Genomic DNA, 57671 nt, shown 5'->3' on the forward strand with positions numbered 1-57671 from the left:
ATGGTGAGCAATATTTGCAGCGTTAAGCTGGGTTATCAGGTGCTGTTATGGGCCATCCGGTTTAGCAAGTGGCGCGATAAATCACTGACGCCACGCCGTCTGGCCCATGTCACGCTGGGTCTGAAAGACTGATTACGACCAGCCCTGCCACTGCAGGCGCATATATTGTACCAGCGTGCTTTGGGTGATGCTCTCACCGAGCACGCTAAAGAATCGGCTGGCGTAAACGGGTTCTAACGGTTGCTTCGGTTTGCACAGTTTCACCCCGCGGAAAGGATTACGCGGCGCATCAGGCGTGCTGTTTTTCGGTGGCGTCAGATTTGGCGTAGAGGTATCTACCTGTGGTTCATTGAGCAGGCTGCTTGGGCGAACCAGCGTAATGTCGGCGGGCAGGTTATAAACCATTTGCTGCAATACGCGTACCGTCGAAGGATGAGGGTGCCCAATCGCGATAGCGGAACCGTTGCGGCGCGCCAGTTCGACCGCGCGGTTAAACTGGCGGCGAATGTCCGCTTCGTTTTGCGTGTCGTCGAGGAAGACTTTGCGTTTAATCACTTTCACGCCCGTTCCTCCTGCCGCACGCATGGACTGGCTGTTACCGATGGTCATACTGTCCAGGAAATAAAGATCGTACCGTTCCAGTGCCTGCATCACTTTCTGCATACCAAACAGGCTGGAGGTCATCGCGCTGCCCATATGGTTGTTAAGCCCGACGGCATACGGCACTTTGCTTACCGCATCGCGAATAATCCGCTCAATCTCGTCGCTGCTCATCTCCGGGCGCAGGGTATCTTTCTCAAGCGGCTGTTTGCTGAGAGGCGCCATCGGCAGATGGATTAAGACTTCATGTCCGCTGTTATGCGCTTTGGTCGCCATCTCCCGTGCATGTGGTGCATTGGGCAGAACGGCAACGGAGATCGCAGAAGGCATCGCTAGCACCTGATTCTCGTTGTGCGGACGATAACCGAAATCGTCGATCACGATGGCAAGCTTACCGGCAAAAACAGAGGGAGCGAATGCCAGCAGGCTGGCGAGTGATAATATTATGCGGCGAAACTGAGGCAAAACTTATCTTCCCAACCACGGCTGTGGATTGACCGCCTGACCCTGGCGACGAATTTCGAAATAGAGTGCGGGTCTGCCCTGACCGCCGCTGCTACCCACCAGGGCAATCGGCTGTCCGGCACGCACCTGCGTACCTACGCTGACCAGCGCGCTTTGGTTATAGCCGTACAGGCTCATATCGCCTTTACCGTGCTCAACCACGACCACCAGACCATAACCCTGAAGCCAGTCGGCCAGAATAACGCGACCGTCGGCAATGGCTTTCACTTCGGTGCCTTCAGATGCGCCAATGACCATCCCTTTCCAACGTAGCTCACCTTGCAGCTGTTCGCCATAGCGATGTAGCGTTGGGCCACGGACGGGCCAGAATGCCTGACCGCGCGGTGAACCTAACCCCCCGGTACGGGACATCAAGGATTTTTCGTTTTCGGTCGGCTTGTAGGTCGACCCTTTGCGCGATGCATCCTTTTGCTTATCGCGCACCGCCTGTGCTTCGCGGGCTTCACGTTCAGCGCGCGCTTTGGCGGCGGCCTCGGCCCGTGCAAGGCTGCTGCGTAGGCGGGATTCGTTGGCGCGCAGTTCGCTGAGCTGCTGCTGGCCCTGCTGAATGGAGGACTCCAGCCCAGCGAGCGTTTTTTGGCGCTCGTTACGCGCCTGTTCCAGCTTGGCCTGTTGAGCGCGCTGCTCGTACAGCAGCGTTTGCTGCTCACTCTGTTTATCTTCCAGCTCGGCTTTCTGCGAATCGACCTCTTCGCGGGTTTGCTTCAACTGGGCGATGGTTTCCTGCCGCGCCTGGTTCAGATAGCCAAAATAGGCCTGCAGGCGCTGCCCGCGCTGACTCTCTTCGCCACTGAGGATTAACTGAATGCCGGTGTGCTCACCCTGACGAAACGCGGCGTCCAGTTGGGCGGCCAGGCTGCGTTCCTGTGCTGCTCGCTGCTTTTCCAGCTTCGCGAGGGCGGCGTTCATTTCGGCAATTTGCGCATTCAGTTGCGCCAGTGAATTTTGCGTTTCGCGCAGCTGTCGTGCCGCAACGGCGATGGCCTGTTCCTGGGCTTTAAGCTGGGCGAGGAGGGTGGAACGTTGCTGTTGTTGCTGGCGTACCGCGCGTTCTTTTGCCGCGATATCGGCCTGAATAGATTTGAGCTGGTCGCGTTCGTCCGCGTGGGCGGAAAAGGCGCACAACAATACGCCAGCGCTAATCACGCTGGCGTATAACAAGGGCCTGACTGAAAACCTACGCGGTTTTGCGGCCCATGTGATGGTATTAATCGCCTTTCCCCTCATGGGGAGGGATTATTCCACGATGAACAGCGGCTTACCAGTCATCTCTTGCGGGATTTCCATGCCCATCAGCGTCAGCATGGTCGGGGCGATATCGGAAAGTTTACCGCCATCGACAGCTTTGACGTTTTTACCACCGACATAAATCAGCGGAACCGGCAGGTTGGTATGTGCAGTATGTGCCTGACCGGTAGACGGATCGCGCATTTGCTCAGCGTTACCGTGGTCTGCGGTGATCAGCAATTGGCCGCCAACGGACTCAACCGCTTTGGCCACTTGCTCAACGCAGTGATCCAGCGCTTCAACCGCTTTAACCGCAGCATCCATTACCCCGGTATGACCGACCATGTCGCCGTTCGGGTAGTTACAGATGATGGTGTCGTATTTCCCGCTCTCAATCGCGGCAACCAGCTTCTCGGTCAGCTCTGCGGAGCTCATTTCTGGCTGCAGATCGTAGGTGGCTACTTTCGGCGAGTTGATCAGGATACGGTCTTCGCCTTTGAACGGCTCTTCTACGCCACCGTTGAAGAAGAAGGTCACGTGTGCATATTTTTCAGTTTCGGAAATACGCAGCTGGGTTTTGTCGTGCTTCGCCATCCACTCGCCGAGGGTATTCGCCAGAGACGTTGGTGGGTAAGCTACCGCTGTTTTGATGTCGGCCGCGTATTCGGTCAACTGCACAAAGTTGAGGTTAACCACTTTCTTACGCGCGAAGCCATCGAAGTCAGCGTTCACAAACGCGCGGGTGATTTCACGCGCACGATCAGCACGGAAGTTCATGAAAATCAGCGTATCGCCGTCTTCCATTGCGGCATCAGCCTGGCCTTCTGCGCGGATCACGGTCGCTTTTACGAATTCGTCGTTTTCATCACGAGCATAAGCGGCCTGCAGACCTGCTACTGCGGTGTCAGCCTGGAATTCACCCTGGGCCAGCGTCATCAGGTCATACGCTTTTTCAACGCGATCCCAACGGTTGTCGCGGTCCATGGCGTAGTAACGACCAATAATGGACGCAACGCGACCTTTGCCCAGTGCTGCAAATTTTTCTTCGAATTTTTGCAGCGACTTTTCAGCGCTGCGCGGTGGTGTGTCACGGCCATCGAGGAAGGCGTGCAGATAGATTTTTTCTGCGCCGCGTTCTGCCGCCAGCTCAACCATCGCCAGGATGTGATCTTCGTGGCTGTGTACGCCGCCCGCAGACAGCAGACCCATGATGTGTACTGCTTTGCCGCTATTTTTCGCCTGGTCGACCGCATCGGTCAGTACCGGGTTAGTGAAGAAAGTCCGTTCTTGAATTTCAACATCCAGACGGGTCAGATCCTGATACACGATACGGCCCGCGCCCAGGTTGACGTGACCCACTTCGGAGTTACCCATCTGGCGGTCAGGCAGGCCGACTTCCAGACCAGATGCGTCAATCAGGGTATGTGGACGTTTGGCCCACAGAGCATCCATAACCGGGGTTTTAGCATTAAAAATGGCGTTATCCTGGCTGTCTTCGCGATAGCCGTAGCCATCCAGAATCACCAGTACCATAGGTTTTTTAGAAACCGACATTGCGACAACCTCACACTTAATAGATAAAAATAATTGCGTAATTTTACTACAGCTGAATCGATAAAGTAGCCCCCGAAGATCAAATAATGGGGTATAGCACGTCAGGGAGGACTCGGATTTACGTTTTTTTTTCCGTAGCGCCCCGCAAAAATGCAATCCAATGCACGCTCTGGCTGTATTTGCGCCAACGCGCAGGTATACTCTTTCCCTGGTTTTTTTAATCACTGAGTCGGGAGTTGTTACCCCCCATGCAAGAAATTATGCAATTTGTTAGTCGCCACCCTGTCTTGAGTATCGCCTGGATTGCGTTACTGGCGGCTGTATTATTTACGACCATCAAAAGCCTGACCTCGAAAGTGAAGGTGATTACCCGCGGCGAAGCCACTCGTCTTCTCAATAAAGAAGATGCGGTTATTGTGGATTTACGTCAGCGTGATGACTTCCGCAAAGGCCATATCGCCGGTTCAACTAACCTGCTGCCGAGCGAAATTAAAGCCAACAACTTCGGCGAGCTTGAAAAACACAAAGCCAAACCGGTTATTGTGGTTGACGGTTCTGGCATGCAGTGCCAGGAATCTGCAACTGCGCTGATTAAAGCGGGTTTTGAGCAGGTGTCCGTGCTGAAAGACGGCGTAGCAGGCTGGAGTGGTGAAAACCTCCCGCTGGTACGTGGCAAGTAACACCGTAAGTTAATATCGGAGATAAGTCATGGCCAACATCGAGATCTACACCAAAGCAACCTGCCCATTTTGCCATCGCGCGAAAGCGCTATTGAACAGCAAGGGCGTGAGTTTCCAGGAACTTCCGATTGACGGCGACGCCGTGAAGCGCGAAGAGATGATCAAACGCAGTGGTCGTACGACGGTTCCGCAGATTTTTATTGATGCACAGCACATTGGTGGTTGTGACGACTTGTATGCGTTGGATGCGCGTGGTGGACTGGATCCCCTGCTGCGTTAAGGCGTACGGATAGTATTTAAAGGACAACACTAAAGGGTTTTCTAAACATGTCAGAACAAAATAACACTGAAATGGCTTTCCAGATCCAACGTATTTATACCAAGGATGTGTCTTTCGAAGCGCCAAATGCACCGCATGTTTTCCAGAAAGATTGGCAGCCAGAGGTTAAACTTGATCTTGATACTGCATCTACCCAACTGGCAGATGACGTGTATGAAGTTGTGCTGCGTGTCACCGTAACGGCTTCTCTGGGTGAAGAAACGGCGTTCCTGTGCGAAGTTCAGCAGGGCGGGATTTTCTCCATCAGCGGAATTGAAGGGACTCAGATGGCGCATTGCCTGGGTGCATACTGCCCGAACATCCTGTTCCCGTATGCCCGTGAATGCATCACCAGCCTGGTATCACGCGGTACGTTCCCGCAGCTGAACCTTGCACCGGTCAACTTTGATGCGCTGTTCATGAACTATTTACAGCAGCAGACTGGCGAAGGTACTGAAGAACATCAGGATGCCTGATGAATCAAAGTAATGCTTCAATGACTGTGATTGGTGCCGGCTCGTACGGCACCGCTCTTGCCATTACCCTGGCAAGAAACGGCCACCCGGTTATCCTGTGGGGCCATGATCCCAAACATATCGCAACGCTCGAGCACGATCGCTGCAACGTTGCGTTCCTTCCTGATGTGCCTTTTCCCGATACGCTGCGCCTGGAAAGTGATTTAGCCACTGCGCTGGCCGCCAGCCGTAATATTCTGGTGGTGGTGCCGAGCCACGTCTTTGGCGAAGTGCTGCGTCAGATCAAACCGTTGATGCGCTCTGATGCGCGCCTGGTTTGGGCGACAAAAGGCCTGGAAGCGGAAACGGGACGCCTGTTACAGGATGTCGCGCGTGAAGCGTTGGGGGATGCCATTCCGCTGGCGGTGATTTCCGGTCCTACGTTTGCCAAAGAACTGGCTGCAGGCATGCCTACGGCGATTTCGCTGGCGTCAACGGATGAGACGTTTGCTGACGATCTCCAGCAACTGCTGCACTGCGGCAAAAGTTTCCGCGTTTACAGTAACCCGGACTTCATTGGTGTACAGCTTGGCGGCGCGGTGAAAAACGTGATTGCCATTGGCGCAGGGATGTCTGACGGCATCGGTTTCGGTGCTAATGCGCGTACGGCATTGATCACCCGCGGGTTGACCGAAATGTCACGCCTTGGCGCGGCGCTGGGTGCCGATCCGGCGACCTTCATGGGCATGGCGGGTCTGGGCGATCTGGTGCTGACGTGTACCGACAACCAGTCGCGTAACCGCCGTTTTGGCATGATGCTCGGTCAGGGCATGGATGTTCAGGGCGCGCAGGACAAGATTGGCCAAGTGGTTGAAGGCTATCGCAATACGAAAGAAGTTCGTGAATTGGCGCACCGTTTTGGTGTCGAAATGCCAATAACCGAGGAAATTTATCAAGTATTGTATTGCGGAAAAAATGCGCGCGAGGCAGCATTGACGTTATTAGGTCGTGCACGCAAGGACGAGCGGAGCAGCCACTAGCCGTAAGGAACCGTTTTACTATAACGACCCGACCCGCGTAGAACGGGTTGGTCGTTTTGCTACCTTCTGTGGAGTACGCAATGCCGTGTGAAGAACTGGATATCGTCTGGAAAAATATTAAAGCAGAAGCCCGGGCACTGGCGGATTGTGAGCCAATGCTGGCCAGTTTTTACCACGCAACGCTGCTCAAGCATGAGAATCTCGGCAGCGCGCTAAGCTATATGCTGGCGAATAAGCTTGCGTCGCCAATCATGCCGGCGATTGCTATTCGTGAAGTGGTGGAAGAAGCCTACGCCGCCGATCCGGAAATGATTGCCTCGGCGGCCTGCGATATCCAGGCAGTGCGCACGCGTGACCCGGCTGTCGACAAATATTCCACCCCGCTTTTGTACCTGAAGGGCTTCCATGCGCTGCAGGCTTACCGCATCGGCCACTGGCTGTGGCATCAGGGACGTCAGGCACTGGCGATCTTCTTGCAAAATCAGGTGTCTGTGACTTTCCAGGTCGACATTCATCCGGCGGCAAAAATTGGTCGTGGGATCATGCTCGATCATGCCACCGGAATTGTGGTGGGTGAAACCGCGGTGATCGAAAACGACGTCTCGATCCTGCAATCCGTCACCTTAGGCGGGACCGGTAAAGCGGGCGGCGATCGTCACCCAAAAATTCGTGAAGGCGTGATGATTGGCGCGGGCGCAAAAATTCTCGGCAACATCGAGGTTGGGCGCGGGGCGAAAATTGGCGCGGGTTCTGTCGTCTTACAGCCCGTACCGCCACATACCACCGCCGCAGGCGTTCCGGCACGGATTGTCGGTAAACCTGACAGCGATAAGCCGTCCATGGATATGGATCAGCATTTCAACGGGATACATCATACGTTCGAATGCGGCGATGGCATCTGATTTCGAGCTATCTTACTTGCCATATTGAACCTGGGCTGTGCTCGTCATCCTCACGTACTGCGTGTACGCTCCGGTGACTGTGCGCAGTCCGTGTGCAATCTGTCTGCGCCGATAACGCTCGAAACGAATAACATCAAATTAATGTAGGTCGGATAAGGCGCTAGCCGCATCCGACAAAATCAACTGCGTAATACGGCGCCCGGATACCCCAGCTGGCGCCAGGCCTCATACACCACCACCGACACCGCGTTAGACAGGTTCATGCTGCGGCTGTCCGGCATCATCGGAATACGAATTTTTTGTTCTGCAGGCAGCGCGTCGAGAATGCTGGCGGGCAGGCCGCGCGTTTCCGGGCCAAACATCAGATAATCACCATCCTGATAGCTTACCGCGCTATGGGCCGGCGTCCCTTTGGTGGTCAGCGCAAAAAGACGTTGCGGATTTTCTGCAGCCACAAAGGCGGCGTAATCAGGGTGGCGCAGTACGGCGGTAAATTCGTGATAATCCAGCCCCGCGCGACGCAGGCGCTTGTCGTCCCAGGTAAAGCCCATGGGCTCAATAATATGCAGACGAAAGCCGGTATTGGCGCAAAGGCGGATGATATTGCCGGTATTTGGCGGGATTTCTGGTTCGAATAAAACGATGTTAAGCATACTGCCCCCTTAATAACGGGGGGCAGGATAGCAGAAAGGACGGGTACTATGCGACGGTCAGAGGCTGCGGTTTATAGCGTTGCAGCTTATAAAGCGTTGCGGCAGCAGCCAGCAGCGCGGGAACGCTGAGGAACATCAATATGCTGTCAGCCTGCCATTGCAGAGAAAGTAATTGGGCGCTGGTCATGGTCCCGGCGACGCCACCAAAGCGGCCCACGCCCTGCATCCAGGCAATACCTGTTGCGCGACAGTGGGTCGGGTAAAACGTTGCCGCCAGCGTCTGTAGTCCGGACTGTGCACCGTTCATGGTGATCCCCATCAGGAAGATCAGGGCGCCAAACAGAATGATGTGGTTATGTTCAAACCCGAGCGCCAGTGCAAACAGCATTGTCAGGATAAAACCGATGGAGACGACTTTGTGCGCTTCCCAGCGATCCATCAGCCAGCCGGCCAGCAGGATCCCCGCGGTACCGCCGAAGGTGAACAGTGATGTCAGCCAGGCAGATTCTGCCAGCGGGTAACCCATTCCCAGCATCAGCGTCGGCATCCAGCTCAGCAGCACATAATAGATAACCAGCCCCATAAAGTAGGTCATCCACAGCATCAACGTGCCCGGCAGCCACGGCATGCTGAACAACTGCGCCACGCTGCCTTTTTTGACGTCAGTCCGTTCTTCATCCAGATAAAAATGGGTGACCTGGTCTATATCACCTGGCATAAAGCGACGGGCAATTCGTTTGACTTGTGCGATCTCTTTCCCGCGATGGACCAGATACTTGACCGACTCCGGCAGAAATAACACCAGGAGGATGGTCAGCGCCAGCGGGGCAATTGCCCCGGCGAGCAGGACGCTGTGCCAGCCGTAGTTAGGAATCAGCCAGGAGGAGATAACCCCGCCACCTGCTGCACCGAGCGGGAAACCGCAGTACATGGTGTTAATCGCCATCGAGCGGCAGCGTTTTGGCGCAAATTCTGACACCAACGTGATGGCGTTCGGCATTGCTGCACCCAGCCCGAGTCCGGTGAGAAACCGCCAAAACGTTAACATATTCAGCGTCTGGGCATAGGCGGTGCCCAGACTGGCGAGACCAAAGAACAGGCAGGAAAAAACCAGTACGCGTTTACGTCCCATGCGATCGGAAATTGGCCCGGCCAGCAGGGCGCCAAATGAGAGCCCCAGCAGCGCGGCGCTTAATACCGGCCCGAGATCTTGTTTCTTGATCCCCCAGTCGGCTGAGAGGGTAGGGGCAATGTAGCCCATCGCCGCCGTGTCGAAGCCATCAATGGCCAGCACCAGAAAGCCAAGGACGATGATGACCCAATGAAAGCGTGAAAAAGGACTGTCATCTATCGCCTGCTGGATATTCACTTTACCGGAATAAACCATGTCACCCTCGCCCGTTATGATGGTTGTTGTCGTGTGGATTATTATTGTGTGGGTTGTTGTTGTATTAGCTTGTATATACATTTGGCAGGTGAATAAAAAGTTGTCAAATATATTGAGTGTAAATGTTAACTGGTCGTTATTTTTGCATAAAAAATGGCCGGGCTGAGAACAGGCCGACCATTCAGAGTGTAGGGTTTTACGGGGTGCGGTTACGCGGCGCTACCCTGGACGAGAGGTGCCAGAGCGGCGGGCAGTTGCTTTCCCAGCTCTTGTACCAGTGAGTCACGGCTGATTTCACGAATGGATTTTGCACCGGTCAGCGTCATCGCCACTTTCATTTCTTTCTCAATAAGGTTCAACAGGTTAGCGACACCTGCCTGACCGTGGGTCGCCAGTGCATACAGGTAAGCACGGCCCAGCAGTACGGTATCTGCACCCAGTGCAATCATGCGCACCACGTCCAGACCGTTACGGATGCCGCTGTCTGCCAGAATCGCAATATCGCCTTTCACCGCGTCGGCAATGGCGGGTAGCGCACGCGCAGAAGACAGCACGCCGTCCAGCTGGCGGCCGCCGTGGTTCGAGACCACGATGCCGTCGGCGCCAAAGCGTACGGCGTCGCGGGCATCTTCCGGGTCGAGGATCCCTTTGATTACCATCGGACCGTCCCAGAATTCACGGATCCACTCGAGGTCTTTCCAGGAGATGGACGGATCGAAGTTGTTTGCCAACCAGCCGATGTAATCCTCCAGGCCGGTGGGTTTACCCAGGTAGGTCGAGATATTGCCTAAATCATGCGGACGACCGTTCAGGCCAACGTCCCACGCCCACTGCGGATGGGTTACCGCCTGCCAGTAACGGCGCAGCGCGGCATTCGGACCGCTCATCCCGGAATGTGCGTCACGGTAGCGCGCGCCGGGCGTGGGCATATCGACGGTAAAGACCAGCGTGGAGCAACCCGCTGCTTTAGCACGCTCCAGCGCGTTACGCATAAAACCGCGATCGCGCAGGACGTACAGCTGGAACCACATCGGACGCTTGATCGTCGGGGCAACTTCTTCAATCGGGCAGACGGAAACCGTCGAAAGCGTAAACGGAATACCTTTGGCGTCAGCGGCAGCGGCGGCCTGAACTTCGCCCCGGCGGGCATACATGCCGCACAAGCCAACCGGCGCTAATGCCACCGGCATCGACAGTTTTTCGTTGAACAGGGTGGTTTCCAGACTCAGGTCGGCCATGTTCTTCAGCACGCGCTGGCGTAGTGCCACCTCCGATAAATCTTCGACGTTACGGCGCAGGGTATGCTCTGCATAGGCACCACCGTCGATGTAGTGGAACAGGAAGGGGGGCAGAATGCGCTGGGCTGCGGCGCGATAATCGCTGGCTGCTGAAATAATCATGAGTTGTTCTCCCTGCTAATTTCATTATGGTCACCGGGCAGACGGGTAATACGCGCCTGGCGGGCCTGGTCTTCATCAAAGCGTTTAATGGTGGTGTGGACAAAGCTGAGGTGCGCCATCATCGCCTTACGCGCGCCATCAGCGTCCCCGGCGACAATCGCGTCCAGCACGGCAAGGTGCTGTGCTGTGAGCTGTGAAAACACAGGTGGCACCAGGTACATACGCTGGCGGCTCTGTTTTACCGAGGACTGCAATACGTCGAAGAAACCGCGCATGGTCTGGAGCAGCACCACGTTGTGCGACGCTTCCGCAATGGCGAGGTGAAAGCGAACGTCTGCTTGTGAGGCGAGGTCCGGGTCCTCACTCTGCGTGGCCTCAAAACAGAGCCTGATTTTCTCTTTGTCGGCGGTCGTGGCGCGCATCGCGGCATGCCACGCGGTGCTGGCCTCAATGGCGTGGCGGGCTTCGAGAATATCGAAGCTGTAATCCGGGTCATCCGCCATCAGGCTTTTCAGCGGCTGAACGATGTTTTGTTCGGACCAGGCTTCATGCTGCCAGCGGACAAACGTCCCGCCGCCGCGACGGCTGAGCAGCACGCCTTCACTGACCAGCTTTGCCAGCGCCTCGCGCAGTGAATTACGCGACACGCCGAGCTGTACGGCCAGCTGGCGCTCGGCGGGCAACTTCATGCCCGCCTCCAGCTGTTGTTCTTCAATCAGCGCCCGTACGCGAGTAGCGACCTCGTCGGACAGGCGTCTGGGCATCACTATCATGGGATCATCCAGGTTAAGACATAGGCCTGAAGCGTGGTAATCACACCCACCATACAGGTGAATATCAGGCTGTGTTTCACGGTAAAGCGGAACAGGTCAGACTCTTTACCCACCAGCCCCACGGCCGCACAGGCGATGGCGATAGATTGCGGGGAGATCATCTTGCCGGTTACGCCACCGGTGGTATTTGCCGCCACCAGCAGTACATCGGAGACACCGATTTGCTGCGCTGCCGTTGCCTGTAGGGCTGCGAACAGTGCGTTAGAAGAGGTATCTGACCCGGTCAGGAATACGCCCAGCCAGCCGAGGAACGGCGAGAAGAAGGTAAAGGCGCTGCCGGTGTGTGCCAGCGCTAATGCCAGCGTCGAAGACAGGCCTGAGTAGTTAGAGATAAATGCGAATGCCAGTACCATCCCGATGGAATAGATGGGCAACGCCAGCTCTTTCAGCGTGCTGCCGAAGGTTTGCAGGGCGGCAGAGGGCTTCATTTTCAGCCAGACAATAGACAGCAGGGCGGCAAACAGAATGGCGGTGCCGGTCGCTGAGAACCAGTCAAACTTGTATACCGCCGCGTAGGCCGTGGCTTCGTGTACCACCGGCGGCATGCGGGCCACCAGTTTGTCGAGGAACGGTACCGGAACATTCACCACCCAGTGATACATCGCGCCGCCAGGGGCAAACAGCGCTTTAAACGGTGGGATGCTCCACAGCGTGACCGTTGCTGTCAGAAACAGGAACGGTGACCAGGCGCGAACCACCTGGCCGGCGGTGTAGTGAGTGCGGGCCAGCGTTTGATCGACCTGTGAAGCACCCATGTCACCAAAGCGGAAGATGCGTACCGGCTGCCAGCGTTTCAGGAACAGCGTCAGACACACCAGTGACACCAGAGAAGAGATGATGTCCGGCAGTTCTGGCCCGATAAAGTTAGAGCTGAGGTACTGCGCGATGGCAAAGGAGCCGCCTGCGACCATTACCGCCGGCCAGGTCTCTTTCACGCCGCGCCAGCCGTCCATAATCGCCATGATCCAGAACAGCACGATAATCGTCAGGAACGGCAGCTGGCGGCCTACCATCTGGCCGATTTCAAAACTGTCCAGCCCGGTAACCTGACCAGCAACCAGGATCGGAATACCCATTGCGCCAAACGCCACCGGTGCGGTGTTTACAATCAGGCACAGACCTGCGGCGTACAGCGGGTTGAAGCCCAGGCCAACCAGCAGTGCGGCGGTAATCGCCACCGGGGCGCCAAATCCTGCAGCCCCCTCGAGGAATGCGCCAAAGCAGAAGCCGACAATCAGCATCTGCAGACGCTGGTCCGGGGTAATCGACAGAATTGAGGAACGGATAATGTCGAACTGCCCGGTCTTGACCGAAATCTTATAGACGAATACGGCGGCGATGATTATCCAGGCAATCGGCCACAGACCATAGAAGAAGCCGTACACCACGGATGCCAGCGCGTGATCGACCGGCATTTTGTAGAACAGCAAGGCGACCAACAGGGCAATCCCTACCGTCCACGTCGCAGCGACATAACCTTTCAGCTTGAGCTTAATCAGCGCGAAGAAAAAGAACAGAATAGGGAGTGAGGCAATCAGGCTTGAAAGCCAGATGTTACCGGCCGGGTCGTAGTTTTGTTGCCAGAGATTCATTGCAGGTCTCCTGGGGGCCGCCGACATAATGCAATGAGTCTGTGCTCATCTCGTCGTCACACTATGTGTAAAAGTGGCCCTGCCAATATTGTTGTGTAGGGGTAATGACAACGAATGGTTAATCAAATGTTATTTATTGGCAACGGCATTGTAAGTTATTTTTAACGAAATGTGAGGGGGTATTCGGATCTGGCTAAAATTGGTAGGGCCAATTGGCGGGGAAATAGGAGACCGGGCAAACGGACGTTGCCCGGAGGGTGATCAAAACTCAGTCTTTGAAAAGCCAGTCATCTCTTTCAGGCCCATTTCACGACCCAGTTCGGTCATCGGGTGTACGATCACCAGGCCGCGCACGCTTTTCTTCAGCTTGCCCATGTCGGCCTGCTCTTTTTTGGTGATGGCGCGACGGAACGGGAGCTTGCTGAGCTTTTGTGCTTCTTTGCTCAACTTCTGACCGTGAACTTCACGCAGGCGCACGATCTCGGCTTCCAGCGTTTCTTTTTCTTTTTCCAGCTCGGCATATTTGTCGGCGGCTTCAACCAGTGACAGGTCTGCCTGCTGGTGGCGGATGGCGTCCAGGCGATCGCTCAGACGTTTAATTTCGTTTTTTTCGACTTCTTTCATAGGATAGCTTCTGCTAAAAATAGGATGAATATCCTATAGTATGCGCGCAGAGGGGGATTATTCTCAACTAATCGAAGATAAATAATCAAATGCTGCAAGTATTATTTCGCTAATGAAAATGTTAGCTGTTTGATTAAAAAGGGATTTTAAGAAATAAGATCGTTGATGGTGCTTTTTGTCGGTGGCGGCATAGTGAAGCACGTTTTCCTCAATATAATTAACCATCCGATCCTAAACTTAAACCATCGACCGCGCAGGCGGGTCGCGGATAATACATGGAGGATGAATCATCATGGCGAAAATAGGCGAGAACGTTTCGATTCTTATTGATAAAACCATCGATTTTATGGCGTCAAGCCAGGCTTTTCGTGAGTACTTGAATAAAACGCCGCCGCGTAACACGGTGCCTTCTGAGGTCCCGCAGGAAAACGTGCCGCTGTATCTGCAGCGTCTGGAGTACTATCGCCAGCTGTATCGACCGCAGCAGGATGAGAAGTAAATCGGTATGACGTTATTTCTGAAAGGCTTTCTTTAAGCTGATTTTAGAAATCAGCTCGGTCAGAGAGAGCACCATGGTTGAGCGTACCATTTGCTGGTAGCGCTGGATTTGCATGGCGTACAAACCCGAGTCTGAGGTATCAAACTGGGGCGGGGGCGGGAGCGCCGTCACGCAGTGCAGTTCACCAAACGGTCCGAGAATTTCGTCGTCGGTGAACGCATATTCATTACCGTCGTGATTCAATTCCTCACGCAGCGCCATCAGCAGTTCCGCATCTTCATACTCAGGGCGGCTGAGCACACCCAGGCCGTAGATCAGCTTCAGACGGACCGACAGATCGCCCAGCGGCCCGTCGCCGTCGAGCAACGGTTCCACTGCATATTTAACCGCGTAGTCGTCTTTGCGAAATACCTGAAGCACCAGGATATTCACCGCCTCGGTGAGTAAATCTACGGCGGTGATGAGGAAGCTGCGTACGGTTTTGCCAGCATTCAGACGCTCAAGCACACGATTTTCAAAGGCCTGCGTTTGTTCCATTATTGCCTGCATATCTGACAATCTGATATTCGGGCGCAGGCTGACCTGCGCCGCACTGTGGATCATTTGGTTGCGTTATATGCGTTAACCGCCTCCGCCACCACGTCGCTGTTGGCATCCAGCCCGGAAACCTGTGCCAGCGCGGCCTGTGGGCCTTTTTCGTCAATCAGCGCTGCCAGTTCCTGCGCCTGCGGGTCTTCTTCACTGCGGTAATGCATCGCCGCAGCAATACCCTGCACCAGATTAACGTGCGGCAGGCCGTACTCCAGCGTGCCGAGCAGCGGCTTGATTAAACGGTCGCCTGCGCTCAGTTTACGCAGCGGCTGGCGGCCCACGCGCTCAACGTCATCTTTCAGGTACGGGTTTTCGAAACGACTGAGGATTTTCTGAATGTATGCTGCATGTTTTGCCGCATCAAAGCCATAGCGTTTGATCAGTACCGCGCCGCTCTCTTCCATCGCACCTTTTACCACTGCGCGGATTTTCTCGTCGAGAATCGCGTCACGGATGGTCTGATGACCGGTCAATTTTCCGAGGTACGCGGTTATAGCATGCCCCGTGTTCAGCGTGAAGAGCTTACGTTCGACAAATGCCATCAGGTTATCAGTTAATTCCATTCCCGGGATGTTTGGCAGCTCGCCTTTAAACTGGGTTTTGTCGACAATCCACTCGCTGAAGGTTTCTACGGTCACTTCCAGCGGGTCATTGGCGGCAGAGGCGGAAGGCGGAACAATACGGTCTACGGCAGAATCGACAAAACCAACGTGTTCTTCAACCCAGGCTTTATCCGCATCGTCCAGCGCGTTCAGCACGTGGCCTTTCAGCTGGGTGGTGCCGCGCACCATGTTTTCACAGGCAATAATATTCAGAGGGGTGCTAATACCCTGCGCTTTACGCTTGACCAGCCCTTTGGCGATGGCAGGCGCAATGCGCTCCAGCACGACCGGACCAACCGCGGTGGTCACGAGATCAACCTGGGCAATCAGTTCAACGACATCGTCGCCGATGCTGCTGACGGCGTTAACGCCGGAAACGGTATCAACTTGCTCATTTTCACCGACAACATGAACCTGATAGCTATGACGGGCATTCAGGGCGTCGAGAACCACCTGATTTACATCCGCAAACGTCAGTTGTATCCCCGCGTCTGCCAGCAGTTTGCCGATAAAGCCACGACCGATATTACCTGCGCCAAAATGTAATGCTTTCATAGTATTAACCTTCATTAATGTTTTTACCCAAGAGGGCTGGGGTGAGGCTTTTCCCTCAACCTAACCCTCTCCACAAGGGAGAGGATTTTGTAGGCCCGGTAAGCATGAGTCTTACCGGGCAATAACGCTTACTTACGACCTGCCAGCAGTTCCAGCACTTCATCCACGCTGGTGGTCTGCGCCAGACGTTCGATCACGGATTCATCATCCAGCGCGTTGGTCAGGCTGGTAATCACCTGGATGTGCTCATTGTTACGCGCGGCGATACCAATCACCAGGCGGGCAATGTCGTCTTCTTCTTCACCGAAGCGCACACCTTCCGGGTACTGACAGAACACGATGCCGGTTTTCAGCACGCGATCTTTAGCTTCGATGGTGCCGTGCGGTACCGCAATGGACTCACCCAGGTAGGTAGAGGTCAGTTTTTCGCGATCCAGCATTGCCTGGACGTATTCCGGCTCAACATAGCCGCCTTTCACCAGTTGCTCACCGGCAAACAGAATGGCTTCTTCTTTGTTGGTGGCTTTACGGCCAAGGAAGATATTCTCCGCACCCAGTTTGAACAGGTTGTTATCACCTTCATCAAAACTGTCTTTCAGGTGGTCACGTACCTTCTCTTCGTTAACGTTGTGGCGCTGTGCGGCAACCAGACGCTCGGTCAGGCTGGTGTACAGACCGCTGTCGAGGAAGTTGGTCAGCGAAATGTGCTGCGCCTGCGGAACCTGGCGCATAGCGCGTTCGGTCAGGTCACGGTGGGTAATGACCAGATCCACATCCGGCGGCAGATTGTTAATCGCGCTGTTGGTGACGGAGATCTGAGACAGACCGGCATCCTGCACTTTCTTGCGCAGTACGCCTGCACCCATTGCGCTGGAGCCCATACCGGCATCACAGGCAACGATGATTTTACGCACATGGCTCAGGTCGTTGGTGACATCGCCCGCAGACAGCGGAGATGAACCTTTGGATTCTGCTTTCATGTCGTGCATGCGACGGGTCGCTGCATCAATGTCATCTTCTTCTTTCACTTTGCTGGTTTTCAGCAGAATGGCTGAGACCACAAAGGAGACCGCCATGGCCGCACAGATTGCCGCGATGTTAGCGAAGTACGCACCTTTTGGCGTCATGGCCAGTACGGCCAGGATAGAGCCCGGAGAGGCCGGAGAAACCAGACCGCCGCCGAGGATAGTCAGCGTAAATACGCCGGTCATACCGCCGAGGATAACGGCCAGGATCAGACGTGGGTTCATCAGCACGTACGGGAAGTAAATTTCGTGGATACCGCCCAGGAAGTGGATGATAGCCGCGCCGCCCGCAGACTGTTTAGCGCTACCGCGACCGAAGAACATGTACGCCAGCAGGACGCCCATACCCGGACCCGGGTTTGCTTCAATCAGGAAGAAGATGGATTTGCCCATCTCATGGGACTGCTGAATGCCCAGCGGTGAGAAAATACCGTGGTTGATGGCGTTGTTGAGGAACAGGATTTTCGCCGGTTCAACAAAGATAGACGCCAGCGGCAGCATGTCATGGACAACCATGAAGTTAACGCCTGCTGCCAGAATTTTGGACAGGGCCTCAACCAGTGGGCCAATGCCGAGGAACGCCAGGATAGCGAGGATCATCCCGATGATGCCGGCGGAGAAGTTGTTCACCAGCATCTCAAAGCCGGATTTAATCTTACCGTCAACCCAGTTATCGAAGTGTTTAATCGCCCAGCCGCCCAACGGACCGGCAATCATTGCGCCGAGGAACATCGGCATATCGGCACCGACGATCACACCCATTGTGGTGATGGCACCGACCACACCGCCGCGATCGCCACCCACCAATTTACCGCCGGTGTAACCAATCAGCAGCGGCAGAAGATAGGTGATCATAGGGCCAACGAGCTTCGCCAGCGTTTCGCTCGGCAACCACCCTGTCGGAATGAATAATGCGGTGATAATACCCCACGCGATAAACGCGCCGATATTCGGCATCACCATGTTGCTGAGGAATCGACCAAAGCTTTGCACTTTGATCTTAATATCGGATGACATAAAAACACCCCTTCTTATGTTTGCTATCGCGCAGGCTGAAAGCCCGAGGTTTGTTAATGTAGCGGCAGGAGGTAGCCGGACCCTGTAGATACTGCGAAATCTGGCACTGAATCGTTCAACTGTCCAGTCGACGCCTTTTTATGTGATATTCGTCACGTAAATATAGGGTGTATGGCGGTAGTTAATGTGATATTCATCACAAAACACCAGTACAAAAAAACACCTCACGGTTAGAATTCACCCAAAAAGGCAGAAAAATGTGAATTGGTTCACGTTTTATGTTGGCGTGTTTGTTGGGTCTTTGTGATCTGAATCACAAGAAATTTTCATCTGTTTTTTTCCCAGTGTGATCTGAAGCAAATTCTCCCCCGCCCATTTTTTGCGGAAAATAAAGCAACTTTTACTCAGAAAATATATTTTTTTTGTGGTATGGCAAAAATTGCCAACTCCAGTTATGTTCAAGACATCAGCCAGGGTACATACGGCTGCCAGCACAAAAAAACTCTAATTAGTGTGAATTCGAGGCAGGTATGTTTCTAAATTATTTCGCGTTGGGCGTGCTCATTTTCGTCTTCCTGGTTCTGTTCTACGGAATCATCGCCATCCATGATATTCCCTACAACATGGCTAAAAAGCGTAACCATCCCCATGCCGATGCGATTCATACGGCGGGCTGGATTAGCTTGTTTACGCTCCATGCCATTTGGCCGTTCCTGTGGATTTGGGCCACGCTCTACCAACCCGAACGCGGCTGGGGAATGCAAAACCATATTCAGCCAATGACGGGCAACCCTGATATTGACGCTCTTGCGAAGCGCGTAGCCGATCTGGAACAAAAACTGGCTGCGGTGCAACCCGCCGCTGATAAGAACACGCAGGAGCGCTGATCATGGATCTGTTGATTGTTTTGACCTACGTGGCATTTGCCTGGGCCATCTTTAAGATATTCCGTATCCCGGTAAACCAATGGACGCTTGCTACCGCAGCTTTAGGTGGCGTGTTTATTGTTGCGGGCCTCATTTTATTAATGAACTATAACCACCCGTATACCTACACCGCGCAAAAAGCGGTGATCTCCATTCCAATTACGCCGCAGGTTACGGGGATTGTGAGTGAGGTTACCGATAAAAATAATCAGCTGATTAAAAAAGGCGAGGTGTTGTTCAAACTCGATCCAGGCCGCTACCAGGCGCGCGTCGACAGGCTGCAGGCCGACCTGGTTACCGCAACGCACAATATCGATAATTTAAAAGCGCAACTTTCGGAAGCGGTCGCCAACACCACGCGAGTGTCTGCCGAGCGCGATCGTCTGTATAAAAATTATCAACGCTACCTGAAAGGCAGCCAGGCGAAGGTTAACCCGTTTTCTGAAAGCGATATCGACAACGCCCGCCAAAACTTCCTGGCACAAGATGCGCTGGTGAAAGGCTCCGTTGCGGAACAAACCCAGATCCAAAGTCAGTTAGACAGCATGGTTAACGGTGAGCAGTCGCAGGTTGCCTCTCTGCGTGCTCAGCTTGCTGAAGCCAAATACAATCTGGATCAGACCGTCGTGCGTGCGCCAAGTAATGGCTATATCACGCAGGTGCTGATCCGTCCGGGGACCTATGCCGCTGCGCTGCCTCTGCGACCGGTGATGGTCTTTATTCCGGAACAGAAACGCCAGATTGTGGCCCAGTTCCGCCAGAACTCATTGCTGCGTCTTGAACCGGGCGATGAAGCGGAAGTGGTGTTTAATGCGCTACCAGGCCAGGTTTTCTCCGGTAAATTGACCAGCATTCTGCCGGTTGTGCCGGGAGGTTCTTATCAGGCTCAGGGTGCATTGCAGTCCTTAACGGTGGTGCCGGGTACCGATGGCGTACTGGCAACGATTGAACTGGAGCCGAATGCCGAAGTAGACGCCTTACCGGACGGCATTTATGCCCAAGTGGCGGTTTACTCCGACCATTTCGCCCACGTGTCGGTGATGCGTAAAGTACTGCTGCGTATGACCAGCTGGATGCATTACCTTTATTTAGATCATTGAGTTGATACGGGATTATACGGATAGAATTTTAACCAGAGTAAAGTGAATTGTTCATGTGTTGTAAATGAAAATTCACTTTACCCTGATATATTTCATATATTTTATTTTGGGTATATTTGCCGTTTTTCCATCTATTCTCAAGCCTCATGCCACTGATAAATCTTGGCTGTATTTATTAATTATCATTCGTTAGGTCAATTCTTTTAGTAAGGCATTGAGAAAATGCTTAACGTTTAGTACGTTATCTATCAAAGTCTGTTTAAATATAAAACAGATATTTTTAAACCTTCTTCATCAGTCCTCGAGGCTTTATTACACAGTCTGGTTTTAATCCTTCATTGTTAAATAAAATTGTCATAACATTTGTAAATATATATTTTAACCATTGGAGCGGTCTCATGAGGTTTATTTTACCCTAATTAAATCTTTATTTAACAATGCGCTCAACAAGCCCATTCATATATTTAAACTTTGATTCATCCTCAAATACAATGATCGCATTTGCTTTTCCCCATGAGACCCAGTCGATAACTGAATTTCCTGAGTCTGGGATAAAGTTGTTGGAAATAACGGGTTTGTCGCCTGAAAAATCGAGAACCACACTGATACTGCAAAAGCCCTTGTATTCTAACTTATCAAGGCAACGCTCGTTTAAAGTATATGTAATAACTGTCTTGGTGGTAAAGTATTTGTTATTCTTAAAGAAACCCATATGATTATTAATCATGTCATCATCCATGAATGATATATAATTGGTTTTTGCCTTATATATATTCACACCGTTTAGGGTAAGATAAGAATAACCGTCACCTGAAGTGGATTTCGTTATCTGGTCGAGAATCCCAAACTTAGTATAATAACAAAATGACGAATCCGGATTGCAATCAGCAATGCTTATGGCGGGAAGGGTTAATAAGGATAGGATGAGTGTGGGGCGCTTAATCATTATATTGCCTCGTTAGTTTTTCAATTGTTTCTATTAGATTAATATCGTCATAGCTATTTGAGGTGATTTGTTCATTGCAAAAATAATTACTTAAATTAATGTTTCTATTTATATAATCTATCAACCATTGTCTGTGCGCTTTAACATACCCCACCGTTTTGGACCTTGCCTTGGCTGATTCTTCTCCCACCTGTGCAGTTAGTAATTTTTTAGCATTACCTTCAGTGATTTTATTTCCAATAAAACGTTTTGCATCACTCAGACCAAGGTGGTGTGTTAAATATATAAGTTTGGATTTTTCAGCATCATTAAGTTCATCAATGTTATATCCAGCATCTTTCAGCGATGCTAAATTGGCGATGCCATAATCAACTGCGGCCATAATGGCATATTCTGGTTTAAATCGAAGATTTAACCATTGTTGCACGTCTGCCGTTGCGTGGTCCGGGTACGGTGTTACTCCTGTGATATATCTGCCGTTTTTTAATTCATTAAGATTTTTCCAGTCGTCGGTAGAAACCTGAAATTTCTTTTCATATACGATCTCATCTTTTTTGTTTTTTACTACCTCTCCTTTTTTATTGAGTAAGGGCTTATCTGCTACTAACCCTTGTTCAGAGGCTTTTTCAAAAAGATATGTCCCTTCCTTTAACGTCTCCGTTATCCATGTCCCATTTAAAAATTGTGTCATGCCAGCCGCTGAACTTTTATATACCGTGTTTTGTTTTGTCGAGTTTACTGAATCCCTACACACTGAGGTTGGTTTCCAGACTCCCCCACGATATTTAGCCGCTTCAGCATGAATAACTGCCGCAATACTCTGGGGTATAATACCACTCCGCTCAGATGCGCGAATAATATCATTCCAGTAAATAACATTCTTACCTAGCATAAGATCATAATTGTTAGGGCAGGTATGGTTTATATGAACTCTGGGTTTTCCATCAGAGTCTCGGCCAACGTTGATTTTATTAATTCCATCACTTTTGCTGTCAGCATTGCCTGTCGGACCGGTTATCGCTGTGCTTTTTCCTTTAACTCTCACTTTAGGACTTGAAATAATGGCATTTAATTTTCCTTCCTGAGATATGAATCTGGCAACTTCCTTTATCTTGCCCATTCCACTGGAGACAGTGATTTTAATTTCAGATTCGGCTTGTACAGCGAAATCATCAATATTTCCCAGGCCGTCGGTTATGAACTCGAAAACCTCACCCAGCGCCGATGTCACTTTAACCTTCAATCCAGAGAGAGGTTTCTCTATCAGATCTTCAAAAGATAATGATAACAAACATTGGTTATCATCTTTCTTTTTCGTGGTGTCAGTTTCAGTTAGCGTGTAATGCCGTTGCGGAATATTTATCACCTGCCCGGGGTAGATCAACCCAGGGTTTTTAATATTATTATATTCAGTAAGCTCCTCAACGGAACAGTTATATTCATTTGCAATTTTTCCAAGCGTATCTCCTTTGAGAACAACCACGCTACGCTTATCCGGTGACAATGACCAGATATCATCTAATGGTACAGGCTTATCCTCCTGATCAAGGTAACATTTCCAGTCAGCAGACCATCCAAACAGACCATCATATTTTGTCGGTTTATCCTGTGGTTCATCAAAAAATGGGGTGGGTTTGCTAGTCACTTTTATTCCTCCTCAGTAAACGGTCTGAATACAAGCTCTTTACTTTGAATGCCATCCATTCCTTTTATGGACCCAAACATATGGTTTAATTCAGGCTCAGATGTTGTCTGATCTGATTCGTTTTCCCCATTCGAATCCCCGGAACCACCGTCCTCATCTGGTAGCGCCCTCAACACAGCTGGTTGCAGTGTCGATATCGGTGTACCCGGACTCCCCCCGCTGTTCAGGTTTATCTTCGGCCCCGTGATGTCCACGCCACCGGGATGGATCACCACAAACGAACCGCCCACCTTCAGGGTGATGCTGCCGCTACTCTCCAGCACGACAGCTTCCCGGGCCTTTATCCCCAGCGCACCCGCCACCTTCCGCGCCAGGTCGCCCTTCACCTCCAGGCTGTGGCTGCCTTCCACCAGGCTGATATGGTCCCCGCTGGTTTTATGCGCCTGTTTCCCTTCCACCGTCACTTTCCGGTCATTTGCCACATACAGCCCGTCGTCATGGCTGATGCTCACCATCCGGTCATTCTTCACTTTCAGCGTCTGGTCGTTGCGCACCGTGATGCTGCGGTCATGCGCCACGGTGATGGTCTGGTCATGCCCTGCGGCATTCTCCTTACCCACCTTCACTGTCTGCCCGAGTCCGATGGTAATACTCTGGTTATTGCCGGTGGTTTCTGTGTGGTCCACTTTCACGTCGGTGGTGCGGCTGTTCAGCACTTCGGTATCCATGTTCTTCTGCGCATGGATATACACCTGCTCGTTGCCCGTCGCATCCTCAAAGCGCAGTTCATTAAATCCCCCGCCTTTACAGGTTTTCGAGCGGATAGTCATCTGCGTTTTTGTGCCGGGCAGGTCTCCGGGGGTACGGTTATCTTCATGGTAGGTACGACCCATCACGATGGGCTGGTCCGGATCGCCGTTGAGAAAGTCGACAATCACTTCCTGGCCCACGCGGGGAACAGCGAGGTTGCCGAACCCGGCTCCGGCCCATGCCTGGGATACCCGTATCCAGCAGGAGCTGTTTTCCGTTCCGTCCTGATAGCGGTCCCAGAGGAACTTCAGCCGTACCCGGCCATATTCGTCGCAGAAGATTTCTTCGCCCGCCGGACCGGTGACCACAGCACTCTGCGGGCCGTCAACGGAAGGTTTTGACAGGGGGGAGGTCCGCCATGTCCGGTCTGCCGGAATCACGTCGAATGCCTTGCTGAGCGTGGTGCCTTCCCCCTGGAGACTTCGCGGGTACCGGGGTTAAAGGGCATTTCCCCCAGAGTGGAAACCCCGGCCACATCATCACAGAGCACCAGTTTTTGTTCAGGACCGGTCGGGTGTAACCAGTCAAAATAGAAAATACCTTCTTCGGCCCACAGGCGGGTGAGAAAAGCGAGGTCGGTCTCGCCGTACTGGACACAGAATTCCCGCGCCGGATGGGATTCATAGAAGGAAGGCACCCAGTCAGTGACGCCATTTTCAGTGAGCAGGGTGGAGGAGATAGCCTGGATATCCTGCTGCTGAAAGATACGGAAGTTCTGGCGCAACCCTGCCCGCCAGAGCGGGGGAGAGAGGGTCAGGGTGTAATTCATCTGCCAGTCGTTGTTTTCCCCGGTTTCCATCCCGGTAATGATGCCGTGGAGGTAGCGCTGTGGAACAGGTCCCTGCCAGAGGGTCAGGGTGGCGCTCTTTTCAAGAAAATCAGGTGCGGTGAGGTCAGACTGGTCGCTGGCAATATCGACACTGAGCAAAAAGGGGGTGGAGAGATTCTGATACAGGGTGAAGCTGACGACAGCGGTATCCGTCACCATGAGTTCGTCCACTTCCAGGGTAAAGCGCAGTCCCTGCTGTGACATGATTTTCTCCGTGACGTATTCATATCCTTGCAGAGAACCATACGTCCCGAGTAACGCAGGGAAAAGCATATTGTTAAAAAGCAGCTGAAACTAAGAAAACGTTTAGGTCAGAAGTAAATCAGCAAGAATGATAACCATCATCTGCCTTTTGTCTCAGCCTGAGCCATACTGATATTTTTGTTGGCAAAAAGGACACGGCATGAAACTCATTGGCAGCTACACCAGCCCTTTTGTGCGAAAAATCTCTATTCTGTTGCTGGAAAAAGGCATCACCTTCGAATTCGTTAATGAACTTCCCTACAACGCCGAAAACGGCGTGGCGCGCTACAATCCGTTAGGAAAAGTACCCGCGCTGGTCACCGATGAGGGCGAGTACTGGTTCGATTCGCCAATCATCGCCGAATACATTGAGCTGCTGGATATTGCGCCAGCCATGTTACCGCGCGATCCGCTGGCGGCGCTGAAGGTGCGTCAGATTGAAGCGCTGGCGGACGGTATTATGGATGCTGGACTTGTCTCCGTACGTGAACAGGCCCGGCCAGCCGCACAGCAATCAGAAATCGAACTGCTGCGCCAGCGCGAGAAAATTACCCGCAGCCTGGATGTGCTGGAAGGCTATCTGGCAGACGGTACCCTGAAAACGGACACGGTGAATCTGGCCACCGTCGCCATCGCCTGCGCCGTGGGTTATCTCAATTTCCGCCGCGTCGCACCCGGCTGGTGTGTTGACCGACCGCGACTGGTCAAACTGGTGGAAACGCTCTTTCAGCGTGAGAGCTTTGCCCGCACAGAACCGCCAAAGGCTTGATGCGTATTATGTCCGCCTGAGCAAACTCACGGTACAATCCCCCCATATTGCTATCCCTCTCCCCGGCGGAGAGGGCCACCAACAGCCAGGCCCTTTCATGACAACCGACATGCGTTCACTCTACAGCCAGCTTCCTGCGATCGATCGTTTATTGCGCGATAGCGCCTTTCTTGCCTTACGTGAGTCTCACGGCCATACCCGGGTGGTGGAGCTGCTTCGCCATATGCTCGACGAAGCCAGGGAAACGATTCGCGACGCGCAGGCGCTCCCGGCGTGGAGTGACGACTGGGCGCAAGAAGCCAGCGCCCGGCTGGAACGCGAGTCGCACAGCGCGCTGCGTCCGGTCATCAACCTGACGGGTACGGTGCTGCACACCAACCTGGGTCGTGCGTTGCAGGCGCAAGAAGCGATTGAGGCGGTGATGCAGGTGATGCACGCGCCGGTGACGCTGGAGTATGACCTCGACGGCGCCGGTCGTGGGCATCGCGATCGTGCGCTGGCGGACCTGTTGTGTCGCATTACGGGAGCCGAAGATGCCTGCATCGTTAATAACAATGCGGCAGCGGTACTGCTGATGTTGGCTGCAACCGCCAATGGTAAAGAGGTGGTGGTTTCACGCGGTGAGCTGGTGGAAATTGGCGGCGCATTTCGTATTCCGGACGTGATGCGCCAGGCCGGGTGCGTTCTACATGAGGTCGGTACCACTAACCGGACGCACGCCAGCGATTACCGTCAGGCAGTGAATGAAAATACCGGTCTGTTGATGAAAGTGCATACCAGCAATTACAGCATTGAAGGCTTTACCAAAACGGTGGATGAAGCCGAGCTGGCGGCGATCGGTCATGAGCTGGATATTCCGGTGGTGACGGATCTGGGCAGCGGCTCGCTGGTGGATCTCAGCCTGTACGGTTTACCCAAGGAGCCGATGCCGCAGCAGTTGATTGCCGCGGGTGTTAGCCTGGTCAGCTTCTCGGGCGACAAGCTGCTGGGGGGGCCGCAGGCCGGAATTATCGTCGGTAAGAAAGAGATGATTGCCCGGCTGCAGCGTCATCCGCTGAAACGTGCGCTGCGGGCCGATAAAATGACCCTGGCGGCACTGGAAGCCACGCTGCGGCTCTATTTACACCCGGAAGCACTGGCGGAAAAATTACCCACGCTGCGCCTGCTCACTCGTAAGGAAGAGGCGATCCGCGAACAGGCCCAGCGCTTACAGGTACAGCTCGAACAACATTATGGCGGCGAGTTTGCACTGAACGTGATGCCCTGTCTGTCGCAGATTGGCAGTGGTTCGCTACCGGTTGATAGACTGCCCAGCGCGGCATTAACCTTTACCCCGCATGACGGGCGAGGTAGCCGCCTTGAGGCCCTGGCTGCCCGCTGGCGCGCGCTACCGGTGCCGGTCATTGGGCGAATTTATGATGGCCGCTTATGGCTGGATCTGCGCTGTCTTGAAGACGAGCCCCGGTTTATGGAGATGATGCTGAAATGATTATTGCAACAGCCGGACACGTTGACCACGGAAAAACCACGTTATTACAGGCGATTACCGGTGTGAATGCCGATCGTCTGCCGGAAGAAAAAAAACGCGGCATGACCATCGATTTGGGCTATGCCTACTGGCCGCAGCCGGATGGCCGCGTGCTGGGGTTTATCGACGTTCCCGGACACGAAAAGTTTCTGTCCAACATGCTGGCGGGCGTCGGCGGCATCGATCACGCGCTGTTGGTGGTGGCCTGCGATGATGGCGTGATGGCGCAAACGCGGGAGCATTTGCAGATCCTGCAACTGACGGGCAATCCGCAGCTCACCGTGGCGCTGACCAAAGCCGATCGCGTGGATGACGCGCGTATTGACGACGTGCGTGCAGAAGTGCAGTCAACGCTGGCGAACTTTGGTTTTACCGGGGCGACACTTTTCGTGACCGCCGCCAGTGAAGGGCTGGGTATTGATGCATTACGTGAGCATCTGCTGCAGCTGCCTGCGCGAGAGCTGGCCCGCAATCACACCTTCCGGCTGGCAATTGACCGCGCCTTTACGGTGAAGGGGGCGGGCCTGGTAGTTACCGGCACGGCGCTCAGTGGTGAAGTGAACGTTGGCGACACGCTGTGGCTGACTGGGGTCAACAAACCGATGCGCGTGCGTAGTCTGCATGCGCAAAACCAGGCCACTGAGTACGCTCATGCCGGGCAGCGTATTGCCCTGAATATTGCTGGCGATGCGGAGAAAGAACAGCTCACCCGCGGTGACTGGCTGTTGTCCGATGCACCGCCGGATGCCTTGACCCGCGTTATTGTCTCTTTAGAGCACGCCGCCCCGCTGACACAGTGGCAACCGCTGCATATTCACCACGCGGCCAGCCACGTGACCGGGCGTATTTCCCTGCTCGAAGGGACGCTGGCGGAGCTGGTGTTTGATACGCCGCTGTGGCTGGCCGATAACGACAGACTGGTGCTACGCGATATTTCTGCCCGCACGACGCTTGCGGGTGCACGCGTGGTGACGCTCAACCCGCCGCGTCGTGGCAAGCGTAAACCGGAGTATCTGCAGTGGCTATCGGCGCTGGAAAACGCACAGAATGACGGCGACGCGCTGGCAGTGCATCTGACGCGTGGCGCGGTGAACATCCCCGATTTCGCATGGGCGCGCCAGCTTAACGGCGACGGTATGCGCCCGTTGATTGAGCAACATGGTTTTATTCAGGCTGGATATAGCTTGTTGAATGCCTCTGTTGCCGCCCGCTGGCAGCGTAAAATTTTGGATACGCTGGCGACGTACCACGAGCAGCATCGCGATGAGCCGGGACCGGGGCGTGAGCGTCTGCGGCGCATGGCGCTGCCGATGGAAGACGAAGCGCTGGTCCTGCTGCTGATCGAAAAAATGCGCGATAGCGGCGTTATCCATAGCCACCATGGCTGGCTGCATTTACCGGATCATAAGGCCGGCTTTAGCGATGAGCAGCAGGCCATCTGGCAAAAAGTTGAGCCTCTCTTCGGCGATGAGCCGTGGTGGGTGCGGGACCTGGCGAAAGAAACGGGCACTGATGAGCAGGCCATGCGTCTGGCGCTACGGCAGGCAGCGCAGCAGGGCATCATTACCGCGATCGTCAAAGATCGCTATTATCGTAACGATCGCATCGTGGCTTTTGCCAATATGATCCGCGAACTGGATCTGGAAAGAGGATCAACCTGTGCCGCTGATTTCCGCGACAGGCTGAATGTGGGACGTAAATTGGCTATCCAAATTCTGGAATATTTTGACCGTATTGGGTTTACCCGTCGCCGGGGAAATGATCATTTATTACGCGATGCATTACTGTTTCCCGAAAAGTAATGACACAATTAATTCATAGAAAACATGAATTAATACAAAATAGCGGTTGATTTATATAAGCACATTAGATTTTAAACCTAATGTGCTTTTTTAATTTCTGGTGTTATTAAAATAACAACCACGATCATATTTTGATGGGATTTTCACACGTATGCTGCCTACCTCTTTAGAGTAATTAAGGATTGTACAATGGCTGCTTCAACATTTTTTATCCCATCTGTGAACGTAATCGGTACTGGTGCATTGAAGGATGCCATGAATACAATGGCGGAATATGGATTCCGTCGTACGTTAATCGTGACGGATGCCATGCTGACCCAATTAGGGATGGCGGGCGATATTCAAAAGGCCTTACAGGAACGTGATATTTTCAGTGTTATTTTTGATGGTACACATCCTAACCCAACTACCAGCAACGTTGCGGCGGGTCTGAAACTTCTGCAAGAACACCAGTGTGATAGCGTTATTTCCCTGGGCGGCGGCTCACCACACGACTGTGCGAAAGGCATTGCGCTGGTGGCGGCTAACGGCGGCGACATTCGTGACTACGAAGGCGTTGACCGTTCTGCAAAACCACAGCTGCCGATGATTGCCATCAACACCACGGCGGGTACGGCATCTGAAATGACCCGTTTCTGCATCATCACTGATGAAGAACGCCACATTAAAATGGCGATTGTTGATAAGCACGTAACCCCGCTGCTGTCGGTAAATGATTCCTCGCTGATGGTCGGTATGCCGAAGTCTCTGACGGCGGCCACCGGTATGGATGCGCTGACCCACGCCATTGAAGCCTATGTTTCCACTGCTGCCACGCCGATTACCGATGCTTGTGCACTCAAAGCGGTAACGATGATTGCTGAAAATCTGACGGTTGCCGTGGAAGAGGGCAGTAACGCGCAGGCGCGCGAAGCTATGGCCTACGCGCAGTTCCTCGCCGGTATGGCCTTTAACAATGCTTCTCTGGGTTACGTTCACGCAATGGCGCACCAACTGGGCGGTTTCTATAACCTGCCGCACGGGGTGTGCAACGCCGTCCTGCTGCCGCATGTTCAGGTGTTCAACAGCAAGGTTGCTGCGGCTCGCCTGCGTGACTGCGCGGCTGCAATGGGTGTGAATGTGGCGGATATGAGCGAAGCGCAAGGCGCTGAGGCCTGCATCGCGGCGATCCGTGAGCTGGCGCAGAAAGTGGCAATTCCGGCAGGCCTGCGCGACCTGAACGTGAAGGAAGAAGATTTTGCTATTCTGGCGACCAACGCCCTGAAGGATGCCTGTGGTTTTACCAACCCGATTCAGGCGACGCATGAGGAAATCATGGCGATCTATCGCGCGGCAATGTAAACCGTGACATCTGTCGTAAAGCAGTAAATGGCTGGCGAATAATTCGCCAGTCCCGTCTACCTTTGTAGTACCCCTACAGCAAGGAGACGGTCATGACCAATAACCCCCCTTCAACGCGTATTCATCCCGGCGAGTATGGTTATCCCCTGAAGTTAAAAGCCCGATACGATAACTTTATCGGCGGCGATTGGGTGGCACCGGTGGACGGTGAGTATTACCAGAACCTGACGCCGGTCACCGGGCAGTTACTGTGCGAAGTGGCCTCTTCCGGCAAAAAAGACATCGACCTGGCATTGGATGCTGCGCACAAAGTCAAAGATAAATGGGCGCATACGTCCGTTCAGGATCGTGCTGCGCTCCTTTTCAAGATTGCCGATCGCATGGAGCAAAACCTGGAGCTGCTGGCGACGGCAGAAACCTGGGATAACGGTAAGCCAATCCGCGAAACCAGCGCGGCAGATGTGCCGCTGGCCATTGACCATTTCCGCTATTTCGCCTCCTGTATTCGAGCCCAGGAAGGGGGGATCAGTGAAGTCGACAGCGATACGGTGGCGTATCATTTCCATGAACCGCTCGGCGTAGTCGGGCAAATTATCCCGTGGAACTTCCCGTTGCTGATGGCGAGCTGGAAGATGGCGCCGGCCCTGGCAGCGGGTAACTGCGTGGTGCTGAAGCCAGCTCGTCTGACGCCGCTGTCGGTGCTGCTGCTGATGGAAGTTATCGGTGATTTGCTGCCACCGGGCGTGGTGAACGTGGTCAACGGTGCAGGCGGAGAAATCGGCGAATATCTGGCGACATCAAAACGCATTGCGAAAGTGGCGTTTACCGGATCGACGGAAGTCGGCCAGCAGATCATGCAGTACGCCACACAGAATATTATCCCTGTCACGCTGGAACTGGGTGGCAAGTCGCCGAATATCTTCTTTGCCGACGTTATGGATGAGGAAGATGCGTTCTTTGACAAGGCGCTGGAAGGCTTTGCGCTATTTGCCTTCAACCAGGGCGAGGTGTGTACTTGCCCGAGTCGTGCACTGGTGCAGGAATCTATATACGAACGTTTTATGGAGCGAGCCATTCGCCGTGTGGAGAGTATCCGCAGCGGTAACCCGCTTGATAGCGTCACGCAAATGGGCGCGCAGGTCTCGCATGGGCAGTTAGAAACCATTTTGAACTACATTGATATCGGTAAGAAAGAAGGGGCGGATGTCCTGACCGGCGGGCGGCGTAAGCAGCTGGATGGGGAGTTAAAAGAGGGCTACTACCTCGAGCCAACCATCCTGTACGGCAAGAACAATATGCGCGTTTTCCAGGAAGAGATCTTCGGCCCGGTGCTGGCGGTCACAACCTTTAAAACTATGGAAGACGCGCTGGAGATCGCCAACGATACCCAATACGGACTGGGTGCCGGCGTCTGGAGCCGTAACGGTAATCTGGCCTACAAGATGGGACGTGGTATTCAGGCCGGACGCGTCTGGACCAACTGCTACCATGCCTACCCGGCACATGCGGCGTTTGGCGGCTATAAACAGTCGGGTATCGGGCGGGAAACTCACAAGATGATGCTGAACCACTACCAGCAGACCAAGTGCCTGCTGGTGAGCTACTCTGATAAACCGCTGGGGCTGTTTTAATCTCCTGTCACTTATTGCCCGGTATCGCATAGCGAGCCGGGCATCAAGTTCTGCTCTGCAGTTTACTCAGGTAAATGACTGGGGTGAGCGAACGAAGCCAACAAAGAAGCAGCTCAAAAGATGATGGGTATATATAAACCCATATATCGTTATATAAATAAGGCAATTGCATCCAATCTGGTCATTCCACTATTATGCTCAAATCTATTATTTAAAACTAATAGCATACAAATTCTTTATTTTTAATCCCTGAGGCAAATATGTTTCTTGATTATTTTGCATTAGGAGTGCTTATTTTTGTATTCCTGGTCATTTTTTATGGGGTTATTATTCTGCATGATATTCCCTATCTAATTGCAAAAAAACGTAACCATCCTCATGCCGACGCTATCCATGTTGCGGGATGGGTAAGTCTGTTTACGCTGCATGTTATTTGGCCCTTTTTATGGATTTGGGCAACGCTTTACCGCCCGGAGCGCGGTTGGGGCATGCAAAGCGCTGATTCTTCCCTGATTCAACTTCAGGAGCGGGTAGCCGATCTGGAAAAGAAACTGGCCGAGGTTAAGACCTCCCCGGCGGAGTAATATCGATGGATTTACTGATCGTTTTGACCTATGTGGCTTGTGCATGGTCTGTATTTAAAATTTTTAAAATTCCTGTAAATAAATGGACAGTACCGACTGCAGCATTGGGCGGTATTTTTATTGTTTGCGGGCTTATATTACTGATGAACTATAACCATCCGTATACATTTAAGGCGCAAAAGGCGGTTATTTCTATTCCCGTCGTGCCGCAGGTGACCGGGGTGGTAACAGAAGTCACGGATAAGAAAAACACGCTGATCAAAAAAGGCGAGGTGCTGTTTAAGCTTAACCCAGGGCGTTATCAGGCGAGGGTTGACCGCCTGAAAGCCGATATTGTCACGGCACAGCATAAAGAGCAGGCGCTGGTTGCGCAGTTAGATGAAATGAAAGCGAACACGCAGCAGAAAAAGGCCACGCGTGACAAGCTGGCAAAAGATTACCAGCGTTACGCGCAGGGTAGCCAGGCGAAGGTAAATCCTTTTTCTGAACGCGATATCGATGCGGCACGGCAAAACTATCTGGCGCAGGAAGCGTCGGTAAAATCGTCCCTCGCAGAGCAACAGCAAATACAGAGCCAGTTAGACAGCATGGTGATGGGTGAGCATTCACAAATTGCCAGCCTGAAAGCCCAGCTGGCGGAAGCAGAATTTAACCTCGATCAAACCGTGGTTCGTGCGCCCAGCGATGGCTATGTTACCCAGGTGCTGATCCGACCGGGCACCTATGCCGCTGCGCTGCCGATGCGTCCGGTGATGGTGTTTATCCCGGATCAAAAACGACAGATTATTGCCCAGTTCCGCCAAAACTCACTTCTGCGACTGGAGCCAGGTGACGAAGCTGAAGTGGTATTTAACGCGCTACCGGGGAAAGTTTATAGCGGAAAACTGGCCGCGATTAGCCCGGCGGTTCCGGGTGGTACGTATCAGTCGAACGGCGCGTTGCAATCCTTAAACTCCACGCCGGGTTCGGAAGGGGTGATCGCCACGATTGAACTGAATGAGAATGTGGACGTCAACGCGTTGCCTGATGGTATTTACGCTCAGGTCGCGGTGTATTCGGACCATTTCGCCCATGTATCAGTGATGCGTAAGGTCCTGTTACGCATGACCAGTTGGGTGCATTACCTGTATCTCGACCACTAGGTGCAGACTATTTTACTTACTCAGGTGGCTGTTGTAGCACTTGAGTAAGCTGCTCGCGAATCTCCGCCAACATCTCATCCAGAATAAACTGCACTCGCCAGGGTTGGTATTCACGCTTACGGAAAATCGCGACCAGATCCAGCCACCACTCGTGCTGTTCAGAGAAGCACGGAACCAGCGCCCCAGCCTCAATATCAAGTTGAACGCTTTCATTGGGCGCAAAAACAATGCCCAGATGATTACGTGCCAGCGCCAGCGCGGATTGTGTATTATCGCAGACGTAATTTCCTGTCACCCGATAGTCATGCATCTCCTTGCCACCGGCTGAATTGAATCGCCAAATATTGGCGTCATCAATCATCATTGAATCAATCAAAATACAGGAATGTTGCTCCAGTTCTTCAGGGCTACTGATGGGGTGTTTATCGAGATATCCCTGGCTGGCAAAAGCCGTAACCGCATATTTAGTAATGAAACTGGCAACCAGTGTTTCATCTTTGGGATGTGCGTAGGAAATTAAAACATCACAATCATCAGGGAATTCGACCCCTTCATAAAATGCTTTACGCTCCAGGTTATAGGTTTTCAGCGAGAGGCTAATTCCACCAATATTCTGAATTTTTGCAATAACATGTTGCGATAAGTAAGCAATAATTCCCGTTGGTGCATATACAGTGACCCGACCACGTTTTTCATGCTTATAATCGGCAATAAAATTGTTCAGCTGTTCGTTTCTGTCTAACATGTCATTGATGTAGGGTAGCAACGCGGTGCCAAAGGGCGTCAGGGTAAGTTGTCGGGTGGTTCTGTCAAACACCTTTAATCCAACTTTTGATTCAAAATCAGCAAGATATTTGCTGACGTTGGCCTGCGCAATGCCGAGTACGGTTGCGGCATGGCTGATGTTTTCACTGGCAGCAATGACCGAAATAATTTTCAGTTCCCGGTGTTTGAGTTGTAATTTGTTCATCGCTGAATCCAATATATATATGATTTTATATATTACTATATAAATATGCGTCTTGCACTGATGAAATTGTAAGCATTATTATGCGCCTGCTTTGTAGCTTATTTTAAAATGGAAAGTTGGCATGTTAATTAAACGCAATATTGCGGCGCTAGTTGCTTTGTCTTTTATGGCAAGTGCATCAGCCGCAGAGTTTTCTCTTGGCGGTGGGGCTGTATATAACGAATCTCCTTATCGTGGATACAATGAAAATGTCCATGCAGTACCGCTTATCAGTTATGAAGGCGAATCATTTTATTTTAGGCAAACAACGCTAGGTTATATTCTGTCGAAGAGTGAAAGTAATGAATTTAGCATTACTGCTTCGTGGATGCCGCTTGAGTTTGACCCAGGCGATAACGACGATCATGCGATGAAGCAGCTCGACAAGCGTGACGCAACCGCAATGGCGGGGGCCGCATGGTATCACCATGAGAAATGGGGCAGCGTGAAAGTCTCTGCCGCAGCGGATGTAATGGACAACAGCAGCGGTTGGGCTGGCGAAGTTTCTCTGTTCCGTCCAATGCCGATGGGCAAGCTGACGCTGACGCCGTCCATTGGTGTGCTCTACTACGATGAAAAATTCAACGAATATTACTACGGCATCTCAGGCAATGAGTCTCGCCGTAGCGGGTTATCAAGCTATTCCCCAGGCGATAGCTGGACACCGTATGCCGGTCTGTCCGCAAAATATGCGTTAACCGCTAACCTGACACTGCTGGCCAGCGCCAACTATAGCGTGCTGCCAGATGATATTAAGGATAGCCCAATGGTTGATCGCGATGACAGCTTCACTTTCCTGTCAGGGGTGAGCTGGCGTTTCTAATTCTCACCCGTTTGTCCTCATGGAAGAGGGCAATTTTTTCATGATGTTTTGACGGATGGCGCCAACAGTCGCCATCCGTCATATCATTACTGCTCGTTGACCCAAATCCGCATTTCACCTTCACCACGGTTCGCCCAGCTAAACCACGGAATAAACGTCAGCGTATGCGTTTGCCGGGAAGCGGGGGAGACATCGTAGTGCCACAACGATTGCTGCGTGGCATCATCAGCGCTTTGCTTCACCCCTTCCGTTTGAATCAGTATTTTATGGCTGAATAGCCCTTTCCCCTCAAAGACCCTGAATTCACTCTCTTTGGGCAGCCACAGGTTATGCAATTCCTCGCCGTTATCCGCCTGCTCCAGACAATAGACTAACGGTCCACGTTGAATGGCAACCTTACCGGCAACATGGCGAACCAGCGGATTACCGTATACCCGACGCACCGGCATCGGGAGCGTCAGGCTCAGCGTATCCCCTTCTTGCCAAGTGCGGGTTATGTGCAAATAGCCTTTGCGAATATCTTGTTCTACAGGCAAACCGTTCAGCATTACCTGCGGCGCGGAGCACCAGTCCGGCAGGCGTAGTGCCAGGGTGTGGTGTACTGGCTGCACGGAATCAATGGTGATATTAACCTGCTCATGCCACGGATAATCTCCGCTAATGCGGAGTTTCAGCGTCCCGTTTTCAACGGGTATTTCCATGCTGTTGCCCACATACATATTGATATACAGCGCGTCCTGGCGCGGCGTGTAGAGGTAATGGCCAATCGACGTTAACACGCGCGCGATATTCGGTGGGCAGCAGGCGCAGCCAAACCAGCGCTGGCGAATGGGCTTCACGTGGTCATAAATATGGTTAAATTTTAGAGATTTAGGATGCACTTCCAGCGGGTTAACGTAGAAAAAGTGTTTCCCGTCAAGCGCCATACCACCCAGTACGGTGTTATACAGCGCGCGTTCCATCACGTCGGCGTACTGACTGTCGGCCTCCATCTCCAGCATCCGGCGGGCGAACATCATCAGACCAATAGAGGCGCAGCTTTCCGCATACACAGAGTCGTTGGGCAGATCGTAATCGCTGCTAAATGCCTCGCCGCTGCTTTGCGAGCCGATCCCGCCGGTAATGTACAGCTGGCGCTGGGCCATATTGTTCCACAGTCGCAGGCAGTCCTGGCGCTTGCCTTCGTCCTGGCTTAAGCGGGCCAAGTGGGCCACACCGGTCATCAGGTAGACAAAGCGCACGGCGTGACCGATGGCGGTTTGCTGTTCAGATATTGGCTGGTGCGCCTGGCTGTAAGGCTTGTCTTTCACCATCCACGCCGGGCCGTAGGTGTGCCAGTAGGAGGTGCGACCGCGTTTTTCGTACTCTTCATCGTAGAAATGCGGCTGTGTGCCACGCTGCTCAACAAAATAATTTACCAGCGTCATATACCGTGGTTGCTGCGTGACTTCATACAATCGCATGAGCGCCAGCTCAATTTCCGGGTGTCCGGGATAGCCATGCAGCTGGTTTTCACCGGGTCCAAAAATGTTGTCGATATGGTCTGCCAGACGACATACCACCTCCAGTAAGCGGCGTTTTCCCGTCGCCTGAAAGAAGGCCACACCCGCTTCTATCATGTGACCCGCGCAGTACAGTTCATGACATTCGGCCAGATTCGTCCAGCGTTCTTCAGGGGCCTTCACCGTAAAATAGGTGTTGAGATAGCCATCTTCGCACTGGGCGGCGGCGACCAGTTCAATCACCTCATCGGCAGTTTTTTCCAGCTCGGTATCCGGTTTCTGACACAGCGACCAGGCCACGGCCTCCAGCCATTTGGCCACGTCGCTATCCTGAAAAACCATGCCGTAAAACTCACCGGATTGCTGGCCCGCAGCAATGCGGAAATTCTCGATAGCGTGGCTGGGATCGGCTTCTGCAATGCGGTCATTGAGCGCATCCCACTGATAGGGGATCACCACGTCGCGCACCAGTTGCTGGTATTGTCCGAGGAACGGATCGCTGACCGTGAGCTTATGCAGGTCGACTTCCTGTGCGTTCATTTCGTGCTCCTTAAGGCTGTACATGACGCTGACGCAGATCGGTAGCAATGCGCGACATCATCGGGTTATTGAGTTTGCAAAGGCGGATAGACAGCGCCAGCAGTAGGTGGAACAGGGCGGGCAGCAGCGTCTCCATGGCGGTAATACCTTGCAGCGAACTGGCGGTTTGGTTGCCAGCGCCAGGCTGATAGGCGACAAAAATAAACAACACGCTGATGATCCCGGCACTGGAGGCCCAGGCCAGCTTGATGAAAAACAGGTTGAAGGCGAAATTCATGCCGGAGGAACGCACGCCGGTTTTCCATTCGCCGTAATCATCAGCAAAGGCCATCAGCGAGAAGTGCAGCGGCAGCGTGAAGCCGAGAATAATGCCGTTGCCGAGAATCACCGCCAGCCATAACGTCTGGTGCGCTGGACCGGTTGGCAGGAACCACATTAACGCTGCCAGCGCCGCCAGTACCAGGTTGGTGTAGTAATAGAGTTTGACGGTGTCGATGCGTCGCGTCAGCGGGCTAACCACCACCGAACCGATGATCGAGGCGAAGGTGACCATGGTGAAAAACAGCGAGGTGTAAGCGGTACTGCCTTCCAGCACGTAGGTAATGAAGTACATGTACCCGCCGCCACGAATATTAAAGACATTGATCAGCAGGAAGGACATCACCAGCATCAGCAGCAGTTGGTCATTTTTACGCAGTCCGCCGATGTGTTCGCGCAGCGTAAATTTCCCCATCATCGCCAGCGGTACCCGCTCGCGCACCCAGAAGAAACAGCACAGGAACATGCCGACTGCGATGGCACACAGGATGCCCACGCCAAACTGATAACCCTGCGCGGCGTTGCCCTGACCGAGTATCTCCACCATCCACGGCAGGCCGACGGAGACTAAAAAACCGGCGACACCGCACAGCACAAATCGCCAGGACTGGCAGGCGATCACTTCATTGTGGCGCGTCGTCATGGTGTTGATCAGCGCACAATACGGCACATTGATCGCGGTATAGCCGACGGAAAGCAGCAGATAAGTGCCAAATGCCCAGGCGATTTTTACCCCCATGCTGGCGTCCGGGACGGTAAAGGTCAGAACGCCAATAATGCCGATGGGAACGGCCACCCACAGCTGCCATGGGCGAAAGCGTCCCCAGCGGCTTTGCGTGCGGTCGGCGAGGACACCCATGATCGGGTCAGAAACCGCGTCAAATACGCGCAGGGCAATAAACAAGGTGCCGACCAGTGCGGGCGTTAAGCCAAACACATCAGTATAGAAAAAAGTCAGGAAGTTCATGATCAGGCAGGTAATAACGGTCCCGCCTGCATCGCCTAATCCGTAACCTATTTTTTCACGCAGAGATAATTTGTCGTCTTGTGCACGTTGTGCCAAATCGTTGGTCGTAATCGGAGCCGAAGTCATAAATAACTCCCGGAGAGGATGTTCAGAAAGTACCCCGCTACATTGCGGGCTTTTATTGTGTCATTTGCAAAGTACGTTATTTATTCTGCACCAAATACACAGACCAACAAGGGAAGGGAAAAGTATAAAAAGATGACAATTCCGACTTAATTGAAAAAGTGTGATTTCGATCCGGCGAGATACTATTTTATCGTGAATAATCAAAGGTGAAGGCAGGTTTTAGGGTGCTAAAAGCGGGAAATTGAATAGTTATGCTTGAATTATCCATGTCACTTCCGATTAAAGTACAAAATGGCGGGCTGTTTATTTCTCGTGGCGTGGGAAGTCATCCGGCGCGGCAACTTCATTCCTGGGAAATTATCTTTGTCGAAAAAGGGACATTAACGATTCGTGAAGGGAACGCTATTTTTAGCGTGCAGGCTGGAGAGAGTTTGCTGTTGTGGCCGCAGCGTTTACATGTCGGCGTGGGACAATTTCCGCCCGATTTAAAATTTTATTGGCTGCATTTTGAAGTGAAGTCCGGTGAGTGTGTTTCACCGCCTGAAGCGCTGCTTTCGATCCCGCAACAGACTCGGGTGAATGAGCCACAATATATTATTTCGCTGTTTCGCCAGTTTTTACGTGAGCAGGAGAATATCCATCGCAGCGTTGCGCTGGAGCTGATCCTGTTGCTGATTTTGCAGCAAATATCCGCTGCCGCCAGCGAACAACCTGCCGATACGCCCGGTAATGCGCTGGCGTGGAAAGCGCAGCAAATGATACATACGCAGTTCCATTTACCCCTATCAGCCTCATTGCTGGCGAAAGAGCTGCATTGCAATGCAGACTATCTGGGGCGTGTATTCCGGGGTGTTTTTCGGCTGACGTTAACCGAAGCGCTGCATCGCCAGCGGGTGAGGGCGGCAGAAAAGCTGTTGATCAGTGATTCGCTGTCGCTGACCGAGGTGGCGTTTAAATGTGGATTTAACGACGTGGGGTATTTTCGCAAAATTTTCCGTACGCACACCAGCCTGACCCCGGCGGCGTGGAAGCGCCGTTACTGCAAAGAGCATATTAATTCGGCGTAGTTGCCCCTGCCTGGCTCATACACCTGACAAAATTCCACCGTTTCCCCTGTCCGATCAAAGCGTTGGGGGCCGGCTCTCTGGCACTCTGTGGTTTTAACGGCGACGGAGAAGGCAATGAACGGGTTTATTATGGCGGATGCGGCGAAATGCATTGGATGTCGAACCTGCGAAGTGGCCTGCGTCGTCGCGCATCAGGAAAACCAGACGTGTGCGACGGTCTCCTCCGGGGCATTTATCCCGCGTATTCGGGTGATTAAAGACGACGCGTTTACCACGGCGGTAACGTGTCATCAATGCGAAGACGCGCCTTGTGCGAATGCCTGCCCGACCACCGCTATTCGCCGCGAACATGGGCATATCTTTGTGGAACAGGCACGCTGCATTGGCTGTAAGAGCTGTATGCTGGCCTGTCCGTTTGGGGCCATGAATGTGATTGCACAGCGCTCGCGGGTGCAGGCGGTTAAATGTGATTTGTGCTGGCATCGTGAAACGGGCCCGGCGTGTGTAGAATCCTGCCCGACCCGTGCGTTGCAATGCGTTGACGCCGCAAAAATTCAGCAGCAGCGTTTGCGTTCACAGCCGTTGTAATGCGTGACCCGACCGATTAGGCGGTCGGGTTTGCCATCAGCCTTCACGCCAGGCGCGTTCTATCTCTTCAGCCAGAATCTTCACGCCAGCCTCGATTTTCTCCGGCTCCGGAACGTAGTTCATCCGCATGCACTGGTGGGTGTGCGGCCACGGCTTGTCCAGCCCCGGGAAGAAGTAATCACCGGGAACCATCAACACGCCGCGTGCTTTCAGGCGCTGATACAGCAGCTCGGTGGTGATAGGCAAGTCCTTGAACCACAGCCACAGGAAAATCGCCCCTTCTGGTTTATGGATCAGGCAGCGCTCTTCGGATAAGTAACGGCGAATGATCGCCACGGTCTCCTGAACGCGCTGATAATAAAACGGCTTGATCACGGTCTCCGACAGGCGCAGGAGATCGTTGCGTTTAATCATCTCGCACATGATAGCCGGACCCATACCGCCAGGGGCAAGGCTGATGATGCCGTTCATGTTGGTGATCGCGGTGATGATTTTTTCATTGGCGATAATAATACCGCAGCGCGAGCCCGGCAGCCCGAGCTTGGAAAGGCTCATGCACAGTACAATGTTGGGGTTCCACAGCGGACGGGCTTCGCTAAAGATAATGCCGGGGAACGGGACGCCATAGGCATTATCAATGACCAGCGGAATACCGTGCTGATTGGCGAGACGGTCCAGCTTCAATAACTCTTCGTCAGTAATCACATTGCCTGTCGGGTTGGTGGGGCGCGACACGCAAATCATGCCGGTCTCTTCGCCAATGTGCAGGTGTTCAAAGTCAACGTGATACTTAAACTGACCTTCCGGCAGCAGCTCGATATTCGGGCGCGCAGAGACGAAAAGCTCCTCTTCCAGCCCGGAATCGGCATAGCCAATGTATTCCGGTGCCAGTGGGAACAGGACTTTTCGGGTGGTCCCGTCGGCGCGACGTCCGGCGAAAAGATTGAATAAGTAGAAAAACGCGCTCTGACTGCCATTTGTCAGTGCAATATTTTGTGGTTCGATATCCCAGCCCAGCTTCTCGCGCAGCAGCGTGGCCAGTTCGGCCAGTAGCTCGGTTTTCCCTTGTGGACCGTCATAATTACAAAGCGCATCAGTGACTTTGCCGTTTTCCAGCATCTCGGCTAGCAGAGACTGGAAGTACTCCTGCATCTGTGGGATTTGCGCCGGGTTACCGCCGCCAAGCATGATCGCGCCGGGCGTACGTAAACCGTCGTTGAGGTCCTCCATCAGGCGGGTGATGCCTGAATGGCGGGTAAATTTGTCGCCAAAAAGTGAGAATGTCATAGCAGGTGGTCTGTCGAGCTGGGTAATAAAGTGGCTAACCATAGCGCTACCTATGGCGGGGTGCAAATCAGGCCTGTGAGACTAAATTGACGTTTTGTGCTACACATTTGTAACAGGGTGGTGTTTTATTTTGTATAACGCTTCTCGCCCCACCGGGTACGAGAAGCCAGGGGGGATTAGGGCTGACCTGCCCAAATGACCATCACTTTGTCGTCACCGTGCTCGCGGGAAAATCCGTATCCTTGTTTCAACGTCAGCGTGGTTTGTTTACCGGCGCCGATGGCGGCATGTCTGGCCCTGAACTGGCTGATTTTCTGCCAGTGTGCGACGCTGGCGGCCGATTTACCGCTGACGTCCTGCCAGTTCATATCGGATCGCGTGCCTTGTAAAGGGTCTGAGCCGGTCGGGCCGAAAGGACGCGCGGATTCGTCACCGTAAAACAGCTGCACCGCGCCCGGTGCCAGTAGCAACAGCTCGGCGGCTTTATCTCCACCTTCGCGGAACAGGCGCGTGTCGTGCGATGAGAGATAGCTCAGGACGTTAAAATCCTGCAATTTATCCGCCATCTGCTGCCAGGTGAGATCCATATTGGCCAGGCAGTCGACGGCGCTGGCCGCCTGTTCCTGATAATCAAAATTGATCATCGCATCAAAGCCGTGGCGGTAATACTCACTGCGCATAACGCCGTGACCCCAGGCTTCGCCGGTCATCCAGAAGGGTTTATCATCCAGCGCTTTGTCCGGGTTAGCTTTCTTCCATTCGGTCAGCGCTGCGCTGGCCTGGGTTTTCAACTGCTGCCAGGCGGGAAGTTCGACGTGCTTGGCGGTATCGACCCGAAACCCGTCAATCCCGTAGTCGCGCACCCACTGGCTGAGCCAGTGGGTCAGATAATCTCGTGGCGTGTAGCCCGCAATGGCTTTGGCGTGGGTATCCGGTTTGTTATTGTAAAACACCGGTAACCCGGAAGGCGTGTTGGACTCGGTTTTCAGATCGGGCAGGAAGGCCAGCGACATCGTCAGGTCGTCAAAACCGGGGCTGTCGTAGTCGCCGATGTCGGTACGGATCCAATTTTTCCCCCACCATTTTTCCCAGGCGGCTTTATCACTGAAATTGATGTAATCATTAAAGCTGTGCCAGCTCTGTCCGGCGGCGGGCTTCCAGTCCGTCCAGTGTTCACCGAGCGTATGTTTCAATTCATCGCCCGATAAATATAACGCGCCAAACTGATAATCCTGCATATCGGCCAGCGTCGCGTAACCGGCATGGTTCATCACCACATCGAACAGAATGCGGATACCGCGCTGGTGAGCGCCATCGACCAGCGCACGCAGATCGGCCTCGTTGCCCATATTGGCATCAAGCGTGGTCCAGTCTTGCGTGTAATAACCGTGATAGGCGTAGTGGGGGAAATCCCCTTTGGTGCCACCACCTACCCAGCCGTGAATCTGCTCAAACGGAGCGCTGATCCACAGGGCGTTAACGCCTAACTGTTGCAGATAGTCGAGTTTGCTGGTGAGGCCACGTAAATCGCCACCGTGAAACGTCCCAATCTCCTGCATGCCGTCGTTGTGGCGACCGTAGCTGTGGTCATTGGTCGGATCGCCGTTTTGAAAGCGATCCGTCAGTACGAAATACACTGTGGCGTTATGCCAGTCGAAGGGGGCAGGGGCGTCCGTTTCTGCGCGTTCAAGCAGTAATAGCCCGTTGCTACTGGCTGCGGGTTGGAGGGTGATTTGACCGTGCTTAACCATTGCCGTCTGCTGGCTGTAGTAATCACGCACCACGGCACCTTCAGGGAAAGTCTGACTCACATCCAGCGTCAGCGGTGAGCCATCCCATTTCGGACACTGGCGAATCAGGTTGCTCACCGGCTCAACGGCGGATGCTACTGATAACATCAACGTTGGCGTTCCGGAGCGGGTATCCACTTCCAGCGTGTAACTACCGTCTTTGAATAAACGCCACTGTGGTGGCTCGCCTGTGCAAGGTTTTAGCGACAGCATCTGGTTGAGTTTAATGGTTTCGGCAGGCTGCCAGCACTGTTGGTCAAAATTTAGTATTAAAGGACGGGTACCCTTCGTCAACGTTGCATGGCTGACAAACTTACCCGTACCCTCCACTTCGAAGGTGGGGAACCCTTGAGAAGTCCATGACGAGGCGATGGTGATGCCTGGCATAAGCGCCAGCGCAAAGGCGGCAAGTTTCATAACGCTGTCCTGAATGCTGCGATTTTAGCCAGTTTGCCAGCGAATTACGGTCGGAGACTCATCCTTTGGGTGGATTCCGCCAGGATGAGACGTGAGGGTGAGCGATCGTGCGCAAAAAACGGCATTATTTTGCGATAACACCCGCATTTTCTTCGAATTAATACCAATCTTAACCGTTAGCGCGTGACATAGTTTCGGAATTGGACTATTCCTTTGGGTGCTCTTGACGGCTATTTTTGCTATGATTTGAGATTCATCTCTCATTTTTATGAAAAATATAAGGTGTTGGAATGTATAAATCCGACCAGGAGACCTAATGATATTGACTCCCATTCGACGATATGGGGCCATGATTCTAATGTTACTCACCATTGCATTTTCCGGTGAGGTGCTGGCAAAGACACACACGGCAACAACGAGTCAGAAGCCCCTGGCAACCAAGACAAGTAATACACAGGTAAGCAGTAAACAAGAGTATTCTCGCAATAGTGCAAAGAGTAGTTCACTTCCTGATTTGCGAAAATACCCTTCCGGAACACCAAGGAAAAAAGCGTTTCTCCGGACGGTTATGCCTTACATTACTAGTCAAAATGCGGCCATTACTGCTGAACGTAACTGGCTGATTTCAAAGCAGTACCAGAATCGCTGGTCGCCGAGCGAGCGTGCGCGCATGAAAGATATCGCCAAACGCTACAAGGTGAGCTGGTCTGGCAACACGCGTAAAATTCCGTGGAACACGCTGCTTGAGCGCGTGGATATTATCCCTACCAGTATGGTGGCAACCATGGCTGCGGCAGAAAGCGGCTGGGGTACGTCGAAGCTGGCACGTAGCAACAATAATCTGTTTGGCATGAAATGTGTCAAAGGTCGTTGCACCAATGCGCCGGGTAAGGTGAAAGGCTACTCTCAGTTTGACTCGGTGAAAGAGTCAGTGACGGCTTACGTCATTAATCTGAATACGCATCCGGCATACTCTTCTTTCCGTAAGTCACGCGCTCAGCTGCGTAAAACCGATCAGGAAGTCACCGCCACGGCGATGATTCATAAGCTGAAGGGGTATTCCACCCAAGGGAAGAGCTACAACAACTATCTGTTCGCGATGTACCAGGATAACCAGCGCTTAATTGCAGCGCATATGTAATTCCTGCGCCTGATGGCGCTACGTTTATCCGGCCAACAAGATGACTCGTCGGCCGGATAAAGCGCAGTCGCCATCCGGCAACACATCACATCAGCACTTCGCTGTTCACATCGCGGTATTCTTTTGGCGTCGTGTCGTACTCTTTCTTGAACACCGAATAGAAATACTGCAGAGACGGGTAGCCGCACATTTGTGAAATCTCGTTGATGGAAAGCGTGGTGGAAATCAGCAGGCTGCGCGCTTTCTCCAGCTTCTCGGCATGGATCACCGCATGAATGGTCTCCCCGACCTCCTCTTTAAAACGCTTCTCCAGATTCGACCGTGAAATCCCCACTGAATCCAGTACCTGTTCGACCTTGATGCCCTTACAGGCATGGTTGCGGATGAAGTGCATCGCCTGAATAACGGCCGGATCGGTAAGTGAACGGTAGTCGGTTGAACGACGTTCCACGACGCGTACCGGAGGGACCAGAATGCGTTGTAGCGTCGGCTCTTCGTTCGCCAGCACGCGGTGCAGGAGTTTTGCGGCCTGATAGCCCATCTGACGAGCACCCTGAGCAACGGATGATAACGCCACGCGCGACAGGTAGCGGGTCAGTTCTTCGTTATCAATGCCAATGACGCACAGTTTCTCCGGTACCGGAATATGCAGATGTTCACAGGCCTGCAAAACGTGCCGTGCACGCGCGTCGGTGACGGCGATAATCCCGGTTTGCGGCGGCAGAGTTTGCAGCCAGTCGGCTAACCTATTTTGTGCGTGTTGCCAGTTTTCTGGTGCAGTTTCCAGGCCCTGATAGACCACGCCACGGTACTTTTCTTTCGCTACCAGTTGGCAAAAGGCATATTCACGCTCCTCGGCCCAGCGTTTGCCGCTGGAGGGTGGTAGACCGTAAAATGCAAAGCGGTTCACTCCTTTTTCTTTCAAATGCAGAAAGGCGCTTTCAACCAATGCGTGGTTATCGGTGGCAATGTAGTGGACCGGTGGATAATGTTCAGCAAGATGGTAAGAACCCCCGACGCCAACGATGGGGACATCGACATCGGCAAGTAATTGCGCAATGTCATCGTCGTCATAATCGGCAATAACACCGTCGCCTAACCAGTCTTTAATATTATCAATACGCGCGCGAAAATCTTCCTCGATGAATATATCCCATTCAGATTGCGACGCTTGCAAATATTCACCCACGCCCTCAACCACCTGGCGGTCGTAGGCTTTATTGGCATTAAATAAAAGAGTGATACGGTGACGTTTATCAAACATAAGAGCCTGTCCTGGAAAGGGTGAATATGGGCCTGTCGATACTACCAAAACCGTGGATAATGCTGCCTGATTATGTGTGACAATTTTTTGATTTGCGTAGCGCTACGCAAAATTCACATACCCTAAGCGGGAAGGCAATTGTCATATCTTATCCGCGGATTATGGTTTTTAGTTTATTCATCAGGATTCGATCCCGATCGTCTTTTTATTTCTTTATTTAGCGCGTTTTTTTGGGAGCCAGCGCACATTTGGGTATTCTCTTAATAGCGGTGTGAAATAACGTAATTGAGCAATAAATCAGGAAATTCCAGTATGGCGATATCGCAGTTTACTTGCCGTATTACCTGATTATGGAGCTTATTATGCAGGCTTATTTTGACCAACTCGACCGTGTTCGTTTTGAAGGGACAAAATCCACTAACCCGCTCGCATTTCGCCATTACAATCCTGATGAGACAGTGTTAGGCAAGCGTATGGAAGATCACCTGCGTTTTGCCGCCTGCTATTGGCATACTTTCTGCTGGAATGGTGCAGACATGTTCGGCATGGGGGCCTTTGACCGCCCATGGCAGCAACCCGGTGAAGCGCTGGCGCTGGCGAAACGCAAAGCGGATGTGGCGTTTGAGTTTTTCCACAAGCTGAACGTGCCTTACTACTGCTTCCATGATGTGGATGTCTCGCCTGAAGGTGCTTCGCTGAAAGAGTACAAAAACAACTTCGCGCAGATGGTTGATGTGCTGGGCGCCAAACAGGAACAAAGCGGCGTGAAGCTGCTGTGGGGGACGGCAAACTGCTTTACTAACCCGCGTTACGGCGCAGGTGCGGCTACCAACCCGGACCCGGAAGTGTACAGTTGGGCGGCCACCCAGGTGGTGACTGCCATGGATGCTACGCATAAATTAGGCGGCGAGAACTATGTTCTGTGGGGCGGTCGTGAAGGCTATGAAACCCTGCTTAATACCGATCTGCGTCAGGAACGCGAGCAGATTGGCCGTTTCATGCAACTGGTGGTTGAGCACAAACACAAAACCGGTTTTCAGGGGACTTTGCTTATCGAACCGAAGCCGCAGGAGCCGACCAAACATCAGTACGACTACGATGCGGCGACCGTTTACGGCTTCCTGAAACAGTTCGGCCTGGAAAAAGAGATCAAACTGAATATCGAAGCTAACCACGCCACGCTGGCTGGCCACTCGTTCCACCACGAAATCGCCACCGCGATCGCGCTGGGCCTGTTTGGCTCTGTCGATGCCAACCGCGGAGATGCGCAGCTGGGCTGGGATACCGACCAGTTCCCGAACAGCGTGGAAGAGAATGCGCTGGTGATGTACGAAATCCTGAAAGCGGGTGGTTTCACCACGGGTGGCCTGAACTTTGATGCCAAAGTGCGTCGCCAGAGCACCGATAAATACGATCTGTTCTATGGTCATATTGGGGCGATGGACACCATGGCACTGTCGCTGAAAATTGCAGCTCGCATGATTGAAGATGGCGGCCTGGATCAGCGCGTTGCAAAACGTTATGCCGGTTGGAATGGTGAGCTGGGCCAGCAAATTCTGAAGGGCCAGATGACGCTGACCGAAATTGCGCAGTACGCTGAACAACATAATCTGGCGCCGGTGCATCAGAGCGGTCATCAGGAACAGCTGGAAAATCTGGTAAACCATTATTTGTTCGACAAATAACGGATCGTTAAGAACGTTCGTCAGCCCGGATAGCTTTGCGCTGCCGGGCATTTCTTTAAGGAACGATACCCTATGTATATCGGGATAGATCTGGGCACATCAGGCGTAAAGGCCATACTGCTGAATGAGCAGGGTGATGTTGTGGCCTCGCAGACGGAGAAACTCACGGTTTCGCGTCCTCATCCGCTATGGTCGGAGCAGGATCCTGAACAGTGGTGGCTGGCAACGGATCGCGCCGTCAAAGCACTGGCTCAGCAACATTCACTCAGGGAGGTGAAGGCGCTGGGGATTGCCGGTCAAATGCACGGTGCGACGCTACTTGATGAGCAGCAGAAGGTATTGCGCCCGGCGATCCTATGGAATGACGGACGCTGCGCACAAGAGTGCGAGATACTGGAAAACCAGGTTCCAGAGTCTCGCGGCATCACCGGCAATCTGATGATGCCGGGTTTTACGGCACCCAAATTGCTGTGGGTTCAGCGCCATGAACCGGATATTTTCCGCCAGGTTGATAAAGTCCTGCTGCCGAAAGATTACCTGCGTTTGCGTATGACCGGGGAATTCGCCAGCGATATGTCTGATGCCGCCGGTACGATGTGGCTGGACGTTGCGAAGCGCGACTGGAGCGACGTCATGCTGGCAGCCTGTCACCTGACCCGTGCGCATATGCCTGCGTTGTTTGAAGGCAGCGAGATTACCGGCACGTTGTTGCCTGCGGTCGCGCAAGCCTGGGGCATGTCCGAGATCCCGGTGATTGCGGGTGGCGGAGATAACGCGGCAGGCGCGGTTGGCGTCGGTATGATGAATGCCGGTCAGGCGATGCTTTCGCTGGGCACGTCCGGTGTTTACTTTGCGGTAAGCGACGGATTCCTCAGTAAACCAGAAAGTGCGGTACACAGTTTTTGTCATGCTTTACCTGAAAGATGGCATCTGATGTCCGTTATGCTCAGTGCGGCATCCTGCCTGGACTGGGCGGCAAAATTAACCGGGCTGAGCAGCGTTCCTGCGCTAATAACTGCGGCACAACAGGCGGATGAGCAGGCTGAACCCGTCTGGTTTTTGCCGTACCTGTCGGGTGAACGTACGCCGCATAATAATCCGCAGGCGAAAGGCGTCTTTTTTGGTCTGACGCATCAGCATGGGCCGGCAGAACTGGCGAAAGCAGTGCTGGAAGGCGTGGGATTCGCGCTGGCAGATGGTATGGATGTGGTGCATGCCTGTGGTGTTAAACCGGCCAGCATTACGCTCATTGGCGGCGGGGCGCGCAGCGAGTACTGGCGCCAGATGCTGTCTGATATCAGCGGGTTGCAGCTGGATTACCGTACCGGTGGTGACGTTGGTCCTGCGTTGGGGGCGGCACGTTTGGCACAAATTGCGATGAATTCCGATAAGCCATTATCTGACCTATTGCCTCAACTGGCGCTGGAACAGGCGCATTATCCTGACGCAGATCGCCATGCGCTTTATTTGCAGCGTCGCGAAACCTTCCGTCGTCTCTATCAGCAATTGCTGCCGCTGATGTCATGATCATATTTCCCCTCTGCTAAATGGAGGGGATTTTTATAATCTATGTATTTTTTAAATTAATAATTTACGTGTATGGATTTATTCTGAAAATATAACTTAGTGCTATTTTTCTGTGTTGTCTTTAGTGGGTTATTCATATTGTATCCGTGATGGATAAGGAGATCCCAATGAAGACTACGAGGTTTATGGCATGGCTATTATTCCTTTCGGGTGCACTCATTTACGTTATTGGTTTATGGCGCGCCTGTCCCTTATTGAACGGGAAAGGATACTTTCTGGGTGTCCTGATGACGGGGATGTTTGTGACGTACGCTTACCAGCGTGCTGAAAATAGTAATCAGAATGACGAACACTTTACGCGTGTGTGCCAGATGGTGGCATTGATAACAGTAGGGTTGCTGCTGCTGGGGATGCTGAACGCTCCCTTGTCACTCATCGAAATGGGCGCCTATCCAATGGCATTCTTCGTGTGTTTAGCGGGGCAAATTATGCTGATGCGCCCGCTAAAAGAGTAACGACGGGTGAATGTTAACTCACCAGTCGGCGTGTATCGATGCGTTGCAGCAGAACCGAAAGTAGCAGGCTGCCCGCCAGCGTGGCGCTGAAAATCCACAGCATATCTAGCGGCGGCCAGTTCTTAAGCTCGATACCGTTAGTGCGCAGCGCATGAATGATCAGCGCGTGGAAGCCATAGATACTCAGTGAGTGGCGGGAAATCAGGCCCAGTACGGGGATAGTGCGTGCGCTGAGGGTGTTTTTGACCAGCGTCAGCAGCGAGACTGCGCAAATAAATACGGCTGGGCCGCAGTAGAGATACCAGGTGTCGGCAAAATTCCCTCGCCAGCGGAGCTCGTATAAGGTTCCGCGAGAGATAACAAAGACGGCGGTGACGCACAGTGCCGCACTGACCCAGGTGAGTGCGCGTTTTTGTGTATTCATCATGCCAATCGCCCTGCCCAGCAAGCCGTACAGGATGTAATAGACCGTGTCGCCGCTGATGTACAGGTTGATGGGCAGCCACTCAACGCCCCCCATTTTTAGCGAGACGGTGTTGGGATTAGCAACGATGCCAAGCACCACCATCAGCGCCAGCAGCATTTTTCCGCTAATACTTTTCACTTGAATCAGCGGTGAGACCAGGTAGATGACGGCGATGGCGAAGAAAAACCACAGGTGATAGAACACCGGTTTTTGCAGCAGATTTTTCAAAGACAGCTCGGCGTTAATCGAGGTGAACAGTGAGATGTAGGCCAGTGCGACGGCGCTATAAAACAGAACGCAGAGCGCAATACGGAGAAAATGTCGCGGCTGGGCGCTGCGCTCGCCAAAGAAAAGAAAGCCTGAAATCATGAAAAACAGCGGTACGCTGACGCGTGAAGCTGAATTGAGCACATTGGCAAGATCCCAGGCTAACGGGCTGACGCTGTGCGCATTGGTGATGTACCAGGTGGTTGTATGGATCATAACCACCATTAAACAGGCAATCCCGCGCAGGTTATCAATCCAGAAAATTTTGGGCTGCATCAGTTCCTCTGTTTCCATTAAAAAAAGTCTGACTGGCATTTCGCGGATGTATCTCACTGGAATAATCTGAGTTTTTACGCTAAAGCTTGTGATGGTCCGATGAGATTCTCAAAATAGGATCCGTTTCCAGACAGTAATAATAATAAGACTGACCCGCAAATCAGAGGGTAATAAAATGATGATGAAGTATTTCTTTCCCGCGATGGCTGCCCTCCTGCTGGCAGGATGCGCGGACCCACAGCCGCCGGCACCGACTCAGAAAGCGCAAAAGGCCAAAGTGAGCTCTTCACGTTCGCTGGATATGGAAGCATTATGCAAAAATGAAGCGGCTGAACGTTATAACACCGGGACGCAGAAAATAGACGTAACCGGCTTCGAACAGTTCCAGGGCAGCTATGAGATGCGTGGTTCTACCTTCCGTAAAGAGAGTTTTGTCTGCTCATTTGACGCAGACGGGCAGTTTTTGCACCTTTCCATGCGCTAAGTTCCTCCTTTTTCCCGTTTCGTACTGTATATCTTGCAGCCAGCGGGTATACTGATCGCTTCCTTTAAATCCACACGTATCCAGCACGAAATAATATGCAAAAGTTTGATACCAGGACCTTCCAGGGCTTGATCCTGACCTTACAGGATTACTGGGCTCGCCAGGGCTGCACCATTGTTCAACCATTGGACATGGAAGTCGGCGCGGGTACTTCTCACCCAATGACCTGCCTGCGCGCGCTGGGGCCGGAGCCGATGGCGACTGCTTATGTGCAGCCTTCTCGTCGTCCGACCGACGGTCGCTATGGCGAAAACCCGAACCGCTTACAGCATTACTATCAGTTCCAGGTCGTCATTAAGCCGTCCCCGGACAACATTCAGGAGCTGTACCTTGGTTCGCTGAAAGAGCTGGGTATGGATCCAACCATTCACGACATCCGTTTCGTGGAAGATAACTGGGAAAACCCAACGCTGGGTGCCTGGGGTCTGGGTTGGGAAGTGTGGCTGAACGGCATGGAAGTGACGCAGTTCACCTACTTCCAGCAGGTTGGTGGTCTGGAATGTAAGCCTGTGACCGGAGAAATCACTTACGGTCTGGAACGTCTGGCGATGTACATTCAGGGCGTAGACAGCGTTTACGACCTGGTCTGGAGCGACGGCCCGCTGGGTAAAACCACTTACGGCGATGTGTTCCATCAGAACGAAGTCGAGCAGTCGACTTACAACTTTGAATACGCTGACGTGGACTTCCTGTTCACCTGCTTCGAGCAGTATGAGAAAGAAGCCCAGCAGCTGCTGGCGCTGGAAAACCCACTGCCGCTGCCTGCTTACGAACGTATTCTGAAAGCCGCCCATAGCTTCAACCTGCTGGATGCGCGTAAAGCCATCTCCGTCACCGAGCGTCAGCGTTATATTCTGCGCATTCGCACCCTGACCAAAGCAGTGGCAGAAGCTTACTATGCTTCCCGTGAAGCCCTTGGCTTCCCGATGTGCAACAAAGACAAATAAGAGGCGGCCATGTCTGAGAAAACTTTTCTGGTGGAAATCGGCACTGAAGAGCTGCCACCAAAAGCACTGCGCAGCCTGGCTGAGTCCTTTGCTGCGAACTTCACTGCGGAGCTGGACAATGCTGGCCTCGCACACGGCAACGTAGAGTGGTTTGCTGCGCCGCGTCGTTTGGCGCTGAAAGTGGCTGCCCTTGCTGAATCGCAACCTGACCGTGAAGTAGAAAAGCGCGGCCCGGCGATTGCCCAGGCGTTTGACGCGGAAGGTAAACCGAGCAAAGCGGCAGAAGGTTGGGCGCGCGGTTGCGGTATCACCGTTGATCAGGCTGAACGCCTGACCACCGACAAAGGTGAATGGCTGCTGTACCGTGCGCATGTGAAAGGCGAAAGCGCAGAAACGCTGCTGCCAAACATGATTGCCACGTCACTGGCTAAGCTGCCGATCCCGAAACTGATGCGCTGGGGCGCGTCTGACGTCCACTTTGTGCGTCCGGTTCATACCGTCACGCTGCTGCTGGGCGACAAAGTCATCCCGGCAACGATTCTAGGTATTCAGTCCGATCGCGTGATCCGCGGCCACCGCTTTATGGGCGAGCCTGAATTCACCATCGACAATGCCGACCAGTATCCTGAAATCCTGCGCCAGCGCGGCAAAGTCATTGCCGATTACGCCGAGCGTAAGGCAAAAATCAAGGCCGATGCCGAAGAGGCGGCGCGTAAGATTGGCGGTAACGCTGACCTGAGCGAAAGCCTGCTGGAAGAAGTCGCGTCTCTGGTTGAATGGCCGGTGGTGCTGACGGCGAAGTTCGAAGAAAAATTCCTCGCGGTACCGTCTGAAGCGCTGGTTCACACCATGAAAGGTGACCAGAAGTACTTCCCGGTGTACGCGAACGACGGCAAACTGCTGCCGAACTTTATCTTCGTCGCTAACATCGAATCGAAAGATCCGATGCAGATTATTTCCGGTAACGAAAAAGTGGTTCGTCCGCGTCTGGCGGATGCCGAATTCTTCTTCAATACTGACCGCAAAAAACGTCTGGAAGATCATCTGCCGCGTCTGCAAACCGTGCTGTTCCAACAGCAACTGGGTACCCTGCGCGACAAGACGGATCGTATTCAGGCGCTGGCGGGCTGGATTGCTGAACAGATTGGCGCTGATGTCAACCATGCCACCCGCGCGGGCCTGCTGTCCAAGTGTGACCTGATGACCAACATGGTCTTCGAGTTCACCGACACCCAGGGCGTGATGGGCATGCACTACGCACGTCATGATGGTGAAGCGGAAGATGTAGCGGTAGCGCTGAACGAGCAATATCAGCCACGCTTTGCCGGTGATGACCTGCCGTCTAACCCGGTGGCCTGTGCGGTAGCCATTGCCGATAAAATGGACACCCTGGCGGGTATCTTCGGTATTGGTCAGCATCCAAAAGGTGACAAAGACCCGTTTGCACTGCGTCGTGCTGCGCTGGGCGTGCTGCGTATCATCGTTGAGAAGAACCTGAACCTTGATCTGCAAACGCTGACCGAAGAAGCGGTACGTCTGTACGGTGACAAGCTGTCCAACGCGAACGTAGTGGATGATGTCATCGACTTTATGCTGGGTCGCTTCCGTGCCTGGTATCAGGACGAAGGCTACACCGTTGATACCATTCAGGCGGTGCTGGCGCGTCGTCCGACGCGTCCGGCTGATTTCGACGCACGTATGAAGGCGGTTTCGCACTTCCGTACGCTGGAAGCCGCGTCTGCGCTGGCTGCAGCCAACAAACGTGTTTCTAACATCCTCGCGAAAACGACAGAGCCGCTGAACGACCGTGTGAATGCAGCAACGCTGAAAGAGCCGGAAGAAATTACGCTGGCGATGAAGGTTGTGGTACTGCGTGACAAGCTGGAGCCTGCGTTTGCTGAGGGTCGCTATCAGGAAGCGCTGGTCGAACTGGCCGAACTGCGCGAACCGGTTGATGCGTTCTTCGAGAAAGTAATGGTTATGGTGGAAGATAAGGATTTACGTATCAACCGTCTCACCATGCTCGAAAAACTGCGTGAGCTGTTCCTGCGCGTGGCGGATATTTCGCTGCTGCAGTAACCGTCTGTTTTGACGTAAAAAATGCCGGATACGCAATTGCCTATCCGGCATTTTTTTATGCTGTTAGCGCAGCTGCAATTCGGTCAGACAGGTCTGGCTGTCATTCATCGTTTTGATGGCGTGAGACGCTTTTTTGCCGTTGTAGCTCACTTCAATTGTGCCATCCATATTGCGTGGCAGCCATACGCCGATAAAACCATTGCGGTAGCTGGTCATTGCTTTCTGCACCACCACGTCTCCCTTGCTATCCGTCACTTTGACATCAAAGGTCTTCTCGGGCATTTCTCCCTTGCAGCCAGAAAGGCTGTGGTTAAAGCAGGGGTGAGTTTGCCATTCGTATGGGGCAAAGGAGAGATAGAACTTGTCACCAAGCGGTAGCGTATAAACCTGTTCACCGGAAGAGAGCTTTAGTTCGGTGCTGGTGATGGAGGCAGAATAGGGCAGTGGTCGACTCTGAGGCGACTGGTCAATGGCGTCGACAATTTGCTCAACGGATTTCCCGCTTAGCCCATGTTGCGCCAGAAAGGTTGATTCCGGGGTAGCAGCGAATACGCTACTTGTGGTGAGTAAACCTAATAACAGCAACAGTGAGGTTTTCGACATAGCTTCAATTCCTTGTGAAAATTGTGGAATACATGCCGACGTACTATAAAGCTTACCCTTAGGGAAAGGTCAAAGGTGCGGTGGGTAAAGTAATGCAAAGAAGAAAGCTGAGGAAATTATTGCGAGAGACAGATAAAAAAAATCCCCGCCGTTTGGCAGGGATCTAGAATTTTGAGCTTTTTAAGCTTACAGGCTGGTTACGTTGCCAGCTGCCGGGCCTTTAGCGCCGCTTTCGATGGTGAAGGAAACTTTCTGACCTTCGTCCAGAGATTTGTAGCCTTCGTTCTGGATAGCAGAGAAGTGTACGAACACGTCTTTTGAGCCATCGTCAGGAGTGATGAAACCGAAGCCTTTATCAGCGTTGAACCATTTTACGATACCAGTCATTTTACCGGACATAGTGTATTACCTTTTAAAAAATAAGTGTGCCTTTCGGCGATATGGCGTGCTTTACAGATTTTTTAACAGTAAAGGAAAATGCTCACTACGAAGGGTATCAATGATAACTCTTGAAGGGACTTGCCTTACTAAACTGCTGTAATGGTCTGTACGTCAAACCGTTGAGTGCATTAACTCATTTTACGCCGGAGGATGCAACTACTATTTTCTTTTTTGTTGCTGGGGCTGGTAGTAGAACGGTCCATTTATACAGGACCGTTCTGAAGAGAAACCAGAAAAAACATCAATCCATCAACTGCTTACTTAATCTCGGGTCGGCCTGAATCAGGCGCATCAATTTCAATTCGGTACTGGAAGGCTTTACGCGTTTAGACTCCCACTCATGAACCATCGCAACCGTTACGCCCATTACTCGGGCAAAATCATCTGTTTTTAAACCCGTCCCTCGTCGTAGCTGTTCAAATTCGGTAAACGGGTTGGCTTTTTGCGTCAAGGTGACGGTCTGCGATACATCTTTAAAAACAATCTGTTCCAGACTGCTAAGCAGTTCAAGCATAGGATCTTTATATTCCATTGAGGACTCCTAAAATCACACAGCGGGATCGTGAATTTCATCGAAGCTCATTAAGAATAGTCGCAAAAAAAGACGCCGGGCGTGGGGTGCGCGCGGTGGGCGCGTTTCAGCGGATCGCGGTGGCCGACCTGTAGTTTGCTAACGATCTGATAACGGTCGGGATCTCCTCTCGGCCAAACTCATTTGTAAAGATGACAAAATTTTTACGCCATTCGGCTGATGGCGCATTGTTCAGCAAAACGCAGGGCCACCGAAACGGGTATTTTCCCCGACAAGATTACGCGGAAAGGGTATCTTGCGGGGCTGACCTGGACTATCCTTGTCATCGTCAGGCACGCGGGTGTCGTTGTGCGCATTTTTGGGTGAAGGAGTATTAAAATGGCGACAGGTAAGTCCTGCTCTCGCTGGTTTGCGCCTGTTTTGGCGCTCTTAATGGTAGTTGGCCTGAGTGGGTGTTTTGATAAAGAAGGCGATCAACGCAAAGCGTTTGTCGATTTCCTGCAGAATACTGCAATGCGTAGCGGAGAGCGTTTACCAACGCTGACCGCCGATCAGAAAAAACAGTTTGGCCCGTTTGTCTCCGATTACGCGATTCTTTATGGTTATTCACAGCAGGTGAATCAGGCGATGGACTCCGGTCTGCGCCCGGTTGTGGATAGCGTAAATGCCATCCGTGTTCCTCAGGATTACGTGACCCAGCGTGAACCGCTGCGTCAGGCAAATGGTGCGCTGGGCGTGTTAGGGCAACAGCTGCAGAATGCGAAGCTGCAGGCCGATGCCGCACGTGGTGCGCTGAAGCAAAGCGAGGATCTGAAACCCGTCTTTGATCAGGTTTACAGCAAAGTCGTGACTGCTCCGTCAGAGGCTCTACAGCCGCTGATTCCTGCCGCGCAAATCTTTACGCAGCAACTGGTACAGGTGGGTGATTTTATCGCGCAGCAGGATACGCAGGTGAGCTTTGTGGCGAACGGTATCCAGTTCCCGACCTCACAACAGGCAAGCCAGTACAACACGCTGATTGGCCCGCTGGCAGCCCAGCATCAGGCATTTAATCAAGCCTGGACTGCTGCGGTGAACGCAGCCCAGTAATTCAGGGAATAGCGATATACAGAATGCCGGGTACGCAGTAGCGCCACCCGGCATTTTTTTATCCTGCTACCTGCGGATTCACACAGTTCTTCTCGACGTTCCCTTGCAGTGCATCAATTAAGTTATCTACCGCACAGGCCGCCATGTTGTAGCGGGTTTCATGGGTTGCCGAACCAATATGCGGTAGCGCCACCACGTTTGGTAACGACAGCAGCGGAGAGTCTACCGGCAGCGGTTCCTGCTCAAACACATCCAGACCGGCGGCATGAATTTCCCCGCTTTGCAGGGCGGCAATCAGTGCGGTTTCGTCCACGACCGGGCCACGTCCAGCGTTGATGAAAATGGCGGAGGACTTCATTTTGGTGAACTGCGCGGCGCCAAACAGATGGTGAGTCTCATCCGTTAGCGGCAGGATCAGACAGACAAAATCCGATTCCTGCAATAGCGTATCCAGATTGCAGTAGCGCGCGTTGAAGCGCTCTTCC

At 52.8% G+C, this 57671-nt stretch carries 52 protein-coding genes and 1 pseudogene (2 of these 53 cut by a window edge); 27 read left to right on the forward strand and 26 right to left on the reverse strand.

What is annotated here, in order from left to right; translation table 11 throughout:
• Positions 1–132 carry the final stretch of a glycosyltransferase gene (locus AC3ITF_RS00570; RefSeq protein WP_489176064.1) on the forward strand. It extends 906 nt beyond the left edge of the window, so the window shows 132 of its 1038 coding nt (coding positions 907–1038); its start codon lies beyond the left edge, outside the window; it ends in the stop codon at positions 130–132.
• On the opposite strand, the gene AC3ITF_RS00575 is transcribed toward AC3ITF_RS00570, so the two are convergent.
• From AC3ITF_RS00575 to gpmM, 3 genes are read right to left on the reverse strand one after another with little or no spacing between them, the layout of a single operon-like run.
• Positions 133–1065 (reverse strand): divergent polysaccharide deacetylase family protein, encoded by a 933-nt coding sequence (locus AC3ITF_RS00575; RefSeq protein WP_489176065.1) that lies wholly within the window; start codon positions 1063–1065, stop codon positions 133–135.
• Positions 1066–1068: 3 nt separating this feature from the next.
• Positions 1069–2328, reverse strand: a complete 1260-nt coding sequence (gene envC / locus AC3ITF_RS00580; RefSeq protein ID WP_232058724.1) for a murein hydrolase activator EnvC — start codon at positions 2326–2328, stop codon at positions 1069–1071.
• A gap of 33 nt (positions 2329–2361) precedes the next feature.
• Complete coding sequence (gene gpmM, locus AC3ITF_RS00585) at positions 2362–3906, reverse strand: 2,3-bisphosphoglycerate-independent phosphoglycerate mutase (protein WP_489176066.1); 1545 nt, start codon at positions 3904–3906, stop codon at positions 2362–2364.
• Positions 3907–4154: 248 nt separating this feature from the next.
• On the opposite strand from gpmM, the gene AC3ITF_RS00590 reads away from it, so the two are divergent.
• From AC3ITF_RS00590 to cysE, 5 genes are all read left to right on the forward strand, one after another.
• Positions 4155–4586: a rhodanese-like domain-containing protein gene (locus AC3ITF_RS00590; protein WP_096759096.1), complete on the forward strand. Its 432-nt coding sequence runs from the start codon at positions 4155–4157 to the stop codon at positions 4584–4586.
• Positions 4587–4614: 28 nt separating this feature from the next.
• Positions 4615–4866 carry a glutaredoxin 3 gene (grxC, locus tag AC3ITF_RS00595; RefSeq protein WP_003024152.1) on the forward strand — a complete coding sequence of 84 codons (252 nt, stop codon included), beginning with the start codon at positions 4615–4617 and terminating at the stop codon, positions 4864–4866.
• A gap of 47 nt (positions 4867–4913) precedes the next feature.
• Entirely contained in the window at positions 4914–5381 is a 468-nt protein-coding gene (gene secB, locus AC3ITF_RS00600; protein ID WP_096759097.1) for a protein-export chaperone SecB, read from the forward strand.
• Entirely contained in the window at positions 5381–6400 is a 1020-nt protein-coding gene (gene gpsA, locus AC3ITF_RS00605) for an NAD(P)H-dependent glycerol-3-phosphate dehydrogenase (protein WP_117342542.1), read from the forward strand. The genes secB and gpsA overlap by 1 nt, the downstream gene beginning before the upstream one ends.
• An 80-nt stretch (positions 6401–6480) precedes the next feature.
• On the forward strand, positions 6481–7302 hold the full coding sequence (gene cysE / locus AC3ITF_RS00610) for a serine O-acetyltransferase (RefSeq protein ID WP_096759099.1): 822 nt from the start codon (positions 6481–6483) through the stop codon (positions 7300–7302).
• A gap of 179 nt (positions 7303–7481) precedes the next feature.
• On the opposite strand, the gene trmL is transcribed toward cysE, so the two are convergent.
• The 6 genes from trmL to AC3ITF_RS00640 form a co-directional block, all read right to left on the reverse strand.
• Positions 7482–7955: a tRNA (uridine(34)/cytosine(34)/5-carboxymethylaminomethyluridine(34)-2'-O)-methyltransferase TrmL gene (gene trmL, locus AC3ITF_RS00615; protein ID WP_003827329.1), complete on the reverse strand. Its 474-nt coding sequence runs from the start codon at positions 7953–7955 to the stop codon at positions 7482–7484.
• Positions 7956–8001: 46 nt separating this feature from the next.
• Positions 8002–9342: an MFS transporter gene (locus AC3ITF_RS00620; RefSeq protein ID WP_117342540.1), complete on the reverse strand. Its 1341-nt coding sequence runs from the start codon at positions 9340–9342 to the stop codon at positions 8002–8004.
• Between the two features lie 209 nt (positions 9343–9551).
• The gene (lldD, locus tag AC3ITF_RS00625; RefSeq protein ID WP_096759102.1) at positions 9552–10742 is read right to left on the reverse strand and encodes an FMN-dependent L-lactate dehydrogenase LldD; all 1191 of its coding nucleotides are present in this window, start codon (positions 10740–10742) and stop codon (positions 9552–9554) included.
• The gene (lldR, locus tag AC3ITF_RS00630) at positions 10739–11515 is read right to left on the reverse strand and encodes a transcriptional regulator LldR (RefSeq protein WP_096759103.1); all 777 of its coding nucleotides are present in this window, start codon (positions 11513–11515) and stop codon (positions 10739–10741) included. Before lldR ends, lldD begins: the two co-directional genes overlap by 4 nt.
• Entirely contained in the window at positions 11512–13167 is a 1656-nt protein-coding gene (gene lldP / locus AC3ITF_RS00635) for an L-lactate permease (protein WP_096759104.1), read from the reverse strand. Before lldP ends, lldR begins: the two co-directional genes overlap by 4 nt.
• Before the next feature lie 261 nt (positions 13168–13428).
• On the reverse strand, positions 13429–13791 hold the full coding sequence (locus tag AC3ITF_RS00640) for a YibL family ribosome-associated protein (RefSeq protein ID WP_096759105.1): 363 nt from the start codon (positions 13789–13791) through the stop codon (positions 13429–13431).
• A gap of 292 nt (positions 13792–14083) precedes the next feature.
• Here AC3ITF_RS00640 and AC3ITF_RS00645 point away from each other — a divergent pair, with 292 nt between their 5' ends.
• Positions 14084–14290, forward strand: coding sequence for a hypothetical protein (locus AC3ITF_RS00645; RefSeq protein ID WP_096759106.1), 207 nt, complete (start codon positions 14084–14086; stop codon positions 14288–14290).
• A gap of 12 nt (positions 14291–14302) precedes the next feature.
• Here the strand turns inward: AC3ITF_RS00645 and mtlR are convergent, their stop codons facing one another.
• From mtlR to mtlA, 3 genes are all read right to left on the reverse strand, one after another.
• A complete protein-coding gene (gene mtlR / locus AC3ITF_RS00650; protein ID WP_096759107.1) occupies positions 14303–14893 on the reverse strand; it encodes a mannitol operon repressor MtlR in 591 nt (196 codons plus the stop codon).
• Complete coding sequence (gene mtlD / locus AC3ITF_RS00655) at positions 14890–16038, reverse strand: mannitol-1-phosphate 5-dehydrogenase (RefSeq protein WP_135911228.1); 1149 nt, start codon at positions 16036–16038, stop codon at positions 14890–14892. Before mtlD ends, mtlR begins: the two co-directional genes overlap by 4 nt.
• A 128-nt stretch (positions 16039–16166) precedes the next feature.
• Positions 16167–18080, reverse strand: a complete 1914-nt coding sequence (gene mtlA / locus AC3ITF_RS00660; RefSeq protein ID WP_115257184.1) for a PTS mannitol transporter subunit IICBA — start codon at positions 18078–18080, stop codon at positions 16167–16169.
• Positions 18081–18610: 530 nt separating this feature from the next.
• Here mtlA and AC3ITF_RS00665 point away from each other — a divergent pair.
• Both AC3ITF_RS00665 and AC3ITF_RS00670 read left to right on the forward strand, forming a co-directional pair.
• A complete protein-coding gene (locus AC3ITF_RS00665) occupies positions 18611–18967 on the forward strand; it encodes a DUF3302 domain-containing protein (RefSeq protein WP_117342538.1) in 357 nt (118 codons plus the stop codon).
• 2 nt (positions 18968–18969) lie between these two features.
• Entirely contained in the window at positions 18970–20106 is a 1137-nt protein-coding gene (locus AC3ITF_RS00670) for an HlyD family secretion protein (protein WP_489176067.1), read from the forward strand.
• 427 nt (positions 20107–20533) lie between these two features.
• Here AC3ITF_RS00670 and AC3ITF_RS00675 read toward each other — a convergent pair whose 3' ends face one another.
• The 3 genes and pseudogenes from AC3ITF_RS00675 to AC3ITF_RS00685 all read right to left on the reverse strand — a co-directional run.
• Positions 20534–21052, reverse strand: coding sequence for a hypothetical protein (locus AC3ITF_RS00675; RefSeq protein ID WP_181629920.1), 519 nt, complete (start codon positions 21050–21052; stop codon positions 20534–20536).
• Positions 21045–22697, reverse strand: coding sequence for a LysM peptidoglycan-binding domain-containing protein (locus AC3ITF_RS00680; RefSeq protein WP_482829271.1), 1653 nt, complete (start codon positions 22695–22697; stop codon positions 21045–21047). The genes AC3ITF_RS00675 and AC3ITF_RS00680 overlap by 8 nt, the downstream gene beginning before the upstream one ends.
• 2 nt (positions 22698–22699) lie before the next feature.
• Positions 22700–24456: pseudogene (locus AC3ITF_RS00685) on the reverse strand (type VI secretion system Vgr family protein); the annotation flags it as partial.
• Positions 24457–24739: 283 nt separating this feature from the next.
• Between AC3ITF_RS00685 and AC3ITF_RS00690 the strand changes: the two are divergent.
• The 7 genes from AC3ITF_RS00690 (at position 24740) to AC3ITF_RS00720 (ending at position 33376) form a co-directional block, all read left to right on the forward strand.
• Positions 24740–25348, forward strand: coding sequence for a glutathione S-transferase (locus AC3ITF_RS00690; RefSeq protein ID WP_135911231.1), 609 nt, complete (start codon positions 24740–24742; stop codon positions 25346–25348).
• A gap of 97 nt (positions 25349–25445) precedes the next feature.
• Positions 25446–26837, forward strand: a complete 1392-nt coding sequence (gene selA / locus AC3ITF_RS00695) for an L-seryl-tRNA(Sec) selenium transferase (protein WP_489176068.1) — start codon at positions 25446–25448, stop codon at positions 26835–26837.
• Positions 26834–28678, forward strand: coding sequence for a selenocysteine-specific translation elongation factor (gene selB / locus AC3ITF_RS00700; RefSeq protein ID WP_153880304.1), 1845 nt, complete (start codon positions 26834–26836; stop codon positions 28676–28678). The genes selA and selB overlap by 4 nt, the downstream gene beginning before the upstream one ends.
• Before the next feature lie 189 nt (positions 28679–28867).
• On the forward strand, positions 28868–30019 hold the full coding sequence (gene yiaY, locus AC3ITF_RS00705; protein ID WP_135911233.1) for an L-threonine dehydrogenase: 1152 nt from the start codon (positions 28868–28870) through the stop codon (positions 30017–30019).
• Between the two features lie 92 nt (positions 30020–30111).
• Positions 30112–31650, forward strand: a complete 1539-nt coding sequence (gene aldB / locus AC3ITF_RS00710; protein ID WP_096759116.1) for an aldehyde dehydrogenase AldB — start codon at positions 30112–30114, stop codon at positions 31648–31650.
• A gap of 260 nt (positions 31651–31910) precedes the next feature.
• Positions 31911–32234, forward strand: coding sequence for a DUF3302 domain-containing protein (locus AC3ITF_RS00715; protein ID WP_117342532.1), 324 nt, complete (start codon positions 31911–31913; stop codon positions 32232–32234).
• A gap of 5 nt (positions 32235–32239) precedes the next feature.
• Complete coding sequence (locus tag AC3ITF_RS00720; RefSeq protein WP_135911235.1) at positions 32240–33376, forward strand: HlyD family secretion protein; 1137 nt, start codon at positions 32240–32242, stop codon at positions 33374–33376.
• Between the two features lie 16 nt (positions 33377–33392).
• Here the strand turns inward: AC3ITF_RS00720 and AC3ITF_RS00725 are convergent, their stop codons facing one another.
• Positions 33393–34346: a LysR family transcriptional regulator gene (locus AC3ITF_RS00725; RefSeq protein WP_115257191.1), complete on the reverse strand. Its 954-nt coding sequence runs from the start codon at positions 34344–34346 to the stop codon at positions 33393–33395.
• A 121-nt stretch (positions 34347–34467) separates the two neighbouring features.
• On the opposite strand from AC3ITF_RS00725, the gene AC3ITF_RS00730 reads away from it, so the two are divergent.
• Positions 34468–35208, forward strand: coding sequence for a MipA/OmpV family protein (locus AC3ITF_RS00730; protein WP_096759120.1), 741 nt, complete (start codon positions 34468–34470; stop codon positions 35206–35208).
• 86 nt (positions 35209–35294) lie between these two features.
• On the opposite strand, the gene AC3ITF_RS00735 is transcribed toward AC3ITF_RS00730, so the two are convergent.
• Both AC3ITF_RS00735 and AC3ITF_RS00740 read right to left on the reverse strand, forming a co-directional pair.
• On the reverse strand, positions 35295–37250 hold the full coding sequence (locus AC3ITF_RS00735; protein WP_489176069.1) for a glycoside hydrolase family 127 protein: 1956 nt from the start codon (positions 37248–37250) through the stop codon (positions 35295–35297).
• A 10-nt stretch (positions 37251–37260) separates the two neighbouring features.
• Positions 37261–38661, reverse strand: coding sequence for an MFS transporter (locus AC3ITF_RS00740; RefSeq protein WP_489176070.1), 1401 nt, complete (start codon positions 38659–38661; stop codon positions 37261–37263).
• A 251-nt stretch (positions 38662–38912) separates the two neighbouring features.
• Here AC3ITF_RS00740 and AC3ITF_RS00745 point away from each other — a divergent pair, with 251 nt between their 5' ends.
• Positions 38913–39728 (forward strand): AraC family transcriptional regulator, encoded by an 816-nt coding sequence (locus AC3ITF_RS00745; protein WP_135911238.1) that lies wholly within the window; start codon positions 38913–38915, stop codon positions 39726–39728.
• Between the two features lie 114 nt (positions 39729–39842).
• Entirely contained in the window at positions 39843–40316 is a 474-nt protein-coding gene (locus AC3ITF_RS00750; RefSeq protein WP_153880308.1) for a 4Fe-4S dicluster domain-containing protein, read from the forward strand.
• 36 nt (positions 40317–40352) lie between these two features.
• Here the strand turns inward: AC3ITF_RS00750 and avtA are convergent, their stop codons facing one another.
• Positions 40353–41603: a valine--pyruvate transaminase gene (gene avtA / locus AC3ITF_RS00755; protein ID WP_096759134.1), complete on the reverse strand. Its 1251-nt coding sequence runs from the start codon at positions 41601–41603 to the stop codon at positions 40353–40355.
• Between the two features lie 176 nt (positions 41604–41779).
• Positions 41780–43810 (reverse strand): alpha-amylase, encoded by a 2031-nt coding sequence (gene malS / locus AC3ITF_RS00760; protein WP_489176071.1) that lies wholly within the window; start codon positions 43808–43810, stop codon positions 41780–41782.
• Between the two features lie 316 nt (positions 43811–44126).
• On the opposite strand from malS, the gene AC3ITF_RS00765 reads away from it, so the two are divergent.
• Positions 44127–44951 (forward strand): protein bax, encoded by an 825-nt coding sequence (locus tag AC3ITF_RS00765; protein WP_489176072.1) that lies wholly within the window; start codon positions 44127–44129, stop codon positions 44949–44951.
• An 85-nt stretch (positions 44952–45036) separates the two neighbouring features.
• Here the strand turns inward: AC3ITF_RS00765 and xylR are convergent, their stop codons facing one another.
• Positions 45037–46215 (reverse strand): D-xylose utilization transcriptional activator XylR, encoded by a 1179-nt coding sequence (xylR, locus tag AC3ITF_RS00770; protein WP_115257197.1) that lies wholly within the window; start codon positions 46213–46215, stop codon positions 45037–45039.
• A 362-nt stretch (positions 46216–46577) separates the two neighbouring features.
• Between xylR and xylA the strand changes: the two genes are divergently transcribed.
• The 3 genes from xylA (at position 46578) to yiaB (ending at position 49942) form a co-directional block, all read left to right on the forward strand.
• Positions 46578–47900 (forward strand): xylose isomerase, encoded by a 1323-nt coding sequence (gene xylA, locus AC3ITF_RS00775; RefSeq protein WP_489176073.1) that lies wholly within the window; start codon positions 46578–46580, stop codon positions 47898–47900.
• 72 nt (positions 47901–47972) lie between these two features.
• Positions 47973–49427 (forward strand): xylulokinase, encoded by a 1455-nt coding sequence (gene xylB / locus AC3ITF_RS00780; RefSeq protein WP_279271462.1) that lies wholly within the window; start codon positions 47973–47975, stop codon positions 49425–49427.
• Between the two features lie 167 nt (positions 49428–49594).
• Positions 49595–49942: an inner membrane protein YiaB gene (yiaB, locus tag AC3ITF_RS00785; protein WP_115257199.1), complete on the forward strand. Its 348-nt coding sequence runs from the start codon at positions 49595–49597 to the stop codon at positions 49940–49942.
• A gap of 13 nt (positions 49943–49955) precedes the next feature.
• On the opposite strand, the gene AC3ITF_RS00790 is transcribed toward yiaB, so the two are convergent.
• Positions 49956–50951: an acyltransferase gene (locus AC3ITF_RS00790; RefSeq protein ID WP_489176074.1), complete on the reverse strand. Its 996-nt coding sequence runs from the start codon at positions 50949–50951 to the stop codon at positions 49956–49958.
• Between the two features lie 175 nt (positions 50952–51126).
• On the opposite strand from AC3ITF_RS00790, the gene AC3ITF_RS00795 reads away from it, so the two are divergent.
• The 3 genes from AC3ITF_RS00795 to glyS all read left to right on the forward strand — a co-directional run bounded on the left by AC3ITF_RS00795 (position 51127) and on the right by glyS (position 54521).
• Positions 51127–51435: a YsaB family lipoprotein gene (locus tag AC3ITF_RS00795; RefSeq protein WP_115257200.1), complete on the forward strand. Its 309-nt coding sequence runs from the start codon at positions 51127–51129 to the stop codon at positions 51433–51435.
• A gap of 95 nt (positions 51436–51530) precedes the next feature.
• Positions 51531–52442: a glycine--tRNA ligase subunit alpha gene (gene glyQ, locus AC3ITF_RS00800; protein WP_001168551.1), complete on the forward strand. Its 912-nt coding sequence runs from the start codon at positions 51531–51533 to the stop codon at positions 52440–52442.
• Positions 52443–52451: 9 nt separating this feature from the next.
• Positions 52452–54521, forward strand: a complete 2070-nt coding sequence (gene glyS, locus AC3ITF_RS00805; RefSeq protein ID WP_115257201.1) for a glycine--tRNA ligase subunit beta — start codon at positions 52452–52454, stop codon at positions 54519–54521.
• 63 nt (positions 54522–54584) lie between these two features.
• Here the strand turns inward: glyS and cueP are convergent, their stop codons facing one another.
• The 3 genes from cueP to AC3ITF_RS00820 form a co-directional block, all read right to left on the reverse strand.
• Entirely contained in the window at positions 54585–55124 is a 540-nt protein-coding gene (gene cueP, locus AC3ITF_RS00810) for a copper-binding periplasmic metallochaperone CueP (RefSeq protein ID WP_174361280.1), read from the reverse strand.
• 186 nt (positions 55125–55310) lie between these two features.
• On the reverse strand, positions 55311–55523 hold the full coding sequence (gene cspE, locus AC3ITF_RS00815; RefSeq protein WP_004126446.1) for a transcription antiterminator/RNA stability regulator CspE: 213 nt from the start codon (positions 55521–55523) through the stop codon (positions 55311–55313).
• A 283-nt stretch (positions 55524–55806) separates the two neighbouring features.
• On the reverse strand, positions 55807–56097 hold the full coding sequence (locus tag AC3ITF_RS00820; protein WP_115257202.1) for an HTH-type transcriptional regulator: 291 nt from the start codon (positions 56095–56097) through the stop codon (positions 55807–55809).
• Between the two features lie 378 nt (positions 56098–56475).
• Here AC3ITF_RS00820 and AC3ITF_RS00825 point away from each other — a divergent pair, with 378 nt between their 5' ends.
• Positions 56476–57186, forward strand: coding sequence for a DUF3053 domain-containing protein (locus tag AC3ITF_RS00825; protein WP_096759146.1), 711 nt, complete (start codon positions 56476–56478; stop codon positions 57184–57186).
• Between the two features lie 58 nt (positions 57187–57244).
• Here the strand turns inward: AC3ITF_RS00825 and ghrB are convergent, their stop codons facing one another.
• Positions 57245–57671: the final stretch of a glyoxylate/hydroxypyruvate reductase GhrB gene (ghrB, locus tag AC3ITF_RS00830; protein WP_115257203.1), read on the reverse strand. 548 nt of this gene lie beyond the right edge of the window; the window shows 427 of its 975 coding nt (coding positions 549–975); its start codon lies beyond the right edge, outside the window; it ends in the stop codon at positions 57245–57247.

The organism is Citrobacter sp. KH_055_1, from assembly GCF_057838705.1.

Excerpts from the sequence above, each read along its gene's own strand:
- gpmM (WP_489176066.1), bottom strand. The coding sequence starts at position 3,906 with ATGTCGGTTTCTAAAAAACCTATGGTACTGGTGATTCTGGATGGCTAC.
- AC3ITF_RS00590 (WP_096759096.1), top strand. The coding sequence starts at position 4,155 with ATGCAAGAAATTATGCAATTTGTTAGTCGCCACCCTGTCTTGAGTATC.
- grxC (WP_003024152.1), top strand. The coding sequence starts at position 4,615 with ATGGCCAACATCGAGATCTACACCAAAGCAACCTGCCCATTTTGCCAT.
- secB (WP_096759097.1), top strand. The coding sequence starts at position 4,914 with ATGTCAGAACAAAATAACACTGAAATGGCTTTCCAGATCCAACGTATT.
- gpsA (WP_117342542.1), top strand. The coding sequence starts at position 5,381 with ATGAATCAAAGTAATGCTTCAATGACTGTGATTGGTGCCGGCTCGTAC.
- cysE (WP_096759099.1), top strand. The coding sequence starts at position 6,481 with ATGCCGTGTGAAGAACTGGATATCGTCTGGAAAAATATTAAAGCAGAA.
- trmL (WP_003827329.1), bottom strand. The coding sequence starts at position 7,955 with ATGCTTAACATCGTTTTATTCGAACCAGAAATCCCGCCAAATACCGGC.
- AC3ITF_RS00620 (WP_117342540.1), bottom strand. The coding sequence starts at position 9,342 with ATGGTTTATTCCGGTAAAGTGAATATCCAGCAGGCGATAGATGACAGT.
- lldD (WP_096759102.1), bottom strand. The coding sequence starts at position 10,742 with ATGATTATTTCAGCAGCCAGCGATTATCGCGCCGCAGCCCAGCGCATT.
- lldR (WP_096759103.1), bottom strand. The coding sequence starts at position 11,515 with ATGATAGTGATGCCCAGACGCCTGTCCGACGAGGTCGCTACTCGCGTA.
- lldP (WP_096759104.1), bottom strand. The coding sequence starts at position 13,167 with ATGAATCTCTGGCAACAAAACTACGACCCGGCCGGTAACATCTGGCTT.
- AC3ITF_RS00640 (WP_096759105.1), bottom strand. The coding sequence starts at position 13,791 with ATGAAAGAAGTCGAAAAAAACGAAATTAAACGTCTGAGCGATCGCCTG.
- AC3ITF_RS00645 (WP_096759106.1), top strand. The coding sequence starts at position 14,084 with ATGGCGAAAATAGGCGAGAACGTTTCGATTCTTATTGATAAAACCATC.
- mtlR (WP_096759107.1), bottom strand. The coding sequence starts at position 14,893 with ATGATCCACAGTGCGGCGCAGGTCAGCCTGCGCCCGAATATCAGATTG.
- mtlD (WP_135911228.1), bottom strand. The coding sequence starts at position 16,038 with ATGAAAGCATTACATTTTGGCGCAGGTAATATCGGTCGTGGCTTTATC.
- mtlA (WP_115257184.1), bottom strand. The coding sequence starts at position 18,080 with ATGTCATCCGATATTAAGATCAAAGTGCAAAGCTTTGGTCGATTCCTC.
- AC3ITF_RS00665 (WP_117342538.1), top strand. The coding sequence starts at position 18,611 with ATGTTTCTAAATTATTTCGCGTTGGGCGTGCTCATTTTCGTCTTCCTG.
- AC3ITF_RS00670 (WP_489176067.1), top strand. The coding sequence starts at position 18,970 with ATGGATCTGTTGATTGTTTTGACCTACGTGGCATTTGCCTGGGCCATC.
- AC3ITF_RS00675 (WP_181629920.1), bottom strand. The coding sequence starts at position 21,052 with ATGATTAAGCGCCCCACACTCATCCTATCCTTATTAACCCTTCCCGCC.
- AC3ITF_RS00690 (WP_135911231.1), top strand. The coding sequence starts at position 24,740 with ATGAAACTCATTGGCAGCTACACCAGCCCTTTTGTGCGAAAAATCTCT.
- selA (WP_489176068.1), top strand. The coding sequence starts at position 25,446 with ATGACAACCGACATGCGTTCACTCTACAGCCAGCTTCCTGCGATCGAT.
- selB (WP_153880304.1), top strand. The coding sequence starts at position 26,834 with ATGATTATTGCAACAGCCGGACACGTTGACCACGGAAAAACCACGTTA.
- yiaY (WP_135911233.1), top strand. The coding sequence starts at position 28,868 with ATGGCTGCTTCAACATTTTTTATCCCATCTGTGAACGTAATCGGTACT.
- aldB (WP_096759116.1), top strand. The coding sequence starts at position 30,112 with ATGACCAATAACCCCCCTTCAACGCGTATTCATCCCGGCGAGTATGGT.
- AC3ITF_RS00715 (WP_117342532.1), top strand. The coding sequence starts at position 31,911 with ATGTTTCTTGATTATTTTGCATTAGGAGTGCTTATTTTTGTATTCCTG.
- AC3ITF_RS00720 (WP_135911235.1), top strand. The coding sequence starts at position 32,240 with ATGGATTTACTGATCGTTTTGACCTATGTGGCTTGTGCATGGTCTGTA.
- AC3ITF_RS00725 (WP_115257191.1), bottom strand. The coding sequence starts at position 34,346 with ATGAACAAATTACAACTCAAACACCGGGAACTGAAAATTATTTCGGTC.
- AC3ITF_RS00730 (WP_096759120.1), top strand. The coding sequence starts at position 34,468 with ATGTTAATTAAACGCAATATTGCGGCGCTAGTTGCTTTGTCTTTTATG.
- AC3ITF_RS00735 (WP_489176069.1), bottom strand. The coding sequence starts at position 37,250 with ATGAACGCACAGGAAGTCGACCTGCATAAGCTCACGGTCAGCGATCCG.
- AC3ITF_RS00740 (WP_489176070.1), bottom strand. The coding sequence starts at position 38,661 with ATGACTTCGGCTCCGATTACGACCAACGATTTGGCACAACGTGCACAA.
- AC3ITF_RS00745 (WP_135911238.1), top strand. The coding sequence starts at position 38,913 with ATGCTTGAATTATCCATGTCACTTCCGATTAAAGTACAAAATGGCGGG.
- AC3ITF_RS00750 (WP_153880308.1), top strand. The coding sequence starts at position 39,843 with ATGAACGGGTTTATTATGGCGGATGCGGCGAAATGCATTGGATGTCGA.
- avtA (WP_096759134.1), bottom strand. The coding sequence starts at position 41,603 with ATGACATTCTCACTTTTTGGCGACAAATTTACCCGCCATTCAGGCATC.
- malS (WP_489176071.1), bottom strand. The coding sequence starts at position 43,810 with ATGAAACTTGCCGCCTTTGCGCTGGCGCTTATGCCAGGCATCACCATC.
- AC3ITF_RS00765 (WP_489176072.1), top strand. The coding sequence starts at position 44,127 with ATGATATTGACTCCCATTCGACGATATGGGGCCATGATTCTAATGTTA.
- xylR (WP_115257197.1), bottom strand. The coding sequence starts at position 46,215 with ATGTTTGATAAACGTCACCGTATCACTCTTTTATTTAATGCCAATAAA.
- xylA (WP_489176073.1), top strand. The coding sequence starts at position 46,578 with ATGCAGGCTTATTTTGACCAACTCGACCGTGTTCGTTTTGAAGGGACA.
- xylB (WP_279271462.1), top strand. The coding sequence starts at position 47,973 with ATGTATATCGGGATAGATCTGGGCACATCAGGCGTAAAGGCCATACTG.
- yiaB (WP_115257199.1), top strand. The coding sequence starts at position 49,595 with ATGAAGACTACGAGGTTTATGGCATGGCTATTATTCCTTTCGGGTGCA.
- AC3ITF_RS00790 (WP_489176074.1), bottom strand. The coding sequence starts at position 50,951 with ATGCAGCCCAAAATTTTCTGGATTGATAACCTGCGCGGGATTGCCTGT.
- AC3ITF_RS00795 (WP_115257200.1), top strand. The coding sequence starts at position 51,127 with ATGATGATGAAGTATTTCTTTCCCGCGATGGCTGCCCTCCTGCTGGCA.
- glyQ (WP_001168551.1), top strand. The coding sequence starts at position 51,531 with ATGCAAAAGTTTGATACCAGGACCTTCCAGGGCTTGATCCTGACCTTA.
- glyS (WP_115257201.1), top strand. The coding sequence starts at position 52,452 with ATGTCTGAGAAAACTTTTCTGGTGGAAATCGGCACTGAAGAGCTGCCA.
- cueP (WP_174361280.1), bottom strand. The coding sequence starts at position 55,124 with ATGTCGAAAACCTCACTGTTGCTGTTATTAGGTTTACTCACCACAAGT.
- cspE (WP_004126446.1), bottom strand. The coding sequence starts at position 55,523 with ATGTCCGGTAAAATGACTGGTATCGTAAAATGGTTCAACGCTGATAAA.
- AC3ITF_RS00820 (WP_115257202.1), bottom strand. The coding sequence starts at position 56,097 with ATGGAATATAAAGATCCTATGCTTGAACTGCTTAGCAGTCTGGAACAG.
- AC3ITF_RS00825 (WP_096759146.1), top strand. The coding sequence starts at position 56,476 with ATGGCGACAGGTAAGTCCTGCTCTCGCTGGTTTGCGCCTGTTTTGGCG.